55 protein-coding genes (2 of these 55 only partly in view) are annotated in these 56,122 nt (G+C 61.9%); 26 read left to right on the forward strand and 29 right to left on the reverse strand.

All coding sequences use genetic code 11. From position 1 onward, the window contains the following. A protein-coding gene (locus LDZ21_RS25665; protein ID WP_244796929.1) for an AAA family ATPase crosses the window boundary here: on the reverse strand, window positions 1–1,815 show its 5' portion. 111 nt of this gene lie to the left of the window's left edge; the window shows 1,815 of its 1,926 coding nt (coding positions 1–1,815); the start codon lies at window positions 1,813–1,815; its stop codon lies beyond the left edge, outside the window. A gap of 454 nt (window positions 1,816–2,269) precedes the next feature. Here LDZ21_RS25665 and deoC point away from each other — a divergent pair, with 454 nt between their 5' ends. The 8 genes from deoC (at window position 2,270) to LDZ21_RS25705 (ending at window position 11,925) form a co-directional block, all read left to right on the forward strand. Then, window positions 2,270–3,277, forward strand: coding sequence for a deoxyribose-phosphate aldolase (gene deoC, locus LDZ21_RS25670; protein ID WP_244796930.1), 1,008 nt, complete (start codon window positions 2,270–2,272; stop codon window positions 3,275–3,277). Window positions 3,278–3,302: 25 nt separating this feature from the next. Beyond that, on the forward strand, window positions 3,303–5,693 hold the full coding sequence (locus LDZ21_RS25675; RefSeq protein ID WP_244796931.1) for an aldehyde dehydrogenase family protein: 2,391 nt from the start codon (window positions 3,303–3,305) through the stop codon (window positions 5,691–5,693). A gap of 73 nt (window positions 5,694–5,766) precedes the next feature. Then, window positions 5,767–6,240 (forward strand): RbsD/FucU family protein, encoded by a 474-nt coding sequence (locus tag LDZ21_RS25680; protein ID WP_244796932.1) that lies wholly within the window; start codon window positions 5,767–5,769, stop codon window positions 6,238–6,240. After that, the gene (gene rbsK / locus LDZ21_RS25685) at window positions 6,237–7,172 is read left to right on the forward strand and encodes a ribokinase (RefSeq protein WP_244796933.1); all 936 of its coding nucleotides are present in this window, start codon (window positions 6,237–6,239) and stop codon (window positions 7,170–7,172) included. The genes LDZ21_RS25680 and rbsK overlap by 4 nt, the downstream gene beginning before the upstream one ends. Next, window positions 7,169–8,212: an ABC transporter permease gene (locus LDZ21_RS25690; RefSeq protein WP_244796934.1), complete on the forward strand. Its 1,044-nt coding sequence runs from the start codon at window positions 7,169–7,171 to the stop codon at window positions 8,210–8,212. Before rbsK ends, LDZ21_RS25690 begins: the two co-directional genes overlap by 4 nt. Window positions 8,213–8,278: 66 nt before the next feature. Then, window positions 8,279–9,283: an autoinducer 2 ABC transporter substrate-binding protein gene (locus LDZ21_RS25695; protein WP_244796935.1), complete on the forward strand. Its 1,005-nt coding sequence runs from the start codon at window positions 8,279–8,281 to the stop codon at window positions 9,281–9,283. A gap of 54 nt (window positions 9,284–9,337) precedes the next feature. Then, on the forward strand, window positions 9,338–10,867 hold the full coding sequence (locus LDZ21_RS25700; protein WP_244796936.1) for a sugar ABC transporter ATP-binding protein: 1,530 nt from the start codon (window positions 9,338–9,340) through the stop codon (window positions 10,865–10,867). Further along, a complete protein-coding gene (locus tag LDZ21_RS25705; protein ID WP_404980615.1) occupies window positions 10,864–11,925 on the forward strand; it encodes an ABC transporter permease in 1,062 nt (353 codons plus the stop codon). Before LDZ21_RS25700 ends, LDZ21_RS25705 begins: the two co-directional genes overlap by 4 nt. Before the next feature lie 4 nt (window positions 11,926–11,929). On the opposite strand, the gene LDZ21_RS25710 is transcribed toward LDZ21_RS25705, so the two are convergent. The 8 genes from LDZ21_RS25710 to LDZ21_RS25745 form a co-directional block, all read right to left on the reverse strand. Further along, window positions 11,930–12,655, reverse strand: a complete 726-nt coding sequence (locus tag LDZ21_RS25710) for a DeoR/GlpR family DNA-binding transcription regulator (protein WP_244797305.1) — start codon at window positions 12,653–12,655, stop codon at window positions 11,930–11,932. Between the two features lie 129 nt (window positions 12,656–12,784). Beyond that, window positions 12,785–13,204, reverse strand: coding sequence for a hypothetical protein (locus tag LDZ21_RS25715; protein ID WP_244796937.1), 420 nt, complete (start codon window positions 13,202–13,204; stop codon window positions 12,785–12,787). Between the two features lie 38 nt (window positions 13,205–13,242). Continuing rightward, entirely contained in the window at window positions 13,243–14,070 is an 828-nt protein-coding gene (locus LDZ21_RS25720; protein ID WP_244796938.1) for an alpha/beta fold hydrolase, read from the reverse strand. A 44-nt stretch (window positions 14,071–14,114) separates the two neighbouring features. Then, entirely contained in the window at window positions 14,115–14,927 is an 813-nt protein-coding gene (locus LDZ21_RS25725; protein WP_244796939.1) for an anti-sigma factor family protein, read from the reverse strand. After that, window positions 14,924–15,442, reverse strand: a complete 519-nt coding sequence (locus LDZ21_RS25730; RefSeq protein WP_244796940.1) for an RNA polymerase sigma factor — start codon at window positions 15,440–15,442, stop codon at window positions 14,924–14,926. Before LDZ21_RS25730 ends, LDZ21_RS25725 begins: the two co-directional genes overlap by 4 nt. Before the next feature lie 132 nt (window positions 15,443–15,574). Continuing rightward, on the reverse strand, window positions 15,575–16,837 hold the full coding sequence (locus tag LDZ21_RS25735) for a LysR family transcriptional regulator (RefSeq protein WP_244796941.1): 1,263 nt from the start codon (window positions 16,835–16,837) through the stop codon (window positions 15,575–15,577). 76 nt (window positions 16,838–16,913) lie between these two features. Beyond that, window positions 16,914–17,750 carry a siderophore-interacting protein gene (locus tag LDZ21_RS25740; RefSeq protein ID WP_244796942.1) on the reverse strand — a complete coding sequence of 279 codons (837 nt, stop codon included), beginning with the start codon at window positions 17,748–17,750 and terminating at the stop codon, window positions 16,914–16,916. Between the two features lie 11 nt (window positions 17,751–17,761). Then, the gene (locus tag LDZ21_RS25745) at window positions 17,762–18,499 is read right to left on the reverse strand and encodes a PadR family transcriptional regulator (RefSeq protein WP_244796943.1); all 738 of its coding nucleotides are present in this window, start codon (window positions 18,497–18,499) and stop codon (window positions 17,762–17,764) included. A 121-nt stretch (window positions 18,500–18,620) separates the two neighbouring features. Between LDZ21_RS25745 and LDZ21_RS25750 the strand changes: the two genes are divergently transcribed. Next, a complete protein-coding gene (locus LDZ21_RS25750; protein ID WP_244796944.1) occupies window positions 18,621–19,202 on the forward strand; it encodes a flavin reductase family protein in 582 nt (193 codons plus the stop codon). Between the two features lie 3 nt (window positions 19,203–19,205). Here LDZ21_RS25750 and LDZ21_RS25755 read toward each other — a convergent pair whose 3' ends face one another. The 5 genes from LDZ21_RS25755 to LDZ21_RS25775 all read right to left on the reverse strand — a co-directional run bounded on the left by LDZ21_RS25755 (window position 19,206) and on the right by LDZ21_RS25775 (window position 22,812). Continuing rightward, window positions 19,206–19,397: a hypothetical protein gene (locus LDZ21_RS25755; RefSeq protein WP_244796945.1), complete on the reverse strand. Its 192-nt coding sequence runs from the start codon at window positions 19,395–19,397 to the stop codon at window positions 19,206–19,208. Between the two features lie 28 nt (window positions 19,398–19,425). After that, window positions 19,426–20,301 (reverse strand): CHAD domain-containing protein, encoded by an 876-nt coding sequence (locus LDZ21_RS25760; RefSeq protein WP_309774701.1) that lies wholly within the window; start codon window positions 20,299–20,301, stop codon window positions 19,426–19,428. A 61-nt stretch (window positions 20,302–20,362) separates the two neighbouring features. After that, entirely contained in the window at window positions 20,363–21,076 is a 714-nt protein-coding gene (locus tag LDZ21_RS25765) for a glycosyltransferase family 2 protein (protein WP_244796946.1), read from the reverse strand. Then, window positions 21,073–21,675 (reverse strand): SAM-dependent methyltransferase, encoded by a 603-nt coding sequence (locus LDZ21_RS25770; RefSeq protein ID WP_244796947.1) that lies wholly within the window; start codon window positions 21,673–21,675, stop codon window positions 21,073–21,075. Before LDZ21_RS25770 ends, LDZ21_RS25765 begins: the two co-directional genes overlap by 4 nt. 60 nt (window positions 21,676–21,735) lie before the next feature. After that, window positions 21,736–22,812 carry an acyl-CoA dehydrogenase family protein gene (locus LDZ21_RS25775; RefSeq protein ID WP_244796948.1) on the reverse strand — a complete coding sequence of 359 codons (1,077 nt, stop codon included), beginning with the start codon at window positions 22,810–22,812 and terminating at the stop codon, window positions 21,736–21,738. A gap of 167 nt (window positions 22,813–22,979) precedes the next feature. Between LDZ21_RS25775 and LDZ21_RS25780 the strand changes: the two genes are divergently transcribed. Next, window positions 22,980–24,551 carry an FAD-dependent oxidoreductase gene (locus tag LDZ21_RS25780; protein WP_244796949.1) on the forward strand — a complete coding sequence of 524 codons (1,572 nt, stop codon included), beginning with the start codon at window positions 22,980–22,982 and terminating at the stop codon, window positions 24,549–24,551. Window positions 24,552–24,596: 45 nt separating this feature from the next. Further along, window positions 24,597–24,815 (forward strand): hypothetical protein, encoded by a 219-nt coding sequence (locus LDZ21_RS25785; protein ID WP_244796950.1) that lies wholly within the window; start codon window positions 24,597–24,599, stop codon window positions 24,813–24,815. A gap of 19 nt (window positions 24,816–24,834) precedes the next feature. Here the strand turns inward: LDZ21_RS25785 and LDZ21_RS25790 are convergent, their stop codons facing one another. From LDZ21_RS25790 to LDZ21_RS25805, 4 genes are all read right to left on the reverse strand, one after another. Beyond that, a complete protein-coding gene (locus LDZ21_RS25790; protein ID WP_244796951.1) occupies window positions 24,835–26,232 on the reverse strand; it encodes a 3-deoxy-D-arabino-heptulosonate 7-phosphate synthase in 1,398 nt (465 codons plus the stop codon). 39 nt (window positions 26,233–26,271) lie between these two features. Continuing rightward, window positions 26,272–27,045, reverse strand: coding sequence for an alpha/beta hydrolase family protein (locus tag LDZ21_RS25795; protein ID WP_244796952.1), 774 nt, complete (start codon window positions 27,043–27,045; stop codon window positions 26,272–26,274). After that, a complete protein-coding gene (locus LDZ21_RS25800) occupies window positions 27,042–28,181 on the reverse strand; it encodes a DUF3182 family protein (protein ID WP_244796953.1) in 1,140 nt (379 codons plus the stop codon). The genes LDZ21_RS25795 and LDZ21_RS25800 overlap by 4 nt, the downstream gene beginning before the upstream one ends. 212 nt (window positions 28,182–28,393) lie before the next feature. Next, on the reverse strand, window positions 28,394–29,698 hold the full coding sequence (locus LDZ21_RS25805; protein WP_244796954.1) for an SGNH/GDSL hydrolase family protein: 1,305 nt from the start codon (window positions 29,696–29,698) through the stop codon (window positions 28,394–28,396). A gap of 338 nt (window positions 29,699–30,036) precedes the next feature. Between LDZ21_RS25805 and LDZ21_RS25810 the strand changes: the two genes are divergently transcribed. The 6 genes from LDZ21_RS25810 (at window position 30,037) to cls (ending at window position 35,239) form a co-directional block, all read left to right on the forward strand. After that, window positions 30,037–30,435, forward strand: coding sequence for a VOC family protein (locus LDZ21_RS25810; RefSeq protein WP_244796955.1), 399 nt, complete (start codon window positions 30,037–30,039; stop codon window positions 30,433–30,435). Window positions 30,436–30,492: 57 nt separating this feature from the next. Continuing rightward, complete coding sequence (locus tag LDZ21_RS25815; RefSeq protein WP_244796956.1) at window positions 30,493–31,128, forward strand: twin-arginine translocation signal domain-containing protein; 636 nt, start codon at window positions 30,493–30,495, stop codon at window positions 31,126–31,128. A gap of 53 nt (window positions 31,129–31,181) precedes the next feature. Next, a complete protein-coding gene (locus tag LDZ21_RS25820) occupies window positions 31,182–32,765 on the forward strand; it encodes a GMC family oxidoreductase (RefSeq protein WP_244796957.1) in 1,584 nt (527 codons plus the stop codon). Window positions 32,766–32,878: 113 nt separating this feature from the next. Further along, window positions 32,879–33,238: a ribbon-helix-helix domain-containing protein gene (locus LDZ21_RS25825; RefSeq protein WP_244796958.1), complete on the forward strand. Its 360-nt coding sequence runs from the start codon at window positions 32,879–32,881 to the stop codon at window positions 33,236–33,238. A gap of 85 nt (window positions 33,239–33,323) precedes the next feature. Next, window positions 33,324–33,893: a DUF4142 domain-containing protein gene (locus tag LDZ21_RS25830; protein WP_244796959.1), complete on the forward strand. Its 570-nt coding sequence runs from the start codon at window positions 33,324–33,326 to the stop codon at window positions 33,891–33,893. A gap of 74 nt (window positions 33,894–33,967) precedes the next feature. After that, entirely contained in the window at window positions 33,968–35,239 is a 1,272-nt protein-coding gene (gene cls, locus LDZ21_RS25835; protein WP_244796960.1) for a cardiolipin synthase, read from the forward strand. A 736-nt stretch (window positions 35,240–35,975) separates the two neighbouring features. Here the strand turns inward: cls and LDZ21_RS25840 are convergent. Continuing rightward, window positions 35,976–36,947, reverse strand: coding sequence for a GlxA family transcriptional regulator (locus LDZ21_RS25840; RefSeq protein ID WP_244796961.1), 972 nt, complete (start codon window positions 36,945–36,947; stop codon window positions 35,976–35,978). A gap of 180 nt (window positions 36,948–37,127) precedes the next feature. Between LDZ21_RS25840 and LDZ21_RS25845 the strand changes: the two genes are divergently transcribed. Genes LDZ21_RS25845 through LDZ21_RS25860 form a run of 4 tightly spaced genes read left to right on the forward strand, consistent with a single transcriptional unit; the run spans window position 37,128 to window position 40,495 of the window. Next, window positions 37,128–38,072, forward strand: a complete 945-nt coding sequence (locus LDZ21_RS25845; protein WP_244796962.1) for a choline ABC transporter substrate-binding protein — start codon at window positions 37,128–37,130, stop codon at window positions 38,070–38,072. A 59-nt stretch (window positions 38,073–38,131) separates the two neighbouring features. Further along, a complete protein-coding gene (gene cdhC, locus LDZ21_RS25850; RefSeq protein WP_244796963.1) occupies window positions 38,132–39,061 on the forward strand; it encodes a 3-dehydrocarnitine:acetyl-CoA trimethylamine transferase CdhC in 930 nt (309 codons plus the stop codon). Window positions 39,062–39,079: 18 nt separating this feature from the next. Continuing rightward, entirely contained in the window at window positions 39,080–40,027 is a 948-nt protein-coding gene (locus LDZ21_RS25855) for an L-carnitine dehydrogenase (RefSeq protein WP_244796964.1), read from the forward strand. Window positions 40,028–40,030: 3 nt separating this feature from the next. Beyond that, the gene (locus LDZ21_RS25860; RefSeq protein ID WP_244796965.1) at window positions 40,031–40,495 is read left to right on the forward strand and encodes a thioesterase family protein; all 465 of its coding nucleotides are present in this window, start codon (window positions 40,031–40,033) and stop codon (window positions 40,493–40,495) included. 19 nt (window positions 40,496–40,514) lie between these two features. On the opposite strand, the gene LDZ21_RS25865 is transcribed toward LDZ21_RS25860, so the two are convergent. The 3 genes from LDZ21_RS25865 to LDZ21_RS25875 all read right to left on the reverse strand — a co-directional run bounded on the left by LDZ21_RS25865 (window position 40,515) and on the right by LDZ21_RS25875 (window position 44,122). Beyond that, window positions 40,515–41,504, reverse strand: coding sequence for a D-2-hydroxyacid dehydrogenase family protein (locus tag LDZ21_RS25865; RefSeq protein WP_244796966.1), 990 nt, complete (start codon window positions 41,502–41,504; stop codon window positions 40,515–40,517). 75 nt (window positions 41,505–41,579) lie between these two features. Then, entirely contained in the window at window positions 41,580–42,941 is a 1,362-nt protein-coding gene (locus LDZ21_RS25870) for an MFS transporter (protein ID WP_244796967.1), read from the reverse strand. Window positions 42,942–43,204: 263 nt separating this feature from the next. Next, complete coding sequence (locus tag LDZ21_RS25875; protein ID WP_244796968.1) at window positions 43,205–44,122, reverse strand: DMT family transporter; 918 nt, start codon at window positions 44,120–44,122, stop codon at window positions 43,205–43,207. A 118-nt stretch (window positions 44,123–44,240) separates the two neighbouring features. On the opposite strand from LDZ21_RS25875, the gene LDZ21_RS25880 reads away from it, so the two are divergent. Continuing rightward, window positions 44,241–45,227 carry a LysR family transcriptional regulator gene (locus LDZ21_RS25880; protein WP_244796969.1) on the forward strand — a complete coding sequence of 329 codons (987 nt, stop codon included), beginning with the start codon at window positions 44,241–44,243 and terminating at the stop codon, window positions 45,225–45,227. On the opposite strand, the gene LDZ21_RS25885 is transcribed toward LDZ21_RS25880, so the two are convergent. The 5 genes from LDZ21_RS25885 to LDZ21_RS25905 all read right to left on the reverse strand — a co-directional run bounded on the left by LDZ21_RS25885 (window position 45,164) and on the right by LDZ21_RS25905 (window position 49,763). Beyond that, window positions 45,164–45,556 (reverse strand): hypothetical protein, encoded by a 393-nt coding sequence (locus LDZ21_RS25885; protein ID WP_244796970.1) that lies wholly within the window; start codon window positions 45,554–45,556, stop codon window positions 45,164–45,166. The two genes, LDZ21_RS25880 and LDZ21_RS25885, sit on opposite strands and share 64 nt — an antisense overlap. A gap of 63 nt (window positions 45,557–45,619) precedes the next feature. Continuing rightward, on the reverse strand, window positions 45,620–46,288 hold the full coding sequence (locus tag LDZ21_RS25890) for an RraA family protein (protein WP_244796971.1): 669 nt from the start codon (window positions 46,286–46,288) through the stop codon (window positions 45,620–45,622). After that, on the reverse strand, window positions 46,285–47,325 hold the full coding sequence (locus LDZ21_RS25895) for an amidohydrolase family protein (RefSeq protein ID WP_244796972.1): 1,041 nt from the start codon (window positions 47,323–47,325) through the stop codon (window positions 46,285–46,287). Before LDZ21_RS25895 ends, LDZ21_RS25890 begins: the two co-directional genes overlap by 4 nt. Window positions 47,326–47,353: 28 nt before the next feature. Next, entirely contained in the window at window positions 47,354–48,676 is a 1,323-nt protein-coding gene (locus LDZ21_RS25900; protein WP_244796973.1) for an MFS transporter, read from the reverse strand. Between the two features lie 187 nt (window positions 48,677–48,863). Next, window positions 48,864–49,763 (reverse strand): LysR family transcriptional regulator, encoded by a 900-nt coding sequence (locus LDZ21_RS25905; protein ID WP_244796974.1) that lies wholly within the window; start codon window positions 49,761–49,763, stop codon window positions 48,864–48,866. Window positions 49,764–49,943: 180 nt separating this feature from the next. Between LDZ21_RS25905 and LDZ21_RS25910 the strand changes: the two genes are divergently transcribed. Both LDZ21_RS25910 and dctA read left to right on the forward strand, forming a co-directional pair. Next, complete coding sequence (locus tag LDZ21_RS25910; RefSeq protein WP_244796975.1) at window positions 49,944–50,924, forward strand: LysR family transcriptional regulator; 981 nt, start codon at window positions 49,944–49,946, stop codon at window positions 50,922–50,924. Next, window positions 50,921–52,195: a C4-dicarboxylate transporter DctA gene (gene dctA / locus LDZ21_RS25915; protein WP_244796976.1), complete on the forward strand. Its 1,275-nt coding sequence runs from the start codon at window positions 50,921–50,923 to the stop codon at window positions 52,193–52,195. The genes LDZ21_RS25910 and dctA overlap by 4 nt, the downstream gene beginning before the upstream one ends. Before the next feature lie 39 nt (window positions 52,196–52,234). On the opposite strand, the gene LDZ21_RS25920 is transcribed toward dctA, so the two are convergent. Continuing rightward, a complete protein-coding gene (locus tag LDZ21_RS25920) occupies window positions 52,235–53,017 on the reverse strand; it encodes a substrate-binding domain-containing protein (RefSeq protein ID WP_244796977.1) in 783 nt (260 codons plus the stop codon). Window positions 53,018–53,073: 56 nt separating this feature from the next. Further along, window positions 53,074–54,369: an MFS transporter gene (gene tcuC / locus LDZ21_RS25925; protein WP_244796978.1), complete on the reverse strand. Its 1,296-nt coding sequence runs from the start codon at window positions 54,367–54,369 to the stop codon at window positions 53,074–53,076. 353 nt (window positions 54,370–54,722) lie between these two features. Here tcuC and LDZ21_RS25930 point away from each other — a divergent pair, with 353 nt between their 5' ends. Then, window positions 54,723–55,652 (forward strand): MBL fold metallo-hydrolase, encoded by a 930-nt coding sequence (locus tag LDZ21_RS25930; RefSeq protein WP_244796979.1) that lies wholly within the window; start codon window positions 54,723–54,725, stop codon window positions 55,650–55,652. Between the two features lie 123 nt (window positions 55,653–55,775). Beyond that, window positions 55,776–56,122, forward strand: partial view of an RNA polymerase sigma-70 factor gene (locus LDZ21_RS25935; RefSeq protein WP_244796980.1) — the start only. 574 nt of this gene lie beyond the right edge of the window; 347 of the gene's 921 nt are visible here — the first part of the coding sequence; the start codon lies at window positions 55,776–55,778; its stop codon lies beyond the right edge, outside the window.

Here is a 56,122-nt window from a genome sequence, read left to right on the forward strand (position 1 = left end):
GAGCAACTGATTGGCAATCGCGCGCAATACCGGCTCATTCGCCTTCAGCAGCGCGAAGCACGCGTCGTTCAGATCGTGCAGAAGTTCGTTCGCATGCTCGATCGCCGACTTGAGCTGCAACCCCGCGACTTGCTGGGGCAGTGCGGCAAGACTGAACAGATTTCCGTCCGTGTTGAAGCCGAACTTCGACACCATATCGAGTCCGATTCGCGACGCCTCCTGCAAATCTTGAGCCGCACCGCTCGATGCTTCATTGAACATAAGCAGTTCCGCATTGCGCCCGCCGAGAAGCACTTGAATCTCATTGCGTAACTCTGTCTCGCGATAAAGATGCTTGTCCTGCTTCTTTGTGATGAGCGCCACGCCCAACGCGCCGCCGCGCGGCAAGATTGTGACTTCTTCTAGCACGCCCGTATCCAGCAATGCCGCGACGAGGCCGTGACCGGCTTCGTGAATGGCAATACGCGTGCGTTCATCGTCGGACAGGGCGCGCTCGGCGCCGTTGATATCGCCGATGCGCGCAATCTTGATCGCTTCGACGAAATGCTCCGCAGCCACTTCCTTCTCGCTTGCCTTGCGCGCGACGAGTCCTGCCTGATTGACGATCATCGCGAGCGTGGCCGGTGACAGACCCGTCGTAAGGCGCGCGAGCTGGGTGAAGTCGATATCGCTGGCCTTCGTTTTCAGGTTCGCCGCGTAAAACCGCAAGATCCTTTCACGGTCCTCGATATCCGGCAGACGCACTTGAATTGTTCTGTCGAAGCGGCCCGGGCGCCGCAGCGCTTCGTCGAGATTATCCGGATGATTCGTCGCCGCAACGATAATCACGCCTTCGTTCGAAGCGAATCCATCCATCTCCGCAAGCAATTGGTTGATGATGCGATTGCTTTCGGCTTCGACCGGCCCGCCGCCGGTATCCGTGCGCTTGCCCAAGCCGTCCGCTTCGTCGATGAAGATCACGGTCGGCGCGTTCTTGCGCGCCAGCTCGAACAAATGCTTGACCTTCTGAATGCCGACGCCGTAATACTTCGCGCTGAAATAGCTGCCTGTAATCGCGATGAAGTTCGCGCCGCACTCGCCCGCGAGGGCTTGCGCGAGGCGCGTCTTGCCGACACCGGGGCCGCCGGTCATCAGGATGCCGCACGGCGCACGCACGCCCATGCCGGTGAATTGCGCGGGTTCCGTGAGCCACGCGCGCACGTCGGCGAGCGCGGCCTTCGCTTCGCCCGCGCCGATGACATCGTCGAAGCGCATCGTCGGGGACTTCGCAAGCAATTGCGCACCGCCGCGCATTTCACGTCGCATGAACCACACGAGGCCGCCGACCATCAGCACCGGCAGCAGCACGCTCAATACATCGCGCAGACGATCGAAGTTGTCAGCCCAGCGCGCCATGCCGGTCTGCACGTTTGCGTCCGGCAGCCAGACGAGTTGATAAGGGGCCTTCGCACCTGATTTCAGATCGCCGATCAACAGCGCGTTCGAGAACGAACTGTTATGGTCGGCGACATAGTATTTTTCGCCGCGCTGGGTCGACACGAGAATGGCGTCGCGACTCACGCCAATGGCAGTGACTTCGTTGGCGCGAATATCGGCCATCCACTGCGACACGTCTTTCTCGCGATGCGTCCAGGGCGTCGCATCCGCGCGCATCTCGCTCGCCACGCCCGGCAGCGCCAGGGATTCATGCTGCGGTACGGCCGCATTGTGACGCCAGATGAAAACAGTCGCGGCGGTAGCCACTGCAGCGACGGTCAAGCCATAAACGAACAAGCGGCCAAAGCGTGACCGCAAAAGATTCCTTACCGGTTTCATCTGGCAAATCCTGGACGGGTCGCAAAGGCGGCCCTTGATTTATGTCGGAGCGCTGGGCGTCCGGGTGTGTCGAAATACTTCGGTGGTGGGATGCCCGCCGTATTCGGCTTGACGATTGACCTTGAACCGCGAGGGAGAAAGTTTCTCAGTGCACTGCCTTTTTAACGGCAGATGGCGCGCGTACTTGACCCAATTCCGAGCGGTAAAACCTACTCAAAACTCACTGCGGTCGCGCGAGTTAGCACCGTGTAGTCGAGAATAACACAGCATTTAAAGGCGTTCCACGCGGTAATAAATGCTGCTGCACCGGTGCGTTTTCCGCTGCTTTGATATGACCAAACACGGCGCGTCTCCGCGATTTCCCTATGTTACGATCGTAACAACTCTGCGTTAGACTGCGCTCAACTTATCAAAAACGTATTGCGCGCCGCCCAGCGTGTAATCAGACGATCTCATGGTGGAAACAGCTTCGAAGTCCGTCGTAGCCTGGCCCGGCAGAGCGCAGTCTCACGCCAGCGCGCGCAATTCGGGCGTGCCTCTCGATCTCTCGTGGCTCGACGGCCTCCGCGTGAATCAGGCAGCCGTATCGCGAAGAGCGTCAGCGCTCGGCGCGCGTCGTTCCGTGAAGAAAGACGCCCAAGCAGCGTGGCTGCTGAAGGCGATTACCTGCATCGACCTGACCACGCTAAGCGGTGACGATACTGCTGCGCGCGTCGAACGCCTTTGCGCCAAAGCGCGCCGTCCTGTGCGCGACGACTTGCTGGATGCGCTCGGCATGTCCGCTCACTCCATCACGACCGGCGCGGTCTGCGTCTATCACCGCTTCGTCAAGACGGCCGTCGATGCGCTCGAAGGCAGTGGCATTCCGGTGGCGGCCGTATCGACGGGCTTTCCCGCCGGACTGAATCCGCACGCGCTAAAGCTCAAGGAAATCGAGGCATCCGTCGCGGATGGCGCCAGTGAAATCGACATCGTCGTTACCCGCGAGCATGTGCTGACCGGAAACTGGCAAGCGCTTTATAGCGAAATGCGCGACTTCCGCGCGGCTTGCGGCGATGCGCATGTCAAAGCGATTCTCGCAACGGGCGACATTCGCACGCTATCCAATATCGCGAAGGCGTCGATGATCTGCATGATGGCCGGCGCGGACTTCATCAAAACGTCAACCGGCAAGGAAGGCGTCAACGCCACGCTCGACGTGTCGCTCGTCATGGTGCGCATGATTCGCGAGTACCTCGCGCGTACCGGCGTTGAAGTCGGTTTCAAGCCGGCGGGCGGTGTTTCGATAGCCAAGTCAGTGCTTCAGTACCAGATCCTCATGAAGGAAGAACTGGGGCGCGCCTGGCTCGAGCCTGACCTGTTTCGCGTTGGCGCTTCGAGCCTGCTTGCCGATATCGAGCGGCAACTCGAACATCATGTAAGCGGGCGCTATTCGGCGTTCAATCGTCATCCGGTCGCTTGAATCAAGCACTCAAACAGAAAGCCTCATGAGCGTAGCCGATTACTTTTCTTCGATGGAATACGGACCCGCACCGGAAGACGACCGCGCCGCGCGCGCATGGCTCGACGAACACGCCGGCCGTTTCGGTCACTTCATCAACGGCGCATGGCGCGATGGAACCGACGACGAGCGCTTCGATTCCCGCGAACCGGCGACGGGCCGCGTACTCGCATCGATTGCGCAAGGCGCCAGCGCCGACGTCGATGCGGCCGTAGAAGCCGCGCACGGTGCGCTCGAGTCGTGGCAGGGCATCGGCGGAGGCGGGCGCGCACGGCATCTCTATGCGTTGTCGCGCATGGTCCAAAGACATAGCCGGCTCTTTGCCGTGCTCGAATCGCTGGACAACGGCAAGCCGATCCGCGAGTCGCGCGATATCGATATCCCCCTTGTTTCAAGGCACTTTCTGCATCACGCGGGATGGGCGCAGTTGCAGGATCGCGAGTTCCCGGATTGGGCCCCGCTCGGTGTGATAGGCCAAATCGTGCCCTGGAATTTTCCGTTGCTGATGCTTGCATGGAAGATCGCGCCTGCACTTGCGCTCGGCAATTGCGTCGTGCTCAAGCCTGCGGAATATACGTCGCTGACCGCGTTGCTGTTTGCCGAACTGGCGCACCGCGCGGGCTTGCCCAAAGGCGTGCTCAACGTCGTGACGGGCGATGGTCGAACGGGCGCGGCGCTCGTCGAACATCCTCGCGTTGCGAAGATCGCATTCACGGGCTCGACGGAAGTGGGCCGGCATATCCGCGCAACGACCGCGGGATCGGGAAAGTCACTCACGCTCGAATTGGGCGGTAAGTCGCCGTTCATCGTATTCGACGATGCCGATCTCGACTCCGCCGTCGAAGGCGTGGTCGATGCGATCTGGTTCAATCAAGGACAGGTTTGCTGCGCGGGCTCGCGTCTGCTCGTTCAGGAGGGCATAGAGGCGCGTTTCATCGACAAGCTCAAGCGCCGCATGGATACGCTGCGCGTGGGAACTTCGCTCGACAAGGGCGTCGACATGAGCGCGATTGTCGATGACGTGCAGCTCGAACGCATCCGTGCGCTGGTTGCCAGGGGCCAAAGCGAAGGCTGTGCGATCCATCAGCCGTCACGTCTTGCATTGCCCGAAGGCGGCGCATTCTTTCCGCCGACGCTGGTCACGAATGTTGCTCCCGCTTCGACGCTCGCCCAGGAAGAGATATTCGGACCCGTGCTCGTCACGATGAGCTTTCGCACGCCGGAAGAAGCGGTCGCGCTTGCGAACAACACGCGCTATGGGCTTGCGGCGAGCGTATGGAGTGAGAATATCAGCCGCGCACTGGATGTCGCGCCACGCCTGCAATGCGGTGTCGTCTGGATCAATGCGACGAATCTGTTCGATGCAGCCGTAGGCTTCGGCGGCTATCGCGAGTCGGGTTTCGGGCGCGAGGGCGGACGCGAGGGCATTCACGAATATCTGAAGCCGCGCGCATGGACCAAGCTGCCGGTACGCGACGAAACGAAAGCGCTTCCCGCGCAAACCGGCTCGACTGGCGACACCGGCAGCGTGAGTGCAATCGACCGCACGGCCAAGCTTTATATCGGCGGCAAGCAGACGCGTCCCGACAGTGGCTATTCGCGGTTGGTGCGCGCACCGTCGGGCGCGATCGTCGGAGAAGTCAGCGAAGGAAGTCGCAAGGATATTCGCGATGCGGTGAGTGCAGCGCGAGGCATGACGAAGTGGTCAACGTCGACTGCGCACAATCGCGCACAGGTGCTCTATTACCTTGCAGAGAATTTGAGCGCACGTGCCGACGAATTCACTCGGCAACTGCTTTCGCGCGCCGGTTTGAATGAGCGTGACGCCAAACGCGAAGTAGAAGCATCGATCGCGCGCTTCTTCACGTATGCTGCATGGGCCGACAAGTTCGATGGCGCGGTGCATGCGCCGCCGCTACACGGCGTCGCGCTGGCAATGCATGAGCCGATGGGTGTGATTGGTATCGTGTGCCCCGATGAAGCGCCTTTGCTTGGCTTCGTTTCGCTGATCGCACCTGCGCTTGCGCTGGGCAATCGTGTCGTCGTGGTGCCGAGTGAGACCTGTCCGCTCATGGCGACGGATTTTTATCAGGTCGCGGAAACGTCGGACGTGCCGGGCGGAGCCCTCAACATCGTCACAGGCGATGCGAAGACACTGGCGCAGACGCTTGCGAAGCACGACGATGTCGATGCGCTCTGGTGCTTTCATGGCGCGGCGCTGTCGGCGATGGTCGAGCGTGAGTCGGTCGGCAATCTGAAGCGGACCTTCGTCGATCAGGGTCGCGCCTTCGACTGGCACGATGCGTCGAGCGAAGGCTTGCCCTTCATGCGCCAGGCGATACAAGTCAAGAACATCTGGGTGCCTTATGGCGATTGATTGAGGCATTAGTCGAGAGAGTTCATTGGGCGCAGATTTCAGACGAAACACGCCTGTGCATGGAGGAGACACTGTGCTGAAGAACATTGATCTGCTGTTGAACGCCGACATCCTTTACGCGCTTGCCGCGATGGGTCATGGCGATGAAGTCGTGATTTGCGACGCCAATTTCCCGGCGGATTCCGTCGCGCGTCAAACGGTGCTTGGAAAGCTGTTGCGTGTCGATGGCGCAAATGCACCGCGCGTCGTTCGCGCAGTGCTGTCGGTATTACCGTTGGACACTTTTGTCGACGATCCCGCAGGCCGCATGGAAGTCGTCGGCGATTCATCCGCGTTGCCCGCCGTGCAGAAGGAAGCGCAACGCGAAGTGAACGAGGCCGAAGGACGCGCGCTGGACTTTGCACCTATCGAACGCTTCGCTTTCTATGAGCGTGCAAAGAGAGCCTATTGCGTCATTGCGACGGGCGAAGCGCGCGGCTACGGCTGCTTCATCTTCAAGAAGGGCGTGCAACTCGCGCCCGATGCACCGCAAGGGGATGCGCGATGAGCGGCAGCGTCGTCATTCTCGGCATCTACGTCACCGACCTCGCGTTTCGTGCGCAACGCATGCCTTTGCTCGGCGAGACGGTGACAGGGTCCGCGTTTGCAATGGGGCCGGGCGGCAAGGGCTCGAATCAGGCCGTTGCAGCCGCACGCGCAGGCGCGGACGTGATCTTTTGCACGCGCATCGGCAACGATGCGTTCGGCAAGATCGCGCAAGCGACGTGGGCTGCGGAAGGCATTACGTCGCGCGCCACTGTGATCGACGAGGCGGCCACCGGAGCCGCGCATATCTATGTCGATGAGAACACGGGCGGCAACGCGATCATCGTTGCGTCGGGCGCGGCAGGCACGCTGGGTCCTCAGGATGTCGACGCAATCGAAGCGGACATCGCGCGTGCGGCCGTATTCGTCACGCAACTCGAACAGCCCATTCCGGCTGCGCGACGCGGGCTCGAACTCGCAAGAAAGCATGGCGTGACGACGGTGTTCAATCCCGCGCCCGCCCTGCCGCTCTCTGACGATATCTATCCGCTCTGCGACTACATCACGCCGAATGAAACGGAAGCGGCCGCATTGACCGGCATCGCCGTTTCATCAGTCGATGATGCACGACGCGCGGCGGCCATTATATTGAGCAAAGGCGCTCGCGCCGCGATCATCACGCTGGGCGAAGCGGGTGCGCTTCTGCACACGGCGAGCGAATCGGTGCTCGTGCCGGCCTTCGATTGCGGGCGTGTCGTTGAAACGGCAGGTGCAGGCGATGGCTTCACCGGCGGCTTCGCAGCGGCGCTCGCACGCGGCGATAGTCCGATCGACGCGGTGCGATTCGGCTGCGCGCTCGCGAGCATATCGGTGACGCGGGCGGGCACCGCGCCTTCCATGCCGCGCCTCGAAGAAATCAATGCGTTGCTCGCCGAAAGGAGCGTTGTGCAATGAAGGCGTCGAAGTGGCTCGCTGACCGGCAGTTCAATTTCCTCGTCGGCGTGAACCTGCTTGTCATCGTCATCGCGACGTGGCTGTCGCATGGGCAGTTTCTCGACATCGACAATTTGCAGTCGATGGGCGGCCAGTTGCCTGAACTCGGCTTGCTCGCGCTGGGCATCATGCTTTCGATGGTGTCGGGAAATGGCGGCATCGATCTGTCGGGTGTCGGGCTTGCGAATCTCTCAGGCATGGTGGCCGCGTTGCTGTTGCCGAAAATGGTTTCCGCCGACGATTCTCCCGCGCTCTATACCGCGGTGTTCATAGGCGTCGTCGTGACGATGGGCCTCTTCGGCGGCCTGCTCAACGGTGTCGTCATTGCGAAGCTCAGACTCACGCCCATTCTTTGCACGCTCGGCACGCAGTTGCTCTTCACGGGGATTGCGGTGGTGTTGAGCAACGGGGCATCGGTGCGCGTGGAATATGTCGATGCGTTATCGAATATCGGCAATGGCGTCTTCTTGCTCGTGCCTATTTCGTTGTGGATCTTCATCGCAGCGGTTATTTTGCTCGGCTGGATTCTGAAGCGCACGCCGTTCGGTTTGCGCCTGTACCTGATGGGCACGAATCCGAAAGCGGCTTTCTATGCCGGCATTCCGCGCGCGCGGATGCTGATTCTCACGTATGGCATGTGCGGCGTGCTTGCATCGCTAGCGGGTCTCATCAGTGCAACGCATACGTCCAGCGCGAAATGGGACTACGGCAATTCATATCTTCTGATTGCCATTCTGATCGCGGTCATGGGCGGCGTGAATCCGGCGGGCGGCTATGGCCGCATCGTCTGCGTATTTCTCGCAGCAACCGTGCTGCAATTCCTGTCGAGCCTGTTCAATCTGCTCGGCGTCTCGCAGTTCTTTGGCGATTGCGCCTGGGGTTTTCTGTTGCTGGCGTCGCTTGCTTTTGCGGGTGGCGAACGCGTTCGCGCGATCTTCGGCATCGGCGGCGCCGCGCCTACCACGAAGGTTCCGCCGCCGCCTGCATCGACGGGACGCTGATACTTGCCGTGTGATTGCTTCAAAAGACCAATCGAGATCTATTCGAAACATAAAGGAGACAGCGCAATGAAGCTCAAAAAATTCGGCACGGCTCTTACGGCGATCGCGCTTGCCGCAGGGGCCATCGCAGCCGCGCAGGCCGCGACCAACGAAACCATCGTGACCGTCGTCAAGGTGACGGGCATCAACTGGTTCAATCGCATGGATGACGGCGTGAAAGAGTTCGGCAAGGAAAACCCGAACATCAGCGTCTATCAGACGGGCCCCGGTCGTGCGGATGCCGCGCAGCAACTCAAGATCATCGAAGACCTGATCGCGAAGAAAGTGACTGCAATTGCAGTCGTTCCTTATGATCCGCCGACGCTCGAGCCTGCATTGAAGAAGGCGATGGATCGCGGCATCAAGGTCGTCACGCATGAAGCGGACAACGCCAAGAACACGATGGTCGATATCGAAGCATTCGACAACACCGCCTATGGCGCAGGCCTGAACGAGCGGCTCGCGAAGTGCATGGGGCAGCAAGGCAAATGGGCGGTGCTGGTCGGCTCGCTCGGAAGCCGCTCGCAAGTGCAATGGGCGGACGGCGGCATCGGCAATGCCAAGGCCAAGTATCCCAAGATGGATCTCGTCGAGCCGAAGCTCGAAACCAATAACGACGGTGAGCGCGCGTATCAGGTCGCCAAGGAAGTGTTGCGCAAGCACCCTGATCTGACTGGTTTCCAGGGCTCGTCGTCGCTGGACGTGATCGGCATCGGCCGCGCGGTGGAAGAGGCGGGCAAGGTCGGCAAGATCTGTGTCTATGGAACCGGCTTGCCGACCGAAGCAGGCAAGTTTCTCGAAAGCGGCGCAATCAATGGCATCGCGTTCTGGGACCCGAAGCTCGCGGGCATCGCGATGAACAAGGTCGCGCAAATGCTCGTCGATGGCAAGTCGGTGCAGAACGGCGCTGACCTTGGCGTGCCCGGCTACAACAAAGTCACCGTCAGCAAGGGACCGGGTAAAGGCGTGATCGTGCGCGGCACCGGCTGGGTGGATGTCGACAAGACGAACTACAAACAATATCCGTTCTGATGTGATGCTTGCGGCGCGTGTATGTCACTCACGCGCCGCGCGAAATCTTACGCCATGACCAAAGAGACACCGCTCCTCGAAGTCGTCGATATTCATAAGCGCTTTACCGGCGTCTATGCGCTGCGCGGCGTGTCGCTCGCATTCGAGCGCGGGCAGATTTATCACCTGCTTGGCGAGAACGGCTGCGGCAAGAGCACGCTCATCAAGATCATCTCGGGCGCGCAACCACCGGATCAAGGCGAACTCGTCATAGAAGGCGTGCGCCATGCGCGGCTGTCGCCGCTGGAAGCATTGTCGGCGGGCATCGAGACGGTCTATCAGGACTTGTCGCTGCTGCCCAACATGAGTGTGGCCGAGAACGTCGCATTGACGTCTGAACTCGCGGAGCATGCAGGAAAACTTGCGCGCACGTTCGATCGCCGCGCGCTTGCCGCGACCGCCGCACGTGCGCTCGAAGCCGTGGGTCTGCCAGGCGACGTGAATTTTCAGGGAACGTTGATCGAACAGTTGCCGCTTGCGACGCGTCAGCTCGTTGCCATTGCACGCGCGATTGCCAGTGAGGCGAAGTTCGTCATCATGGATGAACCGACGACTTCGCTCACGCAAAAGGAAGTCGACAATCTGATCGCCGTGCTCGCAAAGCTGCGTGCGCAAGGTGTTGCAGTGCTGTTCGTGAGCCACAAGCTGGACGAATGCTATGCGATCGGCGGCGAAGTCATCGTATTGCGTGATGGCCAGAAGATGGCGCAAGGCCCGATCGAAAACTATACGAAAGCGCAGATCAGCGAGCTCATGACGGGCAAGCATCTCTCGACGGAGCGTTATCGCGGCGAAGGGGACAGCGTTGCTTCGCAAGTGGTGCTCGACGTAAAAGGCCTGGGACGTAAAGGGCAATTCGCGGATGTGTCGTTTGCTTTGCACAAAGGCGAAATACTCGGCGTAACGGGATTGCTCGACTCCGGACGCAATGAACTGGCGCGCGCGCTGGCTGGCGTGGCGCCCGCGGATAGCGGCGTCGTGACGCTCGACGGCATGCGCGTGCGCTTGCACTCGCCCGCCGACGCGAAGGCGCAGCGAATAGGCTACGTACCCGAAGACCGCCTGAATGAAGGCTTGTTCCTCGACAAGCCGATACGCGATAACGTTGTCACCGCGATGATTTCGAGCCTGCGGGACCGCTTTGGCCAAATCGATCGCAAGCGTGCGCAAGCGCTTGCCGAGCGAACGGTGAAGGACTTGCAGATCGCCACGCCCGATGTGGACAAGCCGGTGCAATCGCTCTCTGGCGGCAATCAGCAGCGCGTGCTGATCGGCCGCTGGCTGACTATCGATCCACGCGTGCTGGTGCTGCACGGGCCCACGGTAGGCGTCGATGTTGGATCGAAGGACATCATTTACCGAATCATGCAGCGGCTGTCGAAAGAAGGTATCGGCATTGTTCTGATCAGCGATGACCTGCCCGAACTGCTGCAGAACTGCGACCGCATTTTGATGATGAAGAAAGGCCGGATTGCGAACGAGTATCGTGCGGACACATTGAACGAAGCCGACCTTTATCACGCGCTACTTTCCGAGGCAGCATGAGCATGAGTGAATCCATCCGGCGCGCAGGAAGCGAGACAATGACGGCACAGCCGAGCGAAGTCGCGCCGCGTGTGCGCAAGGGCAATCTGTATGCGCAATTGATGCGCAATCCTGAATGGTTTACGGTCGGGTTGATCGTCGTGACCTGTCTGGTCGTGGGCAGCCTAAATCCGCGCTTCTTCCAGTTCGCGACGCTGTTCGACATGCTTCATTCGGCGACGACCGTATCGCTGTTTGCGCTCGGAACGCTCGTGGTGCTCGCATCGGGCGGCATCGACGTGTCGTTCACTGCAATTGCCGCATTGACGATGTATTCCATCACCAAGGCCGTATTTGCATGGTGGCCCGAATGTCCGTTCGCGTTGATCCTGCTCGCCGGCGCGGTCGGCGGGGTACTGCTCGGCATCGTGAACGGCATGTTGGTGCACCGGCTTAAGGCGCCCTCGCTGATCGTCACCATCGGTACGCAGTATCTGTTTCGCGGTTTGCTGCTGACGTTCGTCGGTACGCAGTTCTTCATGAACATTCCGCATAGCATGGATACGTTCGGCCGCTTGCCGCTCTTTTTCTATCACACGGCTGATGGCTTGCGCGCGGTGCTGCCGGTATCGGCGATCGCGCTGGTGATTGCGGCAATCGTCACATGGTGGCTGCTCAATCGGACGATGATGGGCCGAGGCGTCTACGCGATGGGCGGCAGCCTCGCCATTGCCGAACGTCTCGGCTATAACCTCCGCGCGATTCATCTTTTCGTCTTCGGCTATACCGGCTTGCTTGCCGGCGTGGCGGGCATCCTGCATGTATCGACGAACCGGCTTGCCAATCCGTTCGATCTCGTCGGCACGGAGCTGGATGTGATCGCGGCCGTCATTCTCGGCGGTGCGCGCATTACCGGCGGTACGGGGACGGTGATCGGCACGCTGCTGGGCGTCGTGCTCGTCACACTCATCAATAGCGTACTGATTCTGGTGGGAGTGCCGAGCACCTGGCAGAAGGTGATCATTGGCGCGTTCATTCTCGTCGCCGGGACGTTGTTCGCACTGGGGCGCCGACAGTAATTCGTTAAGCGCGCTTGCGTGAATCCTGTCCGTGCTCCGTGATGATCGAATCGAATTCTGAAAGCTGAGAGAAGCGCACGGCTTTGACTTTGCCGAGCTTGCTGGAATCGACAACCAGGTGCCGTTCAACGGCGCTTGCCATCGCAGCCTGTTTGATCGCGACTTCGTGAAAGTTCCAGCAGGTGACGCCGCGCGCTTCGTCCACGCCGCCTGCCGACATGAAAGCCTTATTGATACCCATGCGCCTTAGCGTCTCGCCGCTTTCATCGCTTGCGAACGATTCCGACGAAGGCACGTACACGCCGCCCAGCAGAATCATGCGGACGTTGGGCTTGCGCCGGAGAATTTCCGCCACGTTGAGCGAATAACAAACCACCGTCAAATGCATGTCGGCGGGAATCTGCCGCGCGAGCGTGATTAGCGTAGTGCCGCAATCGATAAAGATCGTCTCGCTATCCACGAGCAGGTTAGCCGCGTGTCCAGAGGCAATGGCCTTTGCTTGCGCGAAATGATCCTTTTCCTCGTCGATGGTATAGCCCGCAGCATTCGGCAAATCCGCTGCGCTGACGATATAGCCGCCAAGATAAGTGAACTGCCCGGGATTCGCCGCGATATCCCGGCGAACCGTCATTTCGGATACACCTAGCAATGCCGCCGCGTCGCGCAGGCGCAAGACGTTTTGTTTTTCTAGCGCGCTTGCGAGCGTGCGGAGGCGGTCGGTCTTGGCCATTGAATTCGCAGTCTGGCAACGCGTCGCCGCGGTGTTAGCTTTTGGTCGTGGGATGAGAGAATTATAACAATGCAAGGGGAATCGGCACGCGCGATACAAGCGCGCCGCGGGTAAATACGGAGTGAAAACCTACTCTTCGTCGCTTGTTGCCAGAATGACCGAAAGGGTGCCTGCTTCGCTCTGAACGCCCGCATCGAGGTCGATCTGATTAGGCAACATCTTCGCAATGGCCCTGAGAAGACGCGGCGAAAACGTTGCGCCAAAGCGAGCGATTGCATCGTCGCGTTCTTTGTCGTTTGCATTGGCAAGTGCACGCAGTTCCTCGAGAGGCAGGCCCACGAACAAATCGACGGGATAGGGCGGGGCGTCGGGATCAACTGTCGTCGCTGGCGACTCGGTTCCGCGCACACGCAAACCTGGCTGGAGATGGTTTTCCAGTTCCATCACGATTTCATAGTTTGCCTCCGCTTCAAGCGACGTGCGCGCTTCACTCTGTAGAAACGGCGCGATGGGTTGCAGGCGGGCGAGTTCTTCATCGGTCAGCAACATGCAATTCTCCTTCGAGTAGTGGTCAAAGCGCTTCGGCCTTAACGCTGTAGCCAATTGCTTGCCTGATGCGCGTTGAAGAAATCGGCGATTGCGTCGTTCACCGCGCTGGCGGCGTCACGATGCGGCGAGTGACCGCAATCCGGCAACTTGGCGAGTTGAATGTGCGGTACATGTGCCTTGATTCGGTCGATCTGTTCCATCGTCGAGTATTCGTCGTCATGGCCCTGAATGGCAAGCAAGGGCCGCCGGATCGATGCAAGTTCTGCCGCAATGTCCCAGTGACGAAACGCGGGGTCGAGCCACACATCGTTCCATCCATAGAAAGCGGAGTCGACGTCATCGTGGTAGCGCGCCAGCCTTGCGCGCAAGTCAGTGGATTCATACGCGACTTTGGTCTGCGAGATTGCATCGACCGTCATCGCTTCGACGAATGTATGCGGCGCGAGCACGGCTGCGCCAGCGAGCGCGTCGGGAAACGCGCTTGCATACAGCAGGGCGATCGAGCCGCCGTCGCTGTGTCCGACGATCCACGTGCGCCTGCGTTCGGCATCGTCGAAGTCAATCGCATCGAGCAAAGCAGGCAAAACCACTCGCGCTTGGAGATGCAGAAAGTCGCTCCGCCATTTTTCGCCGGCCGGACGCGGTGTCGAGCGTCCATAGCCCGGGCGCGAATAGACGAGGCCACGGCATCCGAGCCGATCACATAGAGACTGCGGCCAGTCTTTCCAAAGCGCAATCGAGCCAAGGCCCTCATGCAGAAAAAGGACGACAGGCGCATCGGAACGATCAGCGTTGATCCATTGATATTCGATGCTCAGGGGATAAGCGCCGCAATTGAGTTCGGCAAACTGCACGTGATCGTTCATGGCGTATCGGGGCTTTCAATACGCTCAAGGTTAGCAGAGACGACTTAGCCCGGCGTCGTTTCAGTCAGTTGCGCGTGAACATCATGCGCGAGTTCGAGCATGACTTTCCGATCGATACCGCCTGACACCGCATAGCCAAACGCTCCGTCGACCCAGTAGAACACGCTCACAGGCCCATCCTGATAGAGCTTGAATGCGGTCGTGTTGGCGCTCGTCTTGCGCTGCGATATGCAGAGCGTCACGCGCTCGCCTTTTGCGTCGCGGTACATGAACTGCGCCATCGGGCCATCCTCTCCGGGCAGAATGCGGCCGCCCATCAACTGAAAGCCGCTCTTCGTCAGCATCGGAGGATGGACATCGGTTCCGAGCTTGTTGGACAAGTACTGCACGAAGTCGTGTTCCCGGTCCTTGCCGATTTCACTGGGACGATCGACCGTCGGCATATAGACCACATGTGCGAGCGCGGCTTCTCGTGCCATCGCTACGCTCGTGTCGGCGGCGACCGAATCAATCCGCGATGAACTGGCCCAAGGCAAGTACGAACCAGTGCCAACGCCGATACCGATGCCAAGCACAAGCGTCGCAGCCAGGGCGGCGAATTGCGGCCAGTTAGCGCCGCTCCATGCGCGCCGCTTGTTCTCCAACGCGCGCAGGCGAGGCGGTATCGGTTCGTTGAGAACACGGTCATAGCGCTCATGGAACATGTTGTTCAGTGAGAAATAATCGCTCACGCGCGCAGCCAGCGCCGGGTTGAGTTCAATCGCACGTTCCACTTGCTCGCGGCGCTCGGACGATAGCGCGCCATCGACATACGCGTGAATGTCTTCTTCGCTGATTGCAGCCGGTTGCTCGCTCATCGCACCACCTTCAGTTTCGCTCCGGGCTGGGCGCCCGCCATCAAAGAGCGCAGCCGTTCGCGGCCACGCGACAGCCGGGGCATGACTGTGCCGATCGGCACGCTCAGCGCGTTCGCCACTTCGGCGTAGCTCATTTCTTCGAGTCCGACGAGCAGGACGACCTCGCGCTGTTCCGCTGGAAGACGCTGCAAGGCATAGTCGAGATCGCGCACTTCGAGCAAATGCAACTGGCCGCCCGATGCGGCAAGCCCGGTTTCGCCGAAAGCTTCATCGTCGACGGAAACATGCACCGCGCGCGCCGAAGCCTTGCGTACCTGATTGACGAAGACGTTGTGCATGATCGTGAAAAGCCACGCCCGCAGGTCAGTGCCGGATTCAAACGTGCGGCTTCGCGAGAGCGCGCGTTCGAGCGTGTCTTGTACGAGATCGTCGGCGAGCTCGCGATTGGTCAGCAGCGCCCGCGCGTAGCGGCGCAATCGTGGCACATGCTCCATCAGGTCATTGCGGATATCCATGCTCGATCCGTCGCTCATTGCCCGTCGCAGCCAGTTGCAGGCGCGCTCCTTCAGAGAGAGAACAAGCGCGTTGGCATTTTATTCCCGATCCCGTCGAACAAATTCTGAGCCGGCTACGCGCCACCGCGTTGTCTATGCGATGTGCGTCATCCGGTTAGCGATGCCCGCCGTATGCCGCAACTCATCGACGGTGAGCCGGATTGCATCGATCAATGCGCGCGCGGCCGGTGAAGGCGTGCTGCCCGCGCGTACCGTCAGGCCGATATCTCGACGCGTGTTTTGCATTGCAATATCGAGTACGACAAGATGTCCCGCTTCGCATTCGTAGTGCAACTGCTGGGCGGATACCGCCGCCAGCATGTCGGTATGCGCGAGCAGTCCGCGAATGACGGCAAGATCCGCCGTCTCGACAGTCGGCATCGGCGGTTTGAGTTTGAGCCGCCTGAATTGCGCTTCGAACATGCCACGCGCCGGCGCATGGCTGCGTGGCAAAACCCATTGCGCCGAGATCAATTCCTTCAGCGTCAACGCTTGAACGCGCGCTAACGGATGATCCTGCCTCGCGATGACGACCATGTCTTCGGACATCAACCGTTCGTTCGCTAGGCCGCTCGATGCATCGTTTGCTCTGAGCGCGCCAAGAACGAAATCGATATCGCCCGCTCGCAATCCGGCGACGAGCGGTTCATAGGCGCTTTCGTCGGTTGCGATCCGCACGCCGGGATAAAGCGCGGCGACGCGCGCAATCGCGCCGGGCAAAATCAATGTCCGGCCAAGCGGCAGCGCGCCGACCGTCACATAGCCCTGAATCGTGCCGCGCAAGGCGGCGAGATCGTCGGGAATATGGCGCAATTCATTGAGCGCACGACGCACGTGCAGCACGAAAGTCTCGCCTTCGCTGGTAAGCAACAGCCCGCGCGGGCTGCGATGAAACAACTGCATGCCCGCGCCCGTCTCCATGATGCGAATCGCACTGCTCACTGCGGGCTGACTCAGTCCGAGCGTTTGCGCTGCGCTTGGCATATGTCGATGACGCGCGAGTGCGGAAAACAACTGCAACCGCCGCGTATTCAACAGAAACGCCGGCAACGCATTACCCGATGCCGAACGCCGGCGCGACTGCCGCGCGGCGCACCATTGCGCAAGTGTTTCGAGTTCGGAAAAGATGCGCTCGCATCGCAGCAGCACGGCGCGTCCGGCGGGCGTCGGCAACATGCCTGACGGACGGCGCTCGAGCAGGGTTTCGCCCACCGCCGCTTCCAGTTCTTGCAATGAGCGCGTGACCGCCGATTGCGCCCGGAACAGTGCGGCTGCGGCGCGCGTCGCGCTACCGGTTTGCGCGACGAGCCTGAATGCGCGCAAATACGCGAGATTGAGCAGTTCGCGGTTGTCCATTCGCTCGAAAGAGATGACGTCAAGCCATCAGTTTAATTTATCGGACGCCTTCTTCTTGTCCGACGACCGCACTGAATCAGTCTTCGATCGTCCCATGCACGCCTTGCTCGCCGCGCTTCCAATAGGCCGATGCACGAATGCGTCGCTTGTCGATGCCTCGCTCGTTGCACAGCAACTGGCGCACTGCGCGCATGAGCGTCGCTTCGCCGCCGGCCCAGACGTAGCCGTCGCCGTCGGGCAAAAAGAGTTCGCGCAACGCCAGCAGCAGGTCGTTCGAATGCCCGTCCCCGTTGCGATAGCACCATTGCGCATACAGATTGGCGCGGGAGTGCAATTCAATGCGCGACGAAGGAGCGGCCACTTGGATCAGCGCGGCTGCGCGTGTGCCTTCGGGCAGTTCTTCGAGGCGACGCGCGATGGCAGGCAGCGCGGTTTCATCGCCGATCAGGAGATGCCAGTCGAAGTGCGCGGGCACCACGAAGGAACCGCGTGGACCGCCGATGCCAAGATATTGGCCCGGCGCCGCCTGGGACGCCCACGCCGTCGCCGGGCCAGCATCGTGCAAAGCGAATTCAATATCCAGTTCGCGCGCTTCGCGATCGAAACGGCGCGGCGTGAAATCGCGCGAAATCGGGCGAGTCTTTGCCGGATCGAACACGGGACCATCCGGACCCGCCTCGGGAACAACGGGCATCGTCTCGCCGGGTGGCGGGAAGAACACCTTCACGTGGTCGTCGAAAGACGCGCTTTCGAAGTCCGCGAGCGCCTCGCCGGTCAGCGTCACCCGGACGAAACGCGGGTTGAGCGCATGCACACGGCTTACTTGCAGCAACCGGAACTTGAGCGCATGGCGCACCCGCGTGACTTCGAGATTGGGGCGGTCCTGCCGCTCCTTGACGGAACAATCGTTCATCGGACAGTCCTTCAGGCTTGCGGGCGTGCGTCGCCCTGTTCGATTTCCGCCGTCGCACGCGCGAGTATTGCCGCGATACGGCGCTGTTCATCCTGCGATGCATCGGTGCGCAGAAGCAAAGCCCGCTTCAAAGCGCGGCGGGCGGCGATCAGTTCGGGCGCCCATCCTGAACCGGCGGCTGCTTCGTCGGGTTCTTCGCCCGCATAGGCGCGACGCACGAGGTCCATCTTGCGTGCAAAATGCAAAAGCCTTGCAAGCATCAGGTCGACGCGTTCGCGATTCGCGGCAAGGTACTCACGGCCCCCGTCGGACAGCGCGTAACGCTTGCGATTGCCTTCGAGTTCGACCGTTGCGTAGCCCAGCTCTTCGAGATACGTCAGCGCTGGATACACCATGCCGGGACTCGGCGTATAGAAGCCGTTGGAGCGGTCAGCCAGCGCCTTGATCAGCTCGTAGCCGTGACGCGGCGCTTCCTCGAGCATCGCCAGCAGCAGCAGTTGAAGGTCATCCGATGAGAACTTGCGACTACGCGGCATGCCGCCGATGTCGTCGGGGCCGTCCCCGAATCCGCCGAGGCTGCCCGGGCCGCCGCCGCCGAAACGTCCGCCGCCGCCATGCCGATGCCGCCCGATCATGCCCCATAGCGCGTGCGCGACGTGCGGATGGTCGAACGGCGAGTTGAATTCAAAATGCCGATGATGGTGATGTCCGCCGGGCTTGCCATCCCGCCCGAAATGGTGAGATCTCATGGTGAGAGTCCTTTGATTGTCGTAAAACATATCTAAAGATATATATCGTAAGAGTGTCTGTCAAGGCGTTTCATCGGGCGCCTACAATCTCGCGTCTCCACATTTCTGGGCACTTTCCTCCATGACTCAATTTCTTCCCGTCGCACTCGAACACGCCAGCCGCTTGATCAACCACGGTCCGACCGTCCTCGTCACGAGCGCCCACGGCGATCGGCGCAATATCATGGCGGCGGCCTGGTCGATGCCCGTCGAGTTCACGCCGCCGCGTATTGCTATCGTTATCGACAAGAACACCTTCACCCGCGAACTGGTCGCGGCAAGTGACACCTTCGGCGTATGCGTGCCGGGCGCGGCGTTGATCGACCTTGCCTATGCCGTGGGAACGACGAGCGGCCGCGACATCGACAAGTTCGATGCATTCAAAATTCAATCGACGAATGGACCGGTATTGGGGGTGCCGCTCATCGAGAGCGGCTCTGCGGCCTGGCTAGAATGCCGGCTAATCAGCGAGCCGCATTCGGAGCAGGCTTACGACACGTGTTTCGCGGAAGTCGTGGCAGCGGCAGCGGATGCGCGCGTATTTGCGAACGGGCACTGGACCATCGATGAATCGAATGCAGACTTGCATACGATTCATCATCTGGGGGCCGGCAAGTTCGTGCGGGCGGCGGAAGTGCGGCAGGCCGTGGCGATGCCGCGTTGATGGTCAAGACTTCCGATTAGGCTCGGCTTCGGTGTCGGTGCCCGTCTTGCCGTCGCTGCGGTTCGTCACTGCGCCGGTCTCGTCGAGCACATCGTCGAGGTCGTCGCTGTCGGCATCCGCGGGCTCGTCCTGTGGCGTCGACATCGAGCGGATAACCGGCGGTAGCGAATTGGATTTCACGAGTTGCAGAGTCACGATGTTCTCCTGTCTGACGTCGAGCCGCCTAAAGCAACTTGGCAGCCGCCTTGAATCGACGCTTCTGTTCCTTCTGCAACGCATGCAGCGCTCTTTCGGCTGCCGCGCCATCGACCGGTGACGAACGATGTTGCTGCAGCAAATCCAGCGTAGCGACAACATCGTTGAGCGCGCCAAAGCGCTTCTGGATTCGCTTAAGGTCCTTGAGCCCTTTGCGTTGCTTCTTTCCAATCAACGGCCCAAAAAATTCAACCAGGTAACGTACTTTTTTGCCCGCCTTGCGCACCTCGTGAAACGACGCGTAGTCATTGCGGCTGGCTTTGGAAGCAGTGTGCATCCGCTTCTCGAGTTGCTTCTGAGCCGTCGCAACGCGTTTTCTCGCGAACTTGACCAGCGGCGTCCGCTTCGCCGCCGTGTTCAGTTCGCGATTCGCCTCGCTCACCGCTTCGCGCAGCACTTGCTTCACATTGGCATGGGAAAGCGTCGCCAGGCTTCTTTGCGATGCCTCCGCACGAGCTTGCTTGAACGATTCCGCCGCGCCGTGCTCGCCCGTTGCTTCGACGAGTTGAATCAGAATGTCCCAGTCGCGTGTATTGCCAGCGGCGTTCGCAAGAAACTTGTAGATCGCCCGCTGTTGCGTACCGAACTTCGAATCGAGCATCGGACCATATGCCCAGATTAGTGTCCGCAAGCGACGAAGCGCGACCCGCAGCTTATGCAGCTTCTCTGCATCGGCAGCGGCTTCGAGGGTTGCGGCTTCGGCTATGGCATCGCCGACGAGCGGTTCAGCGTATGCAGAGAAGCTCGTTTCCGCAGTCTGGTTGTCACGGGCGTCGGTATCTGCGTCAATCCTTTTCATGTCGTTATCCGTAGTCTGGACTCGATAGATGGAGGCAAGTTGCATACCGACGACACGCGATCAACCGGTTGTCATCAAAGATTCATGAGCGACGTCCGGCGCTCGCTCAGGCTTCCTCGCGCTGCGTGTTCGCCACCGCGGCCGCTTCTGCAAGCACTTCTTGCGCTTCTCGTTCCGCTAGCGCGGCGAGCGTATCGCCAAAGCCGCCTCTTGCCTTCGATGCAGTGCGCGCGCTCGTCACGACGCACGGGGCCGCGCTCCACGCGATCCGTGCGCCGCTCTCCGCCAGTTTCAAGGTTAGCGCCACGTCTTCGCTGCATGCGAGCGGCGGAAAGCCGCCTGCCCGCCGATACGCTTGTGCCGATACACCGAGGTTCGCGCCATGCACATGCCGATGCGCGTCCGCATGCGTGTATCCGCGATAGAAGGCCTCGCGCGTGGCCGATTCGTGCAGGCTCCAGTCATCGACGGTCACGCATCCGCATACGGCATCCGCCTCCAGCCTGAGCTGCTCGACGATCCAGTTGGGCGCGACGCGGCTGTCCGCATCCGTGAAGGCAAGCCAGCGCGCGCCACGCTCTAGCATGAAATCCGCGCCGGCTGCTCGCGCACGTCCTACATTGCGCGCGTCGAGCTTCAGCACGTGCACGTCGAAACACTGCGCGATAGACATCGAATCATCACTGCAACTGTCGAGCACGACGATGATTTCAACGGTCTCATCGAGCAGTGCGGCGTGTGCGGCTGCGCGTTGCGCCGCTTCGAGGCAATCAGCAAGAAAGGCTTCCTCGTTATGTGCGGGGATCACAATGCCGATCACGCGATGCCCTCGCGCTGTGCGATCGAACGCCCGTCTTTCGACCACACGTCGAGGATGAAGTCGGCTTCCGCATGTTGAACGATGCGCGCGCCATGAAACGCAGCGTCGAACGTCGCATGAATATCTTCAGCACATTGCAGCTTGCCTTCGAATGGATGCCGCCAATGGCATGCGACGAGCGCGCCGTCATCGCTCAGAGAAGTCGATGCAAGCCGTGCGAGCGTCGCAGTGGCTTCGGGCCAAAGATAGTACGCAAGCTCGCTGATGACGATCAGATCGAAGCGGGCATCGGTTGGCCATTCGTCGGGAACGGCGCGCTGTTCGAGCGTGACGTTCGATGTATCCCCGAGGCGCTCGCTTGCGCTGCGCACCGCCGCCTCGCTGACGTCGCATGAGAGCAGGCGCGTGCATCGGCGAGCGATCATCGCGGACAGTTCTCCGTTCGAGCAGGCCGGTTCGAAGGCGGATTCATATCGCTCGCGCGGCAGTGAAGCGAGCACGAGATCGCGCTTGCGGCGCTCGTACCAGCTCGTTCGATACCGCCAGGGATCATCGTTGTTGCGATAAAGATCGTCGAAGTAACTTCGCGAAGTGGACATGCTCGGTCCTTGTTTGTGCTTTTCGTTTTCGGTGGTGCCGCCGGACGATGAGCTTGCGCGTCATCGGTTGCTTCGTGCGTAGTCGTCGATCAGCGTCTTTGCGAGTGCTGCTTCATCGCGTTCGGCGTGGCTCTGACGGACAAAGATCGGCAGATCCGCGAGTGTGCGCGCGAGCCATGCGTCGGTGCAGGCGGGCGCCGGACCGATCGCGCGCGTCACGTGTGTGATGACGTCCATCGCCACGCGATCGATCGCAACACGCGCACGGAGCGCCCCTTGCTGCGCGCTGGATGAAGGATGCGCGTCGATCGATGCAGCCGTTTCGCGCAGCAATGCGGCAGCGGAGGCGAGCGCCGCATCCACTGCGCCGAGATGCGCGAGCGCGTGTGGATCGTCGCGGCGTGCAACGTTGTCGATGAGCGTCGTTGCGATGGCCGCTGCGCTACCGAGCCAACATGCCGCGATGCCCGCGCCGCCATGCCAGAAGCCCGGACGATTCACATATGCTTCGGCATCCCCGATCAACGTCGCCTGCACGCCGTCGAAGCGCACGCTCGCGGTGCCTGTCGCGCGCATGCCGACGGCTTGCCAACCGCTTTCGTCAATCTCGATGCCTTGCTGCGACAGGTCCACTGCGGCCAGCACCGGCTCGTCGTTGCGCCAGGCCGTGACGAGCGCATGCGTGATATGACGCGCGCCCGAGCACCATGCCTTCGTGCCGTCGAGAAGCACCGACTGTCCATTCACTGTTCGCGCAACAAGGCGGGCGTTGGGCGGTTCGGCGGCCCAGACGGCCCACGTTCCGCGTGGCGCATGCCCGGCGCAATTCGACTCCGCCAGGATGGCGAGTGCATCGGCATGGCTTTCATAGAGTTTCGCGAGCGACAAGTCGCATGCCGCGACAGCCCCCAGCGCACCCCAACGCGATGCTGTATTTCCAGAGCCGGGCAGCGGCAGTCTGTCCAGGTCAAGACCGCGCAGTTCGTTCAGCGTTGCAACACGGCTCGCACAACGATCGTCCGTAAAGAGCACGCCCGTGAGCACTTCTTCCAATGTCGCATTGAACGCGTCCTCTTTGTGGACACGCCATGAAGCCGGGATCGCGCGCTTACGCGGACCGCGATTCATATCGTTCATGCATTCCTCCGTGGCTGGCGCCGACCGCCGCGCTGGCGAATCACATCTGTCGAGTAGGTGAAGGCAAGGACCGTACCTGTCGAGGACACGTGTCGACAGAGCGGCCTTTGGCAAAGTCGGCATGCGCGTTGCTCGCTTGAACCGGGCACTTCCTCACGAGCACGACAATGACCGATCAAACTCCTATGCAGAAAGTCGCGGCGCTGTCGGACCTGGACGCATGCGCGATGAAGCGCGTCGAAATCGGCGATACGCCCATACTGTTGATCCGCTCTGGAGAGCGGGTCGTTGGCTATCAGGCGAATTGCCCGCACGCAGGCGCACCGCTGGAAGAAGGCGCGTTATGCAATGGCCGGCTGATTTGTCCATGGCACAGAGGGACATTCGATATCGAAACCGGCGGGCTCGTCGAACCGCCGCCGCTTATGCCGCTCAAGCGTTATCCGGTTCAAGTCGATGGCGACGACATTCTTGCCAGCGCGATACCGCTCGACGAGCCGGCCGAATCGAAGCCAAAGGATGGCAGGACGTTCGCGGTGATCGGCCTCGGCGCAGCGGGCGCTGCTGCGGTTTCGACGTTGCGTCAGGCGGGCTTCGCGGGCCGCATCGTCGTGATTGAACGCGAACCGCGCACGCCCTACGATCGAACGTCGCTGAGCAAATTTGTACCGTCTGGAGAAATGTCGCCGGATGAAGTGCCGATGTTGCTGCCGGATGATTTCTTCGCCCGCGAGTCCATCGAAGTCATACAGGCCGAAGTTCACGCGCTGGACGCGAGTGCAAAGCGCATCGATATCGGCAGCGCACCGTCGATTCATTACGATGCCGCGCTCATCGCAACGGGCGGCGTGCCGAAACGTCCGTCGCTGCAAGGCGGCGATGCCGATGGTGTCGTCGAGTACATACGGCTTCTGCGTGGCCGTGACGACGCACGCCGTCTCGTGGACAACGCAGCAAAGAAGAGTCACGCGCTCGTGCTCGGCGCGAGCTTCATCGGGCTGGAAGTCGCGGCTGCGCTGCGCGGGCGCGATGTCGCGGTGACGGTGGTATCGCCCGGCAACGTGCCGTTCGAAAAGCAGTTTGGCCCCGAAGTCGCGCGGCTCGTGCAAGGTCTTCACGAAACGCATGGCGTGCAGTTCCGCATGCGGCGGCATGCCGTCTCCGTCGCGCGCAACGAAGACGGCAGCGAGCGGCGCTTGCGCGTGACGCTCGATGACGGCAAGACCATCGACTGCGACTTCGTTGTCGCCGGCCTGGGCATCCGGCTGGCGACGGACTTCATCGTGAACGTCGATCGAAACGACGACGGCAGCCTCGATGTGGACGCGTCGATGCAAGCCGCCGAAGGACTCTTCGCGGCGGGCGATATCGCGCGCTTCGAATTGCCGATCGAGCCGGGCGGGCGCATACGCGTCGAGCATTGGCGGCTGGCGCAACAGCACGCACGCATCGCCGCGCACGCGATGCTCGGCTCGCCGCCGAAAGAGCCTTTCGTGCCTTTCTTCTGGACGTATCACTTCGGCAAGAACATCGAGTATCTCGGGCACGCGCGTCATTGGGATCAGACCGTCATCACGGGATCGCCGGAGAACTTCGAGTTCATCGCGCTGTTCGGCGACAAGGGCAAACTCGTCGCGGCAGTGGGATGTGAACGTAACCGGCAGATGAGCGCGCTTGCCGAGGCGATGCGGCATACGTTGTCCATCGACGATGCAGTCAGCATCGCGAACGAGCAATGAGCAATGGGCATCGAGCAGTAGGCGTCAATGCGAAGGGACACCATCATGGATCTCGACTACAAGCAGTTCCGTATCGAAGCTTCGTGCCTGAACGAGGGCGGCCGCTACTATGCGCGCGCGAAGATTCTTCGAGTTGCATCGGAAGAAGGCACACGTGAAGAGGTAAAGTGGTCCGGGGATATCGGCGAATACAGAAGCGAGGCCGAGGCCGTCGATGCAGCACAGCAGTGGGCAACGCGATGGTGCGACGAGCAAGCGGATTGAGAGGGACGAAAACCTTCGCTCACTGATCCGCCGCGCTGAGCAGATCGCCGGCATGAACCGTCAATTCGCGCACCTGCCGCAGCATCGCGTATTGGTCGAGCACGCTCGCCCATCGCGGCGATTCGATCAAGGCCTGCCATACGGATTCCAGCATGCGCGAGTCGGCGTGCGCTTCGTCCATCAAGGTGCTTGCATAATCAAGACTGCCCGGTGCGGACAGGAGTTGCATCCTGCTCGCCGCGTTAAGCAGTCGCGGCGGCTCATCGGGGAGGGCGTCGCAGCAATACAGCACCGTGCTCGCGACGCGGTCGCCCTCCACAGGCAGCGCATGCAGTGACGCTCCTCGAATACGCACGATGCCTTGCTGCGTTTCAAACGAGTAATCGGCGGTTGCGTCGGCGCTCGCGAGCAGGCGCATGCCACGGAGAAGCCGCGCAAAGTCCGTCGATGCCGCATCGACGGAAGCTTTCGCTTCGATCAGAAGGCACACGTCCCAGACCGCTGCATCGCGGACCGTCGCTGCTTGCCGCAACAGCACGGCGTCCCATTCAGTCTTCGCGTGCTCGTGACTCGAAGGCATCGATGCTGGAACACGCATCGACGTGACAACGCAATACGACACCGGCGCTTCCGCCTCGTGCAGTCGTTGAGCCAGTGCTTCGAGTGCGCGGGCGGCGAGCGCTTCGACCTCGGCACCGCGCTGCTTTGCGGCGACTCCTTGTGCGGCGGCAGCAGCGCTTCCCGAGCGAGGACCGTGCTGGTCCAGAAGCAATCGATACCGTTGAACGGATGCATCGCCCTCCAATGACTGAAGTGTTCGCAGCCGCACGAGCGCTCCGTCGTTCAACAACTGCTGCGAGCGCCGCTTGACGGAGGCATCGCCTGCGCTGTCAGGCAGATCGAGCAAACGTCGAGCATGATCTTCGACTTGTCCCCACGACGCTGAAACCGCAGACGCATGCAACGCACCCAGCAGTTCTCGTTGCTGTCCAGGCGCCATGCGTTGCAGCTTTGCGGGATGCGCGATCCCATTGACGGCGGCGTGAACGAATCGGCCATCGCGTTCGGCTTGTGCGGACAGCGACGCGTATTCTTGAACCGTCGGTTCACGATGCCGAAGCAGCATCGCCTGAAAGACTGCATCGCCGGTGTGAGGATGCATCGCACAGGCGATCACGCGCGCGAGCGTATCGCAGAAGCGCTGTTTCAGCGCCGCATCCGGCACAGCGCCGCCTGCCGTCGCGATGCGAACCTGTTCGATGACGAGCGCCAGCGCCGTCTCGGGACTGAACGCATGGGTATCGAGTGAATGCACAGCGAAGTTCGGCAGACGATAACGACGTGCGATGGCGTTCAGCGTGCGTTCTAACAGGGAAGAGGTTTGCGGCATGACGATCGGTTCAGTGCGAGCGCGCATGTTAGCCGATCGGGCGCGGGCCAGATGCACGCCCGCTCGTCACTTGATGAGTTCGGGCGCCTCGCCACGGCTGCCGGCACGACTTCCGCCGATCATCTCCGCAAGCCAGCTCACGACGAGCGCCGTGTACGCGCGTTGACTGCCTTCGTCGGACAGGCCGTGATCCGCGCCTTCGATCACGCGATACGTCAGCGAGTGCGCCTGCAAAAACGCTTGCAGATAACTGGCGAGCACCGTATGCGGCACGGTCTCATCGTGCTCGGACTCGACCAGCAGCACATCGCCGCGAAATGCGGCGGCCGCCCGCAGCGCGCGATTCTCGCTCGCAGCGACGATGCGTCTTCGATACGCGGCGAGATCGTGCTCCTTATGCAGCGCGCGCTTGGGCAGCGTCCATCCCTCGTCGAGATAGAGCGCCGGCACCCGAAGCCCCAGCCAGCGCACGGGCCGCAGCGACGTGACGATCGACGCGAGATAGCCGCCGTAACTGCTGCCGACCACGGCGACCGACGTCGCATCGACGAGCGGATGCGCGACGAGCGTGTCGTATGCCGCGAGCACGTCGTTGAGATTCGTCTCGCGCGTCACCGTCTCCTGTTCTTCCTGCGTGCGCGCATGGCCGGTCAGATCGAACGTGAGGCACACGCAACCGAGCGCCGCCGCCTGCCGTGCGCGCTCCATATACTGTTCCTGATTGCCGCCCCAGCCATGCACGAACAGGATGCCCGGAATGGCGGTCTGAGGCACGACGAGCGTGCCATCGAGATAGCCCCGGTCGACGGAAATTTGTATCTGCTGGCGGCCTGCTGTCATTCGCTTGCTCCTCTCGTGCGCGGGCCGGGTTCGACCGTGAAGAATTTGGTGACGCGTCCCGAATGCGCGTCGACGCCCTGATAGATGATGCTCGCGTTAGCAGGAACAGCAACGTCTTTGCCATACAGTTCGACGGTGGATGCCCGCACGACAGTCAGCGCCGGATCGTTCGCGAACGCGCGAAGCGCGCCGATTTCCGCCCCGCTCGCACCGCCGATTCTCCACGACTGCTCCAGCACGCCGCGATAGGCATGACCGTTCTCGTCGACGCCCGAGGCAACATCGTAGTTTCTTCGCGATGCAATGAAGCCGGGGAACGCGCTGCGAATGACGTCATCGAATTCGCGGGCGCATTGCACGGCGGCGCGCGCTTCGGCGGGCATATCCGTGCGTTGTAGCGCATCCAGCGTGCCGCGCACGACGACAAGCTCCGAGCCGCCATAGACCGCATGACCGTGGTTATTTTGCGTGAGCCGTTGCACGCCGTAATAGCTCGCATGATGGCCACGCACGCGGACTTCTCCGACGCTGAACGTCGTGATCTCGCGCAAGTTGCGCTCCAGCACGACGCCCTCGGTCATGAGCATGGCATCGCCGATGCCGTTCAGTTGCGCGTCGAGTTCCCGTCGATCGGCGATAACCGCCTGTCCCGCCCCGCCGATGCCCGAAGGGCGTTTGAGGCGTACCGGGCCGTTCCTAAGAAGCAGCGCGGCGGCGATGTGCGCGTCGTCGCGAGTAAAGGCAGAGAAACCGGGCAGCACCAGTTCGCTTACGCGTTCGCCGATTGAGTCTTGCCATCCTTCCGGCTTGACTTGCGCGCCGGGCGGCAAACCATGCACGACGACTTTAGTACCGACGAACTGATACGGCACGACGCCGCCGAAAAGATCGTCGTCAGAGGCGATGCCTAATCGACGGGCGGTCTCGACAGGCAGTGTGTCCTCGGGAACGAAGTACCGTTGCGGAGGGTAGGTGCGTGCGGAGTCGAAATCAACGCAATCTGACGCGTGCAGGAGCAGCGCGAGTTGACCAGCGAGCGCGCGTTGCGTCTCGACTTCATGCTGCGATCGCGCGCTCCTTGTACCGCCGTGGCAGACGACCACGATCGCGCGTGGCTCGGTAGACGAGGTATTCATTCGCGCGTCCTCCGTTGGAAAGCCTTTTGCCGGATTTCCCAGAGCTTGCAGTTGGCCTGCTGTTCAACGTTGGAAGCAAGGTTTGTTCCGCTAGATGACCTCGAGTATCCGGCGGCGCGTTTTAGCGCGTTTTAGCGCGGCCTATTCCGCCAACAACAAAGGCCGCGCTTGTCGCGCGGCCTTTATCGATTGCGGACGATTCGAAGCGGAGATCAACGTCCGTCGTCGTCCCTGTCCCGCGAACGCAGGACGGACAGGTCGATCGCGTTCGCCATCGCAACATAACCCGCGTCGTTCGGATGCAGATGATCGCCGCTATCGTATTGAGTCTGCATCGAGGTCGGTTGCGCCGGATCGCGAATCACGGCATCGAAGTCCACGACCGCATCGAACGCGTGGCTATTGCGAATCCAGGCGTTGACGGCCTGCCGCACGGATTCCTTCTGCGCCGTGTAATACCCCACGTTGGGCGTGCCCTGCAGCGCATTGCGGAACGGCGTGAGCGTGCCGCCCATGATCCGTATGCCCCGCAAATGCGTGCGCGCGATGATCTGCTTATAGCCATCGATGATGTCTTCCGCGGTGGCCTGCGGCGCCGACGGATCGAGCGCCGTGCCGGGCCAGCCGATATCGTTGATGCCTTCCAGCATGATTACCCACTTGACGCCTTGCTGGCTCAGCACGTCGCGGTCATAGCGTGCGAGCGCGCTGATGCCCGCGCCATCGCTCAGCACGCGATTCCCGCTGATGGCTTCGTTGAGAATTGCCGTGCCGTGGTGCGACTGCCCGTTGTTCAGCCGTTGCGAGAGATTGTCCGGCCAGCGGCGATTGGCGTCGACGGTCGACGCGTAGCCGTCGGTGATGGAATCGCCGAACGCGACGATGGCATCCGTACGCCCGCGCGTGTTGACGAGCACGCCCGACAGATAAAAGCGGTTCGTGTAAGTCTTGGGCGAGGGCTGATCAGGCGAGGCGGTGTTGTCGCCGCTCGATACATACGCGTTCTGCACCGCAAGCTGGTGAACGGTCTCCAGCTTCGTCGCCTGTGGCAGGAACAGGCTGATCGCCAGATTCGCGAACGGACCCACGGTGATATCGAGAGGATCACTGAGTATCGGTGCACCGGCGTAAAGCGTGACCGATGTCTTCCCTCCGAAGGTCAGCGTCCTGTCCGTGTTCGGATAGATCTTCGATCCACCCGCCGAAACCGCGATATGCACGGGACCGACCGTGACCGGCGACAGACCGAATTCATTCGTGAGCCGCACGCGCACCTGATTGCCGCCAACGCTCGTATGCACGATTTGTCGAATGGTCGTGGCAGCGTTGAAGTTCTGCGGTGTCGTGATGTTGTTGTTGCGGTCGGCGCTTGCAGTCCATGTCGACAGCCAGCCATCGCTCGGATCGCGGTCGCCTCGATCATGGGAGAAGGAGGCGGGCGCGGCCAGCATTGTCGCTATCGCAAATAGCGGCACGACGGCGCGAGCCAGCAGCCTCGTTAGTGAACGGTTTTGCATTCTTGCTCTCCAGACTCGTAGTTGGCCGCGCCGGGAATCGGTCGGACACCGAATGAAAATATGGTGGACGCGCTTATATCCGAAAAGATCGTTTACCCGTATGTGCTTGCATCACTCACAGAGGGCGGCAAATCCGTCTCATGCAGATGCGCATCGAACCGAAACGTGATGCGGACGCGTGCCTATGAAAGGCTTGTAATCATCTGCGTTGATTGCAGCCAGCGACGTACATGCTAGGGGATTACACCGTCCCTAGGGCAAGTCCTAGCCTCCATATAACCGGCCATTACCCGGCACATTTTTCCGCCCCTACACTTGGCATTAAGGAGGAACGACCCATGTCGAAACTGATTCACACGATGATCCGCGTGCGGGACCTGGACAAGTCGCTGCGCTTCTATCAGGCCGCGCTCGAACTGCGCGTTGTGCATCGGCTGGATTTTCCGGACTTCACGCTGGCGTACCTGCGTAACGATGAAAGCGCGAGCGAACTCGAACTCACCTGGAACAAAGGCCGCACGGAGCCGTACACGCACGGCGACGGGTACGGCCATGTCGCGGTAAGCGTCGCCGATGCGAAAGCGGAACGCGACCGATTGATTGGTCTCGGCATGGGGCCACTCGACCTGAAGGAATTCAAGGGCGACGATGGTCAGCTCATCGCGCGCTTCTTTTTCATCCTGGACCCGGACGGATACAAGATCGAAGTGCTCGAGCGTCACGGGCATTACGAATAAGCGCTAAAAGCAGACGCCAATACATAAGCTGGAGCGGTACCCCACAAGGAGAGAGACATGCGAGACACGATCATCCCGATCGTCGCGCCGGCTCGCGCGCACGACGGTCAGCACAGTCATGCCGAGTTACCCGCGTCGCCAAGGATCGCACTGACGCGACGCGAATTTCTGCGCGGCTCGGGGGTCCTCATGGGGACGCTCGCTTTCACGTCGATATTCGCCGGCCTCGCGCCGAGCCGTGTCTGGGCGCTCGAGCTTCAGGGACTCGATACGCATCAGGGCGAAGTGCTGCTCGCGTTCACGAAACAGGTATTTCCGCACAAGACGCTCGACGATGCCGTCTACGCCCTCGCCGTCAAGGACCTCGATGCGAAGGCCAAGGCCGATCCTCTGGTGAGACAGCAGATGGTCGACGGCATCGCCAGGCTCGATGCAACCGCCGGTTCTTACTGGAGCAAGCGCGCGCCCGATCAGCAGGCGAAAGACGTCGCCGCGCTCGCCGGCACGCCGTTCTTCGAGACGATCCGCACCACGGCCGTCGTCTCGCTCTATAGCAACGCGATGGCCTATGCGCACTTCGGATACGGCGCAGCACAGGGCGACGGCGGCTATCTGTATCAAGGCTTCAATAATCTGTCATGGCTGCCCGATCCGCCCACTGGGGACAGCGGTCCGATCCCGAAAGACGGTTGAGGCGCAGACCTCGCGGCACCGAACGGAACGGACAACAGATTACGGAGACAGCCATGTACGCAGAGAACAAAGCGCAGTTCAGACACAACGACGATCATGTCGTCGTGGTCATCGGATCGGGAGCGGGCGGCGGCACACTTGCCAACGAACTCGCGCAGAAGGGCATCGACGTGGTCGTGCTCGAAGCAGGTGCGATGCATACGCAAGGCGACTTTTCGACGGAAGAGTGGAACGCATTCAAGCAGCTCTCGTGGCTCGACAAGCGCACGACATCGGGTTCGTGGCGCGTCGCGAAAGACTTCCCGAATCTGCCCGCGTGGATCTGCAAGACGGTCGGCGGCACGACCGTGCACTGGGCGGGCGCGAGCCTGCGCATTCAGCCCTACGAATTCAAGGCAAGGACGACATACGGCGATGTCAAGGACGCCAACCTGCTCGACTGGCCTCTGACGCGCGCCGAACTCGACCCGTACTACGATCGTGCCGAGAAGAAGATGGGCGTCACGCGCACTAACGGCTTGCCGGGTCTGCCCAGCAACAACAACTTCAAGGTGATGTCGGCCGGCGCGATGAAGGTCGGCTACAAGGAATGCAACACGGGCCACATGGCGATCAACAGCACCGTCCGCGATGATCGCACGCACTGCTTTCAACGCGGGTTCTGCTTTCAGGGCTGCCGGATGGGCGCGAAGTGGTCGACGCTGTACACCGAGATTCCGCACGCGCAGACGACAGGCCACATGGAGCTGCGTCCGCAATCGCACGTCGTGAAGATCGAGCACGATGCGCGCGGCAAGGCGACGGGCGTCGTCTATTTCGACAAGGACGGCAAGATTCAGCGGCAGAAGGCGCGCATCGTCGCGGTGGCCGGCAATTCCATCGAAACGCCGCGTCTGTTGCTCAATTCGAATTCAAGCAAGTTCCCCGATGGCCTCGCTAACGGTTCGGGCCAGGTGGGCCGCAACTACATGCGCCATACGACAGGCTCGGTCTACGGCGTGTTCAACGACAAGGTCGAGATGTTCAAGGGAACGACGATGGCGGGCATCATCGAAGACGAGGCTAAGTTCGAGCCGAAACGGGGCTTCGCGGGCGGTTATCACATGGAGACGGTCTCACTCGGCCTGCCGTTCTATGCTGCGTTCGTCGATCCTGGCGCATGGGGCCCGAGCTTCGCGCAGGTGATGGACGAGTACGCGTACACGGCGGGCATGTGGATCGTCGGCGAGGACATGCCGCGAGAAAGCAACCGCATCACACTGAACAGCGAGGTAAAGGATCAGTACGGCATGCCGGTGCCGAATGTGCACTTCGACGATCACCCAAACGACGAAGCGATGCGCGATCACGCATACAAGCAGGGTAGCGCCGTGTATGAGGCGGCGGGTGCGAAAGCGACGTACATCGTGCCGCCGTATCCGTCGACCCACAATCTGGGCACGGCGCGCATGAGCGCAAAGGCGGAAGACGGTGTATGCAATTCGCACGGCCAGGCGCACGAAGTGGCGAATCTGTTCATCTCCGATGGCAGTCAGTTCACCACCGGGGCGGCCGAGAACCCGACGCTCACCATTGTTACGCTCGCGATCCGGCAGGCGGATTACATCGCGCAGCAGATGCAGGCGCGGCGCGTGTAGTTCCGGCTTGCTCCGGATTGCGCCCGATTGTGACGAGTCGCATGTTGCGCTAGCTTTGCCAATCAATGCCGGGTCCGCGCGGGTCCGGCTCCTGACTGCACGGAGAAGACGCCATGTGTAGGGTTTATATCAACGCGGACCCGATCCTTTATGAATCGCGCACCCGTTCGCTGCGGATTCACGGCGTGATCACCACGGTCCGTCTCGAGAACCTGTTCTGGGACGTCCTGCACGAAATTGCCGGACTGGAGAACCTCACGACGAGTCAGTTCGCTGCGAAGCTCTACGACGAGCTCGTCGCATTGCGTGGCGAGATGCCGACGAACTTCGCATCGTTTCTACGCGTGTGCTGTCTGCGTTATCTGTCGATGCGTGAAGCAAAAAAGCCTGTCGCGAAGCCGGATGCACGTGTCGCTTCGGCTTCGTCGATTTCCTTCGGTGATTCCAGCCTGCACGTTCTCAAGGCTGGATGATTCTCTTTTCCGCAGTCGATCAGCGGAACGCATCTTGCTAGCTCCGCATGAGCCTCATGTCCGGCTTCCCCGGTTGACGAGGCCCATGAGAGGGGATGACGAGATGCGCATCGACAGGTCTTTCACGTTTCCCGCCGCCCGATACCGCATCGGACGCGTGTGCCGCGCATCGATGTTCGCGTTGCTTGCAGCGTGGGTTTCGCTGTCGAGCGCGGCCACCAATGACAGCGCCGAGAAGTTCCTCGCCGATGCGCTCCAGGATGGACGCGCGGAGATACAAACCTGCGAGCTTGCGTTGAAATCGTCGCATGAACCGGCGGTGCAGGCATTCGCGAAGCGCATGATTCAGGACCATCAGGCGATGAACGACAAGATCGTCGCGCTCGCAAAACAGAAGGGTTACCGCTTGCCCGACGAACTCACGCTCACTCAGCGCGCAACTTATACCGCGCTCAAGCCGTTGAGCGGCCATGCGTTCGACAGCCTGTTCATGAAGCACAATCTCTCCGACCACGAGTCCGATATCAAGCTGTTCAGCGACCAGGCGATCCATGCGAGCGATGAGGACGTCAGGGCGCTCGCCGGCGATGGACTGGCGACCTTGCGCGAGCATCTCCAGCTTGCGAGACAGACCGACGCGGCGTTGAAGAAGTAGGCAGTTCTCGCGACGAATGAACCTTGGGCCGGAAACGCGCGGTTCCGGATGGATCTTCAACACGAGACGTGCGGATGACGACGATTGTCCTGATTGTGTCGACGGTTGTAGTGACGCTCATCGCCGTGCTGCTGGTGGCGAACCTCACGAGCGGCGAAAAGAAGATCGAGCACAAGATCGAGCGCCTTTATGCCAGCGACGATCCGCAGTTCATCCGCTCGATGGGCCTGTTGCTCGGGCCGCCCGTCGTCGACGGCAATCGCTTCAACGTGCTCGTTAATGGCGACGAAATCTTTCCGTCGATGCTCGATGGCATCCGTTCGGCGCGGCACACGATCACGCTGGAAACATTCATCTACTGGAAGGGCGCGATAGGCGAGGACATTGCGCGTGCGCTTGCCGACAAGGCGCGCGCTGGCATCGCGGTGCACGTGCTGCTCGACTGGGTCGGATCGTCGAAGATGGACAAGCGCTATCTCGACACGTTGCGCGAAGCGGGCGCCGAGGTGGTCAAGTATCACAAGCCGCACTGGACGGGTCTTGGCCGCATGAACGACCGCACGCACCGCAAGCTGCTCGTCATCGACGGACACATCGGTTTCACGGGCGGCGTGGGTATTGCGGATGAATGGACCGGGCACGCGCAGGACGAGAAGCACTGGCGCGACACGCACTATCGCATCGAGGGTCCGGCGGTCGGTCAAATGCAGGCGGTCTTCATGGACAACTGGGTAAAGGCGACAGGCAACGTCCTGCACGGCCCGAAGTACTTTCCGCAGATCGAAGCGGCCGGCGATGGCCTCGCACACATGTTCAGCAGTTCGCCTTCAGGCGGCAGCGACGACATGCAATTGATGTATCTGATGGCGATCACCGCCGCAACGCGCTCCATTCACTTGTCGAGCGCCTATTTCGTGCCGGACAAACTAACCATCAACGCGATCGTCGAAGCGGCGAAGCGCGGGGTGAAGGTACGCATCATCACGCCGGGCAAGCGTATCGACACGCATACGGTGCGTGAGGCTTCGCGGGCGTGCTGGGGCGATCTGCTTGCCGCGGGCGTGGAGATGCACGAGTATCAGCCGACGATGTTCCATTGCAAGGTGATCGTGGTCGACGAGTATCTGGTCTCGGTCGGTTCGACGAACTTCGATAGCAGGTCGTTCAAGCTGAACGACGAGGCGAACCTCAACATCTATGACCGTGATTTCGCCCGGCAACAGCGGGAGATTTTCGACAGCGACGTCGCAAAGTCGAAGCGCATTACGCTCGACGAGTGGCGGCGGCGTCCATTACTCGAGAAGTTGCTGGACCGTGCCGTTGCACTGTTCGATCCGCAGTTCTGACGGTGCGTCGAGGGCGCGTCGGCGCGGCAGATTCAGCGCCCGCGCTCGCTTACCTTGTTCAAGCTACGCCGCGCCAGCACGCTGATGAAAAGCGTGCCGCTGACGAGCGCCGCGAGATACACGCCGGCCATCATCCATTCGAATTCGTTCACGGTCATTCTCCTTTCGACTCAGCCGCGGTATGAGTGCCGCGGCAGGTGATTACGCGATTGCAACCAGGTCTTGCCTGGATTAACGGCAGGCGCGCGCAGAGGTTTAGCGGCTGATGGCAAGAACGACACGATTCGCGTTCTTCGCCGGCTGTATCGCCGGTCGAGCGACGGATGCGCACGAGCGTTCGACGAGGCGATTTATGCGCTGTCAGCGCACGGGTTCAATGGACTGTCACTGCGAGAACGGAGCCGCGAATCATGGCTTCCTTTGCTCGTTGATTCGGCAGACAGGCTTTCACGGAGAGCAGACCCGGCGTCCTCGCTTCAGGCAAGGACAGAAGGATCGAAGCGATTGCAGCAACCGTGTCAAGTGGCGAGATAAGGCACGCAGTGTCATCATCCTGCCTATCTATGAAGATAGTTAGTATGTCTATCGTAATTGCGCGCACAGATCCCTAAGGCACCAACGCGTTTCGGGTCGGCGCATGGTCTTTGAAGATCCGAATGGACAGCACCCGGGCGCGGCGCGTCACGTCGAACGCGCATGCCGATATTCATATCGGCCTGCGGCAACCCTTCTAACATCATGCAGCCTGCGCAGTGACGACGGCGCGCAATGCGCTGCGGTCCTGACGCGGACTTGCATTGAAGCGCGCGCGATACGTCCGCGAGAAATGCGAAGGCGACTCGAAGCCGCATGCGACACAGACCGCAAGTATCGACATGTCGGTTTGCTGCAGCAGTTCGCGGGCGCGCGTCAGACGCAGGCCGAGATAAAAATGCGTCGGCGTATCCTTCAGCGCCGCGCAGAAGAGACGTTCGAGCTGACGCCGTGTGACGCCGATCGACTCAGCGAGTGCATCCGGCGAAAGCGGCTCCTCCATGTGCTGCTCCATCACGCCGATGACCTGTATCAGCTTGCGACTGTGGATGCCGTAACGCGCCGCGATCTTCATGCGCTGATGGTCGCTGCGCTGCCGAATGCGCCCGAGCACGAACTGCTCCGACACCTGCGCGGCGAGTTCGGCGCCGTGATCGCGTGCAATGATATCCAGCATCAGATCGATGGACGCCGTGCCGCCCGCGCACGTGATGCGTCGCGCGTCGATCTCGAACAACTCCTGGCTCGTTTCTATCGACGGGTACCGTTCCGAGAACGCAGCGAGCGCCTCCCAATGCAGCGTCGTGCGCTTGCCCGCGAGCAGGCCCGCCTCGGCCAGAATGAAGCTGCCGGTATCGATGCCGCCGAGCGTCGCGCCCGCGCGATCCAGCCGGCGCAACCAGTCGCCGATGCCGCGCGTGTATCGTGCAAGCGGCTCGAATCCCGATACGACGATGACCATGCGCGCATCGGCAGTATCGTCGATGGAAGCATCCGCATTGAGCGAGATGCCGTTGCTCGCGACGACCGGCCCGCCATCGACCGACACGATGCGCCAGCGGTATAGCTCGCCACGAAACCGATTCGCGACGCGCAGCGGTTCTATTGCCGACATGAAGCCGATCGACGAGAACTGCGGCAAAACGAGAAAGTGAAAGTCTTGAGGGGCGGACATCGAATGATTGGGCACCAGGCGGCGATCCATCACGCTAACAAGCGCAAAAACCGGGCGCAATCGGGCGTGTCCCTGAAAACCGTGACGTCGCTGGCAGTCAACTCGCAGTCGCAATCGGACGTTTGGGTGTTTTAATGCGGCGGTACTTTCTACTCACGTTCTCCAGACGGACACTTCTCCATGAAACATCGCCTGCTCTCGATCCTCGTCGCCTCCGCCTGCGCGGCGAACGTCGCTTGCGCCTTTGCTGCCGACGACGCGTCATGCCGCACCGTGCGCTTCGTCGATATCGGCTGGACCGATATCACCTCGACGACCGCGCTTGCGTCCGTCCTGTTCGAAGGGCTCGGCTATACGCCTCGCACGACGGTGGCGTCGGTGCCCATATCGCTGGCGGGCCTGAAGAGCAAGCAGATCGACGTCTCGCTCGGCTACTGGTGGCCGGTGCAGGAAACTGCGGTGCAGCCTTTCCTGGATGCGAAAAGCATCGACAAGATCGAACCGCCCAATCTCTCGGGCGCGAAGGCAACGCTCGCCGTGCCGGGTTATGCATACGACGCGGGCATCAAGACGTTTGCGGACATCGCCAAGCACAGGGACGAACTCGAAGGCAAGATCTACGGCATCGAGCCGGGCAGCAGCGCCAACGCCAAGATTCAGAAGATGATCGACACCAATCAGTTCGGTCTCGGCGGTTTCAAGCTGGTGCAATCGAGCGAGGCGGGCATGCTGGTGACGGTCGAGCGCGCCATTCGCGAGAAAAAGCCTGTGGTGTTTCTCGCCTGGGAGCCGCATCCGATGAACATCCAGATGAAGATCAACTATCTGTCCGGCGGCGATGACGTATTCGGTCCCAACTATGGCGAAGCCCGTGTCTATACGCTGACCAACACGGATTTCCTGACGCGCTGTCCGAACGCAGGCAAGCTCGTCAAAAACTTGCGTTTCACGACCGACCTCGAGAACCGCCTGATGCAGCCGGTGATGAACAAGGAGCGTCCCGCCGAAGCCGCCAAAGCGTATCTCAAGAAAAATCCGCAACTGCTCGATTCATGGCTTGCGGGCGTGAAGACCGTCGATGGAAAAGACGGGCTGCCCGCCGTCAAGCAGTACCTCGGGCTCTGAATGGCTGGCCGGTGACGCGTTCACCGGCTTTTATGAACGATTAGGCATCCATATCGACCATGAACTACGACGTCATCGTAACGTGTGCAGTAACCGGGGCGGGCGACACCACGTCCCGGCATCCCGCGATTCCCGTCACGCCGAAGCAGATCGCCGATGCGGCCATCGAAGCGGCGCGCGCCGGCGCGACGGTGGCGCATTGCCATGTGCGCGATCCGCGCACCGGTCGCGGCAGCCGCGATCCCGCGCTGTATCGCGAAGTCGTGGACCGCATCCGTTCGTCGGATGTGGATGTCGTCATCAATCTGACGGCCGGCATGGGCGGCGACCTCGAGATCGGTCCGGGAGAAGAACCGATGCGCTTCGGCAGAGGCACCGATCTCGTCGGCGGTCTCACGCGTCTTGCTCACGTCGAAGAACTGCTGCCTGAAATCTGCACGCTCGATTGCGGCACGCTCAATTTCGGCGATGGAGACTACATTTACGTGTCGACACCCGCGCAGTTGCGAGCGGGCGCGAAGCGCATACAGGAACTCGGCGTGCGGCCCGAACTGGAGATATTCGACACCGGCCATCTATGGTTTGCGAACCAGCTGCTCAAGGAAGGACTGCTCGATGCGCCGCCGCTCTTTCAGCTTTGCATGGGCATTCCGTGGGGTGCGCCGCCGGACACGGGCACGTTGAAGGCCATGGTCGACAACTTGCCGCCCGACGCGCATTGGGCGGGCTTTGGCATCGGCAAGATGCAGATGCCGATGGTCGCGCAGGCGATGCTGCTCGGCGGCCACGTGCGCGTCGGACTGGAAGACAACCTGTGGCTCGATCGCGGCGTGCATGCGAGCAACGGAACGCTGGTGCAGCGAGCGATCGAGATCATCGAACGGCTGGGTGGCCGCGCGCTCACGCCGGCCGAGGGGCGCAAGAAACTGGGCTTGCCGCCGCGCGGCGAGCGTCCGCTGGAGAAGCGTGCAGTCGAACAATTTGCCTGAGCGTCGAAGGGGAAACACATGCAAGTCAAGAAATTTGCCGCGCTTGGCGCCGGAGTCATCGGCAGCGGATGGGTCGCTCGCGCGCTCGCGCATGGTCTCGACGTGACCGTGTGGGACCCGGCTCCGGACGCCGAGGCGGTCGTCCGCGCGAACGTCGCGAATGCGTGGCCTGCGCTGGAACGCGTCGGACTGGCGCCGGGCGCATCGCAGGAACGGCTGCGCGTGGTGGATACGGTCGAGGCATGCGTCGCCGATGCGGATTTCATCCAGGAAAGCGCGCCGGAACGGGAAGAACTCAAGCTCGCGCTGCATGAGCGCGTGAGCCGCGCAGCGAAGCCTGACGCCATCATTGCATCATCGACATCGGGACTTTTGCCGAGCGACTTCTATGCGAGTGCGGTTCATCCCGAGCGATGCATCGTCGGACATCCGTTCAATCCGGTCTATCTGCTGCCGCTGGTCGAAGTGCTTGGCGGCGGGCGGACGTCGGAAGAATCGATCGATGCCGCCATGACGTTCTATTCGTCCATCGGCATGCGGCCGCTGCGCGTGCGCGCGGAAGTGCCCGGATTCATCGCCGACAGACTGCTCGAAGCGTTGTGGCGCGAGGCGCTTCATCTCGTGAACGAGGGCGTCGCGACGACCGGCGAAATCGACGACGCCATACGCTACGGCGCAGGCATCCGCTGGTCGTTCATGGGCACGTTTCTGACCTATACGCTTGCAGGCGGCGAGGCGGGCATGCGGCATTTCATGCAGCAGTTCGGACCGGCGCTCGAACTGCCGTGGACGAAGCTGGTTGCACCGAAGCTGACCGATGAACTCATCGATCGCGTCGTGGACGGCACCGCCAAGCAGACGAACGGGCGCAGCATCAAGGATCTGGAACGGTATCGCGACGACTGCATCACGAGCGTCGTCGAGGCGATTGCGCAAGCAAAGGCGCGTCACGGCATCGAGGACTGAAAGATGATCTATCGCGACACGGTCAGGCCCGAATGGGTCGACTACAACGGCCACTTGCGCGATGCGTTCTACATGCTGATCTACAGCCTCGCGACCGATGCCTTCATGGACGGCATCGGTCTCGGCGATGATGCGCGACGCACGCGGCACCGCACGTTGTACACGCTGGAGGCGCATATCAGCTATTTGCGCGAACTGAAGGAAGGCGCGGCCGTGCGTGTCGATGCCCGCGTCATCGCGCATGACGCGAAGCGCATCCACCTGTATCTGCAGATGTTCGAAGGACAGGGCGTCGATCCGGTCTGCGTGTGCGAGCAGATGCTGATTCATATCGACACCAGCGGCGCGCCCAGGTCCGCTGCGTTCGACGAAGACATCGCCGCGAACATCGCCGATCGGGCGACGATTGCAGCGGCGGATGCCAGTCATGCGGGACGGGTGATTGGCTTGCCGGTGAGTCGGCGTTAGTCAACAGCGGCGAGCGCGGTCAGATGGCCTCGGTGTGGTAGCTGATCTCACGCTTGGCGGCTGTCAAGACGCGGATCGGCTTTCCGTCCATCCAGGCCCCGATATTCTGCACCGACTCGCCGTAATAGAGGTGATACGAACTCTCGGTCACGTAGCCGATGTGCGACGTGCCAATCACATTGCCGAGCGACCTCAAAGCGTGTTCCGCCGGCAACGGCTCCATGTCGAAAACATCGAGCGCAGCGCCCGCAATGCGCTTCTCCTTTAGCGCTTCGATCAGCGCGGGTTCATCGACGATGGGCCCGCGCGCCGTATTCACCAGCAGCGCATGCGTTTTCATCTGCGCAAGTTCCTTTGCGCCGATCAGCCCGCGTGTCCGGTCCGACAAGCGAACATGAATGGAGACGATGTCACTCGACGAAAGCAATTCGTCCTTGCTGACGTATTGCGCTCCGTGCCCGGCGGCCGCCTGCACGGTCATGTTCTGGCTCCATGCGATCACCCTCATGCCGAAGGCGCGGGCGACGCGCGCAGTGGCGCTTCCCGTGTAGCCAAGTCCGAGCAGACCGATCGTCTTGCCGTGAAGATCGCTGCCGACGGAGACTTGCCAGCCGCCGCTTTTGAACGAATCGACCTCTCGCGGGATGTGGCGCATTGCGGCGAGGATCAGCGCCCAAGTCATCTCCGCCGCAGCCGTCGGTGAGGACGCGGTGCCGCAAACGGTGATGTTCAGCTCATCGGCGGCCTCGATATCGATGGCGGCATTCCACGGCCCCGTGCTCGCGATCAGCTTCAGGTTCTTGAGCCGCGACAAGACGCTTCTCGTGAACCAGGTGCGTTCCCGCATGACGCACAGAATGTCGAAGGGCTGCAGGCGTTCGATGAGTGCTTCCTCATCGCTGATGTGATCGTTGAAGATCGTCACTTCGGCGCGATCCTTCAGGCTGTTCCAATCTCCGAAGCGGAGCGCCGCATTTTGATAGTCGTCGAGGACTGCGATTTTTTGCATGGTGAGCCGGGTGTGTGCGGACTGAGAAAAGAATGGACGGCCCGCGCAACGCGTTGTGGCGGGCGTGACGATGACTCATGCGTTCGCCGCTTTCTGTGGCCTGAAGCCCAGCAGCATCACGAAGATACCGAGCACCAGAATCGCTGTCATGACGTACAGCCCGCTGACGAGCGTGCCTGTCGCCGTCTTGAGCCATCCGATGACGAACGGACTGCAAAATCCACTCAGGAGCCCGATGCAATTCACGAACGCTATGCTCGTCGCAGCGGCGGGCGAGCCATGCAGGTAATCCGCGGCGAGCGACCAGATAAGCACGTTCGTCGCGAATATGCCGACCGAGGCCACGCTCAGCAACGCGACGGTCAACGCAGGCGAATGGTTCGGATGCGACACGAGCAGCAATGCAATCGCACCGATAGCGCCCGCGATGGCTGCGTGCCAGCGGCGTTCGAGCATGCGATCGGAACTGCGGCTGATCGCGACCATGCCGACCGCCCCCAGCGCATAAGGGATCGCCGCAAGCCAGCCGAGCAGTGAAAGGTCCGAGAGGCCGGAGTCCTTCAATACGGTCGGGAGCCAGAACGTCACCGAATAGGTGCCGCAGACGAAGGCGAAGTCGATGAACGCCAGCATGTACACCTTGCGATCCGACAGCGCCTCCGCGAGTCTGCTATGGCCGCGTTGATTGGTCCTGCGCTTGCGCTCCGTTTCAACTAGAAAGCCATGCCGCAAGACTTCCTTTTGCGCTTGTGTCAGCCACTTGGCCTTGTCGATGTTGTCGTCCAGCAGGAAGAGCGTGACAAGGCCCAGCAGCACCGCAGGCAATGCTTCGACGATGTACAGCCATTGCCATCCGGCGAGGTTGCCGACATGAGCGAGCTTCGTCATCGCCCATCCCGAGACCGGCCCGCCTACCAGACCCGCCACCGGAAATCCCACCATGAAGCACGCGATGATCACGCCGCGCCGGCTTTCGGGAAACCATGAACTGAGATAGAAGATGACGCCCGGAAAGAAGCCCGCCTCGAAGACGCCGAGAAGCAATCGCACGATATAGAACTGCGTGACATTGCTCACAAACGCCGTACACGCACCGACGATTCCCCAGCAAATCATGATGCGCGCAATGGTCTTCTTCGCGCCCATGCGCTTGAGAAGCATGGCGCTGGGCACTTCGAGCAGACAGTAGGAGAGAAAGAAGATGCCCGCTCCGAGGCCGTAGACGCTGTCGCTGAAACCCAGCGCGTCCTGCATCTGGAGTTTGGCGAATCCTACATTGATGCGGTCGAGAAATGCGACGACGTAGCATACGAACAGCAGCGGCACGATACGCAGCGTCACTCTGAGATAAAGCGCGCGCTCCTCGGCGCTGGATGTGGAAATCGACGACAGGGAATGACTCGACGCTGGTTCTGATTCCAGTGCGGTTGGTTGCACGCGTGTCTCCTTCGCTTCAGTTGTCTAGTGGCGATTCAACATGTCCGTTTCTGTTTTCATGTAACTAACGACTGACTCCTAACCGCACGACATACGACGCATTCGGCAATGCGTCGATGCGAGCGTGCAAGCAGTGTAGGTTGCAGCAATTGCCGCACGTAATGAATCGTTTCGATCAGGTGAGACGCGGCGGTTATATCGGTGCTAACCAGTAGATGTGTGGAACGGGAAGTCGCCGCCATGACGCGCCGCAGGCGAGCGCATCAGGCAGGCACGGGTTCCGGCCGGCGCACGCCCTTCGATCCACGCACGGTAGCCAGCAGCGATGCCGCCACGATCAACCCTCCGCCAGCCCATGCAGTGAGCGAGATTTTTTCGCCGAGCCACAGGCATGCGAACAACGCGCCAAACGCCGGCTCACTGCCCATCAATAGCGCGACGCGCGTCGGACTGCTGTGCTTGATGCCGTAGTTTTGCGCGAAGAACGCGAAGAGCGTGCAGGCAAGCACCAGATACAGGACGCATCCCCAGAACGTGAGATGGCCTGCGATGGACGGCACGTGTTGCCACTGCGCGGGCGAGAGCATGAGCGCCGCCGCTCCGCTGCCGAACGCCACCGCGCCGGATTGCACAGCGGTCACCGTCAAAGGCGGTAGCGCCGCATCGCGCATCAACTGCTTGGTCACGCAGACGGTAATCGCGCGCAGGACCGCGGCTGCAAGAATCAGCAGATCGCCGCGACCCAGCGTCAGCGCGCCGTCGCCGGTCAAAAGCCACGCGCCGAGCAACGAGACCGCAACCGCGATCCATTCGATGCGCGCTGGCCGGCGCTTCAGAAGCGACCACTCGACGAGCGGCGTCAGCACCACGCAAAGGCCAATGAGAAACGCCGCGTTGGCTGCGCGCGTGAGCAGCAAGCCGAACGTTTCGCACAGAAAGATGGTGAGCAGCAGCAGGCCGGCTCCGGTCAGGCCGCTCAACGTGCGCAAATTGACGTGACGCATCGGGCGCAGCGCGGGCAACAGCAACACGAACGTAATGCCGAAACGCAGCGCAAGCAGCCCGAGCACCGGGTAATACGCGAGCGCGCTTTTGGCGATGCCGTAGCTGGAGCCCCATACGACGGCGACCGCCAGCAGCATCAGGTCGGAGATCAATTGCAGGCGATACGGTCTGGACATTGCGAACCCCGGTAAAAGGACTCGCATTGTCGAGCTTTGCAATCGCGGTGATAATCGGGTCACGGCGCATAGCAATTGTGCATGCCACGCATCAATCCCCAAGCACTTCGCGAGCACGATGGACCCCAACGAACTCTTCGCCTTATTTCCCGATATGGCGGTATTTGCGCGCGTCGTCGATGCCGGCAATTTCTCGCTGGCCGCGCGCCAGCTAGCCAGCACGCCATCGACGGTCAGCCGGCAGATCAAGCGTCTCGAAGAGGCGCTGGCTACCCGCCTGCTCGAGCGTTCGACGCGCAAGGTGCGTGTCACGGAATCGGGTGCACAGGTCGCGCGATACTGCCGCGAGATGCTGAGCGCCGCCTCGGCCGCCGTCGATGCCGCCGGTGAAGCCGGTGACCGGCCGCAAGGCAGAGTGAGCATCAGCGCGCCCAGCCAGTTCGCAAAATCGGTGCTTCATCCGCTTGTGCCCGAGTTCTTGCGCGCGTATCCGGAAGTCGATCTCAAGCTGTTGTATTCGGACCGCGACATTGATCCTTTGACCGACGACCTCGATCTCGTAATCCGCCTGACCGAGCGGCCACCGCCCGGTCTCGCGGGCCGGCAGCTTGGTTCCGTGCGCTGGGTGCTCTGCGCGTCACAGGCTTATCTCGATGCACGGGGAACACCGCGCGAGCCGCGCGATCTCGCGCAGCACGACTGCATCTATCTCGGTGAAACGCCGGGAGACAATCGATGGCGATTTCGGCTCGGCACACACGCCCAAACCGTCGACGTGCATGGGCGCTATATCGCCAATCATGCCGGTGCGCGGCTCGAAGCCGCCCTTCTGGGCTTCGGCATTGCGAACGTGCCGGAGTTCACGGCAGCGGATGCGTTCGCCCGTGACGAGCTGGTGCAGGTGCTGCCTGACTGGTCGCTCGACGGGCAGACGTACGCTGGCTCGTTATGGCTGCTGTATCCGCCGAACCGGTTCTTGCCGCTGAAGGTACGGGTGTTGATCGACTATCTGGTCGCGCGTCTGCACAGCGGCGTCGCCAGTCAGAGCGAGACGTCCTCGATGAGCGCGAGACGCAGTGCGCGGATTCGCCGGTCGACGAAATAGCCGCCGCCTTCCGTATAGCGCAGATAAAGACGTCCGCACGACGAGCATTCCCACACGCCGCAGCGGTTGTACGGAAAGTAGCGCGGCGCGATGGGCGCGTCGGCGGACCAGTAATCGAGCTTGCCCGGAAGATACTCGGCAAAGGTCGGCTCGGGGTCTTCTTCGTGCAGCAACGTGCCGATTTCACGGAGCTGCGTTTCGTCGAGCGAAAGCGGCTGCGATTGCCAGCCGTCGAGCGGCGTTTTCGTGCACGCGCATGGCCCGGGCGCGCGGGCTTCGGCGGCGCGCGCAAGGTCGATCAGCGTGGCTGTGTCCAGATAGTCGGGCATCGTGAATCAGGTCAGGGAAGCGGACCCGCCATTCTGCGCGCGTCCGCCGCGGTTATCGAGCCGTCAGCCGTTCATCATGCGATCTCGCTGCACGGCGACCCACGAACGGTCGAACCGTCCTTCCGCGATCGATTGCAGCGCCAGCGCTTCCTTCGCGGCGGTCTTGCGCGCACCGTCGATCACCGCGTCCACGTCCGCCGGCGCGATGGCAAGCACGCCATCCTCGTCGCCGACGATGATATCGCCCGGATGCACCACCATCCCGCCGACGGACACCGGCACGTTGATCTCGCCCGGCCCGTTCTTGTACGGCCCGCGATGCGTGACGCCGCGTGCGTAGACCGGAAAACTGCGCTGGCTGAGCGCGCCGACATCGCGGATCGCGCCGTCGATGACTAGCCCCTGAACGCCGATTCTTTCCGCATAGCTCGCCATGATGTCGCCCATCAGCGCTTGCGTGAGTTCGCCCGCGCCGTCGATGACGAGCACGTCGCCGGGACGGCAGAAGTCGAACGCGCGATGAATCGCGAGATTGTCGCCGCCGCGTGTTCGCACCGTGACGGCGGTGCCGGCCATCGGCCTGGGCCGATGAAACGCGCGCAGCCCGGTCGTGCCGCTCACGCGGGCCATGTTGTCGCTCAGAAGCGATACGGCAAGCTCGCGCAGCGCCGCAAGCGTCGCGGGGCTGGCCTGCACCGCTGACTCGTATTCGCGCCATCCGGCCGGATTCATGTCGTCGCTCCTTCAGTCGATTGTTGCTGCGCCAGTTGCGCGGACAGACGCCCGTACACCGCGCGCGCGTTGCCTTCGAAAATAAGCTGGCGGTCGGCGTCGCCGAGCCAGTCGATGCCATCGATATAGCGGCGCGTATCGTCGAAATAGTGGCCGGTTTCAGGGTCGATGCCCTGCACCGCGCCGATGGTCTCCGACGCGAACAGAATGTTCTTCGCCGGAATGACCTTCGCCAGCAGTTCCGCGCCGGGCTGGTGATAGACGCAGGTATCGAAGAAGACGTTGTTCAGCAAGTGCTCGCTCAGCAGCGGCCGCTTCATGTCCTGTGCAAGCCCGCGATAACGCCCCCAGTGATACGGCACCGCGCCGCCGCCGTGCGGGATGATGAACCGCAGCGTCGGGAAATCGGCGAACAGGTCGCCCTGCAACAACTGCATGAACGCGGACGTGTCGCCGTTGATGTAATGCGCGCCGGTCGCATGAAAATTCGGATTGCACGACGACGACACGTGAATCATCGCGGGCACGTCCAGCTCGACCATCGCTTCATAGAGCGGATACCACGAGCGGTCGGTGAGCGGCAGTCCGGACCAGTGGCCGCCCGAAGGATCGGGATTCAGATTGCAGCCGACGAAACCGAGTTCTTCGACACATCGGCGCAATTCGGCGATGCAGTTTTCCGGCCCGACGCCCGGCGCTTGCGGCAACTGGCAGACGCCAATGAAGTTGCGCGGAAACAGCGCGCACACGCGATGCACGAGGTCGTTGCATGCGACCGACCACACCGCGTTGGCTTCCGCCGTCGCCAGATGATGGCCCATGCCTGCTGCACGCGGCGAGAAGATCGTGACGTCGGTGCCGCGCTCGCGCTGGATGCGAAGCTGGCCGCCTTCGATGCTCTCGCGGATTTCATCGTCGGTGATGGCGGGACGCGGCGGCGGCGCGACGCCGTCTTTCAGCGCGGCGACCTGCTTCGCGCGCCATGCTTCGTGTTGCGGCGGCGAGGTCGTGTAGTGACCGTGACAATCGATGATCATGCGGATTTCCGTATCGTTGTAGGCGGATTCAGGTGCGCGCGGCCGGATCGGCCGCCGGCAGCGATGCGTCTTCGTCATCGGCGGGCTTCACGCGCATGACGAGCGCGATCAGCGTCGCAACGACGAGGAACGCGGCGATCGTCAGCAGCGCGAGCTTGAAGCTGCCCGTTGCGTTGCGCACGAGGCCGATGCTCCACGGACCGACCAGGCCGCCGAACTGCGCGATGGTATTGATCAGCGCGATGGTCGCCGCGCCCGCCGCGCCGGTCCTGAACGATGACGCGAGGCTCCAGAACAGCGGATTGCCCGCGTAGATGAAGAGGCCCGTCACGCACAGCAGCGCGTAAGCGATGACGGGACTCGGCGCATAGGCGCTGCCCGCGATCGCGACGGCGCTCATCCCGTACACGAACGCGAGATGCTTCTTGCGGTCGCCGGTGCGGTCCGAACTGCGGCTGATGATGAAGGTGCCGAGCACGCCGAGCAGCGGCGGCGCGGCGGAGAGAAAGCCGACCTCGATATTGCTCAGATGCCCGAGACTCTTGACGATCTGCGGAAGCCACAGAAAGAGGCCGTAGATGCCGACGAGCGCGCAGCCGAACAGGCACGCGAGGCTCCACACGCGAAGGTCGCCCGCCACGCGCAGCAGCGGAAAATGCGTGTTGCCGCCGACCGCTTCGCGTTCCGCCGCGAGCGTCGTTTCGAGCCATTGCTTTTCGTCGTCGGCGAGCCAGTCGGCGTCGGCGGGGCGCTCGGTCATGATGCGCAGCGTGAGGAGGCCGAGCAGCATCGCCGGAATGCCTTCGAGAATGAACATCCACTGCCATCCCTGCAGCCCGAGCACGCCATTGGCATAGGTCATCAGCGCGGTCGAGATCGGGCCGCCCAGCACGGCGGAAAACGATCCCGCGATGATGTAGCCGCCCACCGCGCGAGCGCGATACCGCACCGGAAACCACTTCGTCAGATACACCGCGACGCCCGGCAGGAAGCCCGCTTCCATCACGCCGAGCAGAAAGCGCAGCACGTAGAAGCTCTTGTCGTCGAAAACGAACGCGGTGGCGGCGGCAACCGCGCCCCACGTGAGCAGGATGCGCGCGATCCAGCGGCGCGCGCCCACGCGATGCAGCAAGAGATTGCTCGGCACTTCGAGCACCATGTAGCCGACGAAGAAGATGCTGCCGGCGAAGCCGAACACGGCGGGCGAAAAGCCGAGCGCCTTGTTCATGTCGAGGGCCGCGAAGCCGATGTTGATGCGGTCGAGATAGTTGAAGAACATCATCGCGAAGAGCAGGGGCATGAGCCGCCCGTAAACCTTTCGCATGGTTGCCGCTTCGTTGAATGAGGTCATGCCGTCTCCACGTTCTTTTCGTCGAATCGCGAGGGCTCTGCGGCCCTGCCTGGCGAACGGCTTTCACCGTGCGCAAGCCCGAAACCGCCGCGCCTCGGGCGAGAAGGTTCGGATCATGGAGACCGATGATAAGAAGCGAGTAGGCGCGCGTCCAAGACGCGATTTTTATGCTTCCATATAAGTTTGCTTATAGTGTCGCGCTTTCAAGCGGCCGGGGAAGGCAGGCAAGAAAGGCGCGCAGATGCGGCGAGTCGTCGTCCGTGCGGAAGGTCGCGGCGAGCGTCGACCATTGAGCGGCGCCCGGACCCGCCAGATGACGGAACGCGACGTCGGTGCGTCCGTGACGCGCCACCGATTCGCCGACGAACGTGACGCCGAGCCCCGCCGCGACGAGCGCGATGGCAGTCTGTATCTCGTACGCCTGATGAGCGACGAAGGGCGTCACGCCCGCATCGCGATACAAGGACTGCACGGTGCGCTTGAACTGCGCGTTGTGATGCTTCGGATACAGGATGAGCGGCGTGTCTTCGAGTTCGGCAATGCGGATTTTCTTCCTGCCCGCCAGCGGATGATCCGGCGCAAGCACCGCGACGATATGTTCGCGCAGCAGCGGATAAGACGTGCAGCCGGGAATGTCCAGCGGCTGCCGTCCGATGCCTACGTGGATGCGCAAATCGCGCAGCGCGTCGGTCTGTTCCTCGGTGAGCATTTCGAACAGCTTCAGTTCGACTTCCGGGTAAGCGTGATGAAAGCCTTTGAGCGCCGGCGGCAGGATGCTGTACATCGCGGAGCGCGTGAAGCCGATCGACAGCCAGCCGCGTCGCCCGATGCCGATTTCCTGCGCGCCAAGGCTTGCCTGCTCCCACGAGCCGAGAATCTGCCGCGCTTCCGTGCAGAAATACTGACCGGCTTCGGTAAGCCGCAAAGGCCGCCTCGCGCGATCGACGAGTTGCGTGCCAAGGCGCTCTTCGAGCAGGCGAATCTGCTGGCTGAGCGCGGGTTGCGCGATATGCAGGCGTTCCGCTGCGCGGCTGAAGTTCAGTTCCTCGGCAAGGATGATGAAGCACTGCAAGGACCTGAAATTCATGTCGACGTTCCTCGATTCAGTGGGCCACGCTCGTGGGGGACTTCAACGCGATAAGGCTCGTCCGGCTCGCCTTCGTTGAAGGAATGTACCGGACTGCGGCGGACATCGGCGGCCATCGTATGGAAGGAGAACGGAAAGGATCATGCAAAATACCCGGCATCTGAATGCGGAGACCGGCCCGTGGGCGTCAACTTTGATCTGAACGATTTACAGGCGTTTCGCGCGGTGGTCGAGTTGGGGAGCTTTCGCAAGGCGGCGGAAGCGGTCAACATCTCGCAGCCTGCCTTGAGCCGCCGCATCGAGAAACTCGAGGAAGCGCTCGGCGTGCGTCTGTTCGAGCGCACGACCCGCAGCGTCACGCTGACTACCGTCGGCCGCGTGTTCGCGCCGAGCGCCGAGCAATTGCTCGACGATCTCGACGTCGCGCTGCTCGGCATCCGCGATGTGTCATCGAGCCGCCTGGGGCATGTGAATATCGCGTGCGTGCCTTCGGTGGCGTACTACTTCTTGCCGAACGTCATCGCGAGCTATCATCGCCGCTTTCCGCGCATCCGCGTCAAGCTGCTGGATTCGAGCGCAAACGAGGTGCTGGGCGCGGTCATCAGCGGCGAGGCTGATTTCGGCGTGAGCTTCATGGGCAGCCAGGAACCCGAGGTCGAGTTCAAGCTGCTGCTGCAGGAGCGCTTCGTGGCCGCGTGCCGCCGTGACCATCCCCTCGCGCGCAAAAAGCGCGTGACGTGGAGGGAGCTCTACGAGCACGAATACGTGTCGGTGGACAAGACTTCAGGGAACCGCCTGTTGCTCGATCAGGCGCTCTCGGGCGTCGCGCCGCCTGCGCCGAGCATCTGTGAAACGCGTCACGTCACGACCATGCTCGGCCTCGTCGAGGCCGGGCTCGGCGTTGCGGCAGTGCCGTCGATGGCCATGCCCGGACGCGATCATCCGATCCTCACCAGCGTGCCGCTGGTCGAACCGGTGGTGAAGCGGCGCGTGGGAATCGTGCGGCGGCGCGGGCGGCCGCTGACACCGGCGGCACAGGAGTTTCATCGGGCGATTGTCGAGTCGAAGCGCGATGGATTCGCGAGCAGCGATGGCCCCGGCGACGGCCCCGGCGATGGCGCAGCGGCGAGCGAGCGGACCAAAGGGAAGCGCACATCGTGAGGCTGGCGAGACCGCTTCGCTTGCTCTACGTGCAGGTCCTGCTCGCCATGGTCCTCGGCATGTCCCTCGGCCACTTCTGGCCGTCGGCGGGCGCGCTCCTCAAACCTCTCAGCGATGCGTTCGTCGGTCTCGTGCGAATGATGATCGCGCCGATCGTCTTCTGCACGATCGTCCTCGGCATTACGTCGCTTGCAAGCGGAAAGGCGATCGGGCGCACCATCGTTCAGGCGCTGGCGCTGTTCTATTTCCTGACGGCCGTCGCGCTCGCGTTCGGACTCGTCACCGCGTTCGTGCTGCGGCCCGGCGGCGGAATGCATGTCGACGTGCATCAACTGGATGTCGGCATCCTCGCGCCTTATACGAAACACGCGCAGACGCGCGGGCTCGTCGAATTCGCGCTGGGTGTCATCCCGGAGACGATGCTCGGGGCATTCGAAAAGGGCGACGTGCTGCCGGTGCTGCTCCTCTCGCTTGTCTTCGGCTTCGCGCTGAATGGGTGTCCGAAGGCGGCGCGGCCGGTTCTGGCGCTCATCGACGGTGCGGCTCAGGCGCTCTTTCGCGTGCTCGCCCTGATCATGCGGCTGGCCCCGCTCGGCGCATTCGGAGCGATGGCTTTCACGGTGGGCCGCTTCGGCATCCGGTCGGTCGGCTCGCTCGGCATGCTGATGGTGTCGTTCTACGTGGCTTGCGTGTTGTTCGTCGCGCTGGTGCTCGCGCTGCTCGCGCGATTGCACGGTTTCGCGCTCTGGCGGCTTCTGCGTTACATGCGTGAGGAACTGCTCATCGTTCTCGCGACCTCTTCGACCGAACCGGTCCTGCCGCGCCTGATCGGCAAGCTGGAGGCGCTCGGTTGCGACAAGGGCGTCGTGGGGCTCGTGCTGCCAGCGGGCTATTCGTTCAATCTGGACGGCACCGCGATCTATCTCACGCTGGCTTCGCTGTTCATCGCGCAAGCGTGCGATGTTCCGCTTTCCGCGCAGCAGATCGCGACGATGCTGGCCGTCATGCTGCTCACATCGAAGGGCGCGGCGGGCGTGTCGGGCAGCGGGCTGGTTGCGCTCGTCGCGACGCTCACGGTGATTCCCGACCTGCCCGTCGCAGGGGTGGCGCTGCTGGTGGGCATCGACCGCTTCATGTCGGAGGCCCGCGCCCTGACGAGCGTGATCAGCAACGCGTGCGCGGTGATCTTCGTTTCGATGTGGGAAGGCGCGTGCGATCGCACCCGTCTCGCGCAGACGCTCGGAGCACCCGAGCCAGCCGCCCCGGATTGATGGACGGCTGCCTCAGGCGCGCGTGGCCGATGGTCTGCGTCAGTGTGCGGCGACGGAATCCAGTCCGGTCGATTTCACTTCCGCTTGCACATCGGGCGAAGCGAGATAGTCGAGCAGCGCCTTCGCTTCCTTCGGATGCTGCGCGCCGACGGGGATGCCCGCGGCGAAGCGCGTCACGGACTGCAAAGACTCGGGAATCTTTCCGGCGAAGGCCGCGCCCTGCACGGGCAGCAGTTCGCTGACCTGCTGGAAGCCGATCTCGTAGTCGCCGTTCGCCACCACGGACGCCACCGGAATACGCGGAATCATCTTCGCTTTCGGCTTTACCTGATCCTCGATGCCGAGCTTCTTGAACAGCTCCCGCTCGATATAGACGCCGCTCGCGCTGTCCGAGTAGGCGATCGACTTCGCATTCAGCAGGGTCTGCCTGAGGGCATCGACCGAGCCGATGTCCGGCTTCGGCGCGCCTTCGCGCACGACCATGCCGATGCGCGAATCGGCCAGTTCGACTCGCGATCCGGGTATCACCTTGCCTTCCTTGATCAACTCGTCGAGTGCGTAGCCGACCATGATGACGGCGTCTGCAGGCTCGCCGCGTCCGAGCCGGTTGGGAATCGCTTCGGGCGATTTGCCCATCGACGGACCGAGCGCGGTCTCGAGCGTATTGTCCGTCTGCGACGCAAACTTGGGCCCGAGCACCTTGTATGCCGCTGTGAAGCCGCCGGAGCTCATCACGTGCAGGTCGGCAGCCTGCACGTTCGACGCGGCGGCCGAGGTTGCGACGAGCGTTGCCGCGCCGAGTTTCAGAAGCAGTTTTCTCATGGTCGTGATTCGTGCAGGGTCGTGTGTGTCCAGAAGCGTGCGGAAGGGATTGCGCTTCAGTGCGCCGGAGTCAGTGTCGCCGCGCGGCGTCGATAGAGCGCGAACGTCGCCAGTAGCGCACAGGCTGCGGCAAACGTCATCCAGTAGCCGGGCGCGGCCTTGTCGCCGGTCATATGAATCAGCCCCGTCGAGATGACCGGCGTGAAGCCTCCGAACACCGCCGTGGCGAGGCTGTAGGCGAGCGAGAAGCCAGCAACGCGCACGTGCACCGGCATGACTTCCGTGAGCGCGACGACCATCGCACCGTTATAGATGCCGTACATGAACGAGAGCCAGAGCAGCACGAACAGCATGTTGAGGAAGCTCGGCGCGTGAGCGAGCAGCGACAGCGCCGGATACGCGGTCGCCATCGCGAGCACGGTCATGCCGACGAGAAGCGGACGGCGGCCGATGCGGTCGGAGAGCGCGCCGCCGATCGGCAGCCACACGAAGTTGGATACGCCGACGCACAGCGTCACGAGCAGGCTGTCGGCGGTGGTCAGGTGCAGCACCGTCTTGCCGAAGGTCGGCGCGTAGACCGTGATGAGGTAGAAGCTGGTGGTGGTCATCGCGACCAGCATCATGCCGGCGAGGACGACGGTCCAGTTCTGAGCGAGCGTGCCGAACACTTCCTTCATGCCCGGACGATGCCGGCGCGCCTTGAACTCCTGCGTTTCCTCGAGGTTGCGGCGCAGCATGAAGATGAACGGCACGATCATGCAGCCGACGAAGAACGGCACGCGCCAGCCCCACGCGGCGATCGCCGGTGCGGTCAGCCATTGATTGAGGGCGAAGCCGAGGCCCGCCGCGACGACGATCGCCACCTGCTGGCTCGCGGACTGCCAGCTCGTGAAGAAGCCTTTGCGGCCCGGCGTCGCCATTTCGGCGAGATACACCGATACGCCGCCCAGCTCCGCGCCTGCCGAGAAACCTTGCAGCAGCCGCCCGAACAGCACGAGCGCGGGCGCAAACAGGCCGATGGTGGCGTATCCCGGCACGAACGCAATGAGGATGGTCCCGCTCGCCATGATCGAGAGCGTGACGATGAGGCCCTTGCGGCGGCCCACTTCGTCGATGTAAGCGCCCAGCACGATGGCGCCCAGCGGCCGCATCAGGAAGCCGGCGCCGAACACGGCGAACGTCATCATCAACGAGGCGAACTCGCTCTGCGCGGGAAAGAACACGTTGGCGATCTGCGTGGCGTAGAAGCCAAACAGAAAGAAGTCGAACTGTTCGAGGAAATTCCCGGCCGTGACGCGGAAAACCGCGGCGGCCTTTGAATGCCCGGGGGGAAGACTAGATGAAGGGTGCATCGAGGTGTCTCCTGAAATGCAGAAAGTACGCGGTGTCTGGTCGACTGTGTTTTTCGCCATATTCTCCCGGGACCGTCTGAACGATAAGTGCGATTTTCGGAACGATTGATGTTGTACGGTTATCAATCGGCTTCGCTGCCGCGCCTGGTCACGCGCTAAATGCGTCGGCCATTGTTGTCGCCGGGACAACACCCTGTGCGCGTCGAGGACGCTACTGGCGATGGAAGCCCGTCACTACAATCGGCCACACGATCGCGGCGCGGAAAAACGAAGCGCGCCGCAAGACGTGATCGTGCTCGCGAACACTCGTGACCCGTGCGCATCGCCGCACTTACCGAAGAGGATTACTGAATATGAAAACGACCAGAGATGTGCAGCCCGTCACCGTCGATCTCGGCAAGGAAGGATCAGGCGAACTCGTGTCTTCCCGCTATGCCGTGCGCGTGGGCGACGTCGACGTCGTTCTGATCAGCGATGGCGTTCTGCCGCTGCCGACTTCCACCATGTCCACCAACGTGAGCGAAGCGGACCGCAACGAATGGTTCGACGGCCGCTTCCTGCAACGCGACACGTTCGACTGGGCGCTGAACGTCGCGCTCGTTCGTAGCGGCGAACATCTGATCCTGATCGACTCGGGCGTCGGCGACGGCTTCGAGTACTTCGCGCGCGCAGGTCAGTCGGTGAGACGCCTCGAATCGGCTGGCATCGACCTGGCGGCACTCACCGACATCGTCATCACGCATATGCACATGGATCACGTGGGCGGCCTCAATGTCGACGGCGTCAGGGCCAAACTGCGTCCCGATGTGCGTATTCACGTCGCGGCGGCGGAAGTGGCGTTCTGGAAGAATCCCGACTTCAGCAAGACGGTGATGCCGGAAGCGGTCCCGCCCGCGCTGCGCAAGGCCGCCGCGAAGTTCATGCAGCTCTATGGCGAAAACGTCGTGCCCTTCGACCGGACGGTGAACGTTGCGCCGGGCGTGTCGGCTCGCGTGACCGGCGGGCATACGCCGGGGCACTGCGTCGTGGACGTCGCATCGAAGGGCGAGAAACTGACGTTCGTCGGCGACGCGATCTTCGAAGTGAATTTCGATCACCCCGATTGGCAGAACGGCTTCGAGCACGATCCCGAAAAGGCGAGGGACGTGCGTATTGCGCTGCTCGACGAAGCGGCCGAAACCGGTGCGCTGCTGGCCGCAGCCCATGTCGGGTTCCCGTCCGTCTGTCACATTGCGAGGGACGGCGATCGCTTTCGTTCCGTGCCCGTCGTGTGGGATTACTGAGTCGGCAATGAACGCGGGCTCGGCGTCCCGTCTGCGCATGAACGGCTCCGGTTCGCTGCTATTCTTCAGGGGCGAGCGTCGGCGTTCGCGCAATGCCGTTGTCGAACCATAGGGCCATGAGCGATGAAGAAAGCCGTCTCACCGTCTTCCTCCCCTGAAAACGTGGACGATGCGACGCGCACATTCGACCGGTTGCGCTCGCGTCTTCAGGGCATCGCCTATCGGATGCTGTCGTCGGTCGCGGAAGCGGAAGACGTGGTGCAGGACGCCTGGCTGCGTTGGTACGGCGCGGATCGCACGCAAATCGACAACGGCGAGGCGTGGCTCGTCGCTGTCACCACTCGGCTGTCCATCGACCGCTTGCGCGCGGCCAAGGTACAGCGCGAACACTATGCGGGCATCTGGTTGCCGGAGCCGCAGGCTACCGACGCCCCGCATACCCCCGAACAGATACGCGAACGCGCGGACGA

It is taken from the genome of Caballeronia grimmiae, from assembly GCF_022879615.1.
In the GTDB taxonomy this organism is placed as follows: Bacteria; Pseudomonadota; Gammaproteobacteria; order Burkholderiales; family Burkholderiaceae; genus Caballeronia; species Caballeronia grimmiae.

What these genes read in the sequence shown, in the direction of transcription:
- deoC (WP_244796930.1), top strand. Translation starts at nt 2,270, where the DNA reads ATGGTGGAAACAGCTTCGAAGTCCGTCGTAGCCTGGCCCGGCAGAGCG.
- LDZ21_RS25675 (WP_244796931.1), top strand. Translation starts at nt 3,303, where the DNA reads ATGAGCGTAGCCGATTACTTTTCTTCGATGGAATACGGACCCGCACCG.
- rbsK (WP_244796933.1), top strand. Translation starts at nt 6,237, where the DNA reads ATGAGCGGCAGCGTCGTCATTCTCGGCATCTACGTCACCGACCTCGCG.
- LDZ21_RS25690 (WP_244796934.1), top strand. Translation starts at nt 7,169, where the DNA reads ATGAAGGCGTCGAAGTGGCTCGCTGACCGGCAGTTCAATTTCCTCGTC.
- LDZ21_RS25695 (WP_244796935.1), top strand. Translation starts at nt 8,279, where the DNA reads ATGAAGCTCAAAAAATTCGGCACGGCTCTTACGGCGATCGCGCTTGCC.
- LDZ21_RS25700 (WP_244796936.1), top strand. Translation starts at nt 9,338, where the DNA reads ATGACCAAAGAGACACCGCTCCTCGAAGTCGTCGATATTCATAAGCGC.
- LDZ21_RS25705 (WP_404980615.1), top strand. Translation starts at nt 10,864, where the DNA reads ATGAGCATGAGTGAATCCATCCGGCGCGCAGGAAGCGAGACAATGACG.
- LDZ21_RS25710 (WP_244797305.1), bottom strand. Translation starts at nt 12,655, where the DNA reads ATGGCCAAGACCGACCGCCTCCGCACGCTCGCAAGCGCGCTAGAAAAA.
- LDZ21_RS25715 (WP_244796937.1), bottom strand. Translation starts at nt 13,204, where the DNA reads ATGTTGCTGACCGATGAAGAACTCGCCCGCCTGCAACCCATCGCGCCG.
- LDZ21_RS25720 (WP_244796938.1), bottom strand. Translation starts at nt 14,070, where the DNA reads ATGAACGATCACGTGCAGTTTGCCGAACTCAATTGCGGCGCTTATCCC.
- LDZ21_RS25725 (WP_244796939.1), bottom strand. Translation starts at nt 14,927, where the DNA reads ATGAGCGAGCAACCGGCTGCAATCAGCGAAGAAGACATTCACGCGTAT.
- LDZ21_RS25730 (WP_244796940.1), bottom strand. Translation starts at nt 15,442, where the DNA reads ATGGATATCCGCAATGACCTGATGGAGCATGTGCCACGATTGCGCCGC.
- LDZ21_RS25735 (WP_244796941.1), bottom strand. Translation starts at nt 16,837, where the DNA reads ATGGACAACCGCGAACTGCTCAATCTCGCGTATTTGCGCGCATTCAGG.
- LDZ21_RS25740 (WP_244796942.1), bottom strand. Translation starts at nt 17,750, where the DNA reads ATGAACGATTGTTCCGTCAAGGAGCGGCAGGACCGCCCCAATCTCGAA.
- LDZ21_RS25745 (WP_244796943.1), bottom strand. Translation starts at nt 18,499, where the DNA reads ATGAGATCTCACCATTTCGGGCGGGATGGCAAGCCCGGCGGACATCAC.
- LDZ21_RS25750 (WP_244796944.1), top strand. Translation starts at nt 18,621, where the DNA reads ATGACTCAATTTCTTCCCGTCGCACTCGAACACGCCAGCCGCTTGATC.
- LDZ21_RS25760 (WP_309774701.1), bottom strand. Translation starts at nt 20,301, where the DNA reads ATGCAACTTGCCTCCATCTATCGAGTCCAGACTACGGATAACGACATG.
- LDZ21_RS25770 (WP_244796947.1), bottom strand. Translation starts at nt 21,675, where the DNA reads ATGTCCACTTCGCGAAGTTACTTCGACGATCTTTATCGCAACAACGAT.
- LDZ21_RS25775 (WP_244796948.1), bottom strand. Translation starts at nt 22,812, where the DNA reads ATGAACGATATGAATCGCGGTCCGCGTAAGCGCGCGATCCCGGCTTCA.
- LDZ21_RS25780 (WP_244796949.1), top strand. Translation starts at nt 22,980, where the DNA reads ATGACCGATCAAACTCCTATGCAGAAAGTCGCGGCGCTGTCGGACCTG.
- LDZ21_RS25785 (WP_244796950.1), top strand. Translation starts at nt 24,597, where the DNA reads ATGGATCTCGACTACAAGCAGTTCCGTATCGAAGCTTCGTGCCTGAAC.
- LDZ21_RS25790 (WP_244796951.1), bottom strand. Translation starts at nt 26,232, where the DNA reads ATGCGCGCTCGCACTGAACCGATCGTCATGCCGCAAACCTCTTCCCTG.
- LDZ21_RS25795 (WP_244796952.1), bottom strand. Translation starts at nt 27,045, where the DNA reads ATGACAGCAGGCCGCCAGCAGATACAAATTTCCGTCGACCGGGGCTAT.
- LDZ21_RS25800 (WP_244796953.1), bottom strand. Translation starts at nt 28,181, where the DNA reads ATGAATACCTCGTCTACCGAGCCACGCGCGATCGTGGTCGTCTGCCAC.
- LDZ21_RS25805 (WP_244796954.1), bottom strand. Translation starts at nt 29,698, where the DNA reads ATGCAAAACCGTTCACTAACGAGGCTGCTGGCTCGCGCCGTCGTGCCG.
- LDZ21_RS25810 (WP_244796955.1), top strand. Translation starts at nt 30,037, where the DNA reads ATGTCGAAACTGATTCACACGATGATCCGCGTGCGGGACCTGGACAAG.
- LDZ21_RS25815 (WP_244796956.1), top strand. Translation starts at nt 30,493, where the DNA reads ATGCGAGACACGATCATCCCGATCGTCGCGCCGGCTCGCGCGCACGAC.
- LDZ21_RS25820 (WP_244796957.1), top strand. Translation starts at nt 31,182, where the DNA reads ATGTACGCAGAGAACAAAGCGCAGTTCAGACACAACGACGATCATGTC.
- LDZ21_RS25825 (WP_244796958.1), top strand. Translation starts at nt 32,879, where the DNA reads ATGTGTAGGGTTTATATCAACGCGGACCCGATCCTTTATGAATCGCGC.
- LDZ21_RS25830 (WP_244796959.1), top strand. Translation starts at nt 33,324, where the DNA reads ATGAGAGGGGATGACGAGATGCGCATCGACAGGTCTTTCACGTTTCCC.
- cls (WP_244796960.1), top strand. Translation starts at nt 33,968, where the DNA reads ATGACGACGATTGTCCTGATTGTGTCGACGGTTGTAGTGACGCTCATC.
- LDZ21_RS25840 (WP_244796961.1), bottom strand. Translation starts at nt 36,947, where the DNA reads ATGTCCGCCCCTCAAGACTTTCACTTTCTCGTTTTGCCGCAGTTCTCG.
- LDZ21_RS25845 (WP_244796962.1), top strand. Translation starts at nt 37,128, where the DNA reads ATGAAACATCGCCTGCTCTCGATCCTCGTCGCCTCCGCCTGCGCGGCG.
- cdhC (WP_244796963.1), top strand. Translation starts at nt 38,132, where the DNA reads ATGAACTACGACGTCATCGTAACGTGTGCAGTAACCGGGGCGGGCGAC.
- LDZ21_RS25855 (WP_244796964.1), top strand. Translation starts at nt 39,080, where the DNA reads ATGCAAGTCAAGAAATTTGCCGCGCTTGGCGCCGGAGTCATCGGCAGC.
- LDZ21_RS25860 (WP_244796965.1), top strand. Translation starts at nt 40,031, where the DNA reads ATGATCTATCGCGACACGGTCAGGCCCGAATGGGTCGACTACAACGGC.
- LDZ21_RS25865 (WP_244796966.1), bottom strand. Translation starts at nt 41,504, where the DNA reads ATGCAAAAAATCGCAGTCCTCGACGACTATCAAAATGCGGCGCTCCGC.
- LDZ21_RS25875 (WP_244796968.1), bottom strand. Translation starts at nt 44,122, where the DNA reads ATGTCCAGACCGTATCGCCTGCAATTGATCTCCGACCTGATGCTGCTG.
- LDZ21_RS25880 (WP_244796969.1), top strand. Translation starts at nt 44,241, where the DNA reads ATGGACCCCAACGAACTCTTCGCCTTATTTCCCGATATGGCGGTATTT.
- LDZ21_RS25885 (WP_244796970.1), bottom strand. Translation starts at nt 45,556, where the DNA reads ATGCCCGACTATCTGGACACAGCCACGCTGATCGACCTTGCGCGCGCC.
- LDZ21_RS25890 (WP_244796971.1), bottom strand. Translation starts at nt 46,288, where the DNA reads ATGAATCCGGCCGGATGGCGCGAATACGAGTCAGCGGTGCAGGCCAGC.
- LDZ21_RS25895 (WP_244796972.1), bottom strand. Translation starts at nt 47,325, where the DNA reads ATGATCATCGATTGTCACGGTCACTACACGACCTCGCCGCCGCAACAC.
- LDZ21_RS25900 (WP_244796973.1), bottom strand. Translation starts at nt 48,676, where the DNA reads ATGACCTCATTCAACGAAGCGGCAACCATGCGAAAGGTTTACGGGCGG.
- LDZ21_RS25905 (WP_244796974.1), bottom strand. Translation starts at nt 49,763, where the DNA reads ATGAATTTCAGGTCCTTGCAGTGCTTCATCATCCTTGCCGAGGAACTG.
- LDZ21_RS25920 (WP_244796977.1), bottom strand. Translation starts at nt 53,017, where the DNA reads ATGAGAAAACTGCTTCTGAAACTCGGCGCGGCAACGCTCGTCGCAACC.
- tcuC (WP_244796978.1), bottom strand. Translation starts at nt 54,369, where the DNA reads ATGCACCCTTCATCTAGTCTTCCCCCCGGGCATTCAAAGGCCGCCGCG.
- LDZ21_RS25930 (WP_244796979.1), top strand. Translation starts at nt 54,723, where the DNA reads ATGAAAACGACCAGAGATGTGCAGCCCGTCACCGTCGATCTCGGCAAG.